Here is a 57,671-nt window from a genome sequence, read left to right as displayed (position 1 = left end):
ATTTTTTATTGCTTAAAGGGCCATTTTGATGGGAAGCATTGAGGAATATAAAAGGAGTTGAATATTTAGAGGCGGGAGCGCATGTTATGATGAGAGAAGCAATTGCAGATATATCTATTGTATTGAAGTCTTTTTTATAATTTATTCTATATTTTTGAGAATTTGTGTAGATTTTTGTAGAGTCACTTGGCAAAGGGCTGCTTGCTCGCTATAGAAATAGTCAGAGAATATTATAAATGAAACAAAGGTGAGTAAATGGCTTTAGAGCGTACTTTTTCGATGATTAAACCGGATGCAACGCGTCGTAATTTGACGGGCGCAATTACGAAAATGCTTGAGGATGCAGGGTTGCGTGTTATTGCATCTAAACGTGTGTGGATGAGCAAGCGTGAGGCTGAAAATTTTTATGCTGTTCATAAAGAACGCCCTTTTTTTAGTGAATTGGTTGAATTTATGTCTTCTGGTCCAACAGTTGTACAGGTTTTGGAAGGAGAAAACGCAATAGCTAAAAACCGTGAAGTGATGGGTGCTACAAATCCTAGTGATGCAGAAGAAGGAACAATTCGTAAGGTTCACGCTTTGTCAATCGGTGAAAATTCCGTCCATGGATCCGATAGTATTGAAACGGCACAAACAGAAATCACTTTTTGGTTTTCTGAGGTAGAAATTGTTGGTTAATAAAAGCGACAATAAAAAACAAAAACCCGAAACAGTATGTTTTGGGTTTTTATTTACAAGATTATAGATCTCTTTGATAGATATGTAGATCGCTGTTTTTTCCGCTTTTAGTATTGCAACTGTTTTTGCAAGAGCTACTGTTTTCTTGAAAAGTTTTTATCTGTACGCTAATTTCGTTTGTGATGGGCAAAAGAAGTGTTTTAGTTGATTCATCGTCAATAGATTTGAAATACGTAGGTTTAGGGTCACTCTTTTCTTGTTTAAGTGGCAGGAAGAGAGGTTATCATTACAAATCAAGAGACGGTTTCATGAGATGACGTGTTTTAAACCTGCGCGAAAATAATCCCATCCTGTCCACAATGTAAGAAGGGCAGAAATCCATAGCATAGTAATGCCAAACTCTACTGTGTAGGAGAAAATTTTGTTACCCGCTGGTCCTGCTAAAAGAAAGATAATAGCGATCATTTGTACAAAAGTTTTCCATTTTGCAAGACGAGAGACCGGAACGCTCACTTTTAATTCAGCTAAATATTCACGTAATCCTGATACAAGAATTTCTCGGCAAAGAATGATAATGGCAGCCCATAGAGTCCATCCCGCAATGGTACTGTCTGCTGCAAGCAAGAGCAAGCAGGCAGAAACGAGAAGTTTATCGGCAATTGGATCTAGCATGCGACCAATATTGGATGTTTGTTCCCAAATACGGGCAAGGTAACCATCAAGAAAGTCAGTAATGGATGCAATGACAAAAATGGAAACGGCAATCCAGCGTGCGATATCACTAGATTGTAGGCGTCCTTCTACAAAAAAGCAGGCAACAACCATTGGGACTGCAACAATTCGTGCATAAGTTAAAAGATTTGGAAAAGAAAAAGTATGATTTTTCATAGAGCTATTTTTAATTCTTGTGAAAGAGAATATATCCCCTAAAAGTAACAAGGCTAAGGTGATGAAACAAGCCTATTTTTCGTGAAAATGGTTATGAATTTTTTGTGCAATTGTGACAGAGATTCCTGTAACTTTTTTCAAATCTTCAAGTGAGGCATCAGCAACAGCCTTGGCACTTCCAAAATGGTGCAGTAACGCACGTTTTCTTGTCCGACCGATATTTTCAATTTCATCAAGTGGATTTTTGAATGTTGCTTTTTTTCGTTTTATTCTATGCGTTCCAATGGCAAAACGATGTGCTTCATCACGCAGACGTTGTAAAAAATAGAGGATAGGATCACGGGGGGGAAGTGTAAAAGGAGGGGTACCTTTTATAAAAAATCGTTCACATCCTGCATGACGGTCAACACCTTTAGCGATTCCAACAACTGTGATCAGGTTATTTAATTGTAATTCAGTAAGTATTGTATGCACACTGTTGATTTGTCCTTCACCACCATCGATTAAGATAAGATCAGGCCAAATAGGAAAAAGATCATTCTCTTGATTGTGTATATCATGATTTTTATTTGGCAAATCATGCTCTTTGATAAGGCGTGTAAATCTTCGTTTAATGACTTCTTTCATCATGCCAAAATCATCGCCAGGCGTTATATCTGTTGAGCGAATGTTGAATTTTCGATATTGATTTTTAACAAATCCCATTTGACCAGCCACAATCATAGCACCTACAGAATTTGTTCCCATAATATGAGAATTGTCATAGACTTCTATACGGCGCGGAGGGAAAGGGAGTTGGAATGTTTCAGCAAGTCCTTGAAGCAGTTTTGTGTGGGTAATTGTTTCAGAAAGCTTATGTTCAAGGGCTTCATGAGCATTGAGATAGGCGTGATTAACAAGCTTTTTCCGTTCTCCTTGCTTGGGTAAAGAGAGAGATACCTTGTGATTTGCTTTGAGATTCAATGCTTCTGTAAGAAGTGTCTTTTCTTCAAGTTCTTCAGATAAAAGGATGCTTTTGGGAAGGGGTTTATCATCGTAAAATTGGGTGAGAAAACTCGCCAAAATTTCAGTACGAGAAAAAGAGGGATCTGCTTTAGGAAAATAGGCACGGTTTCCCCAATTTTGTCCCATGCGAAAAAAGAACACTTGGATACAGGTCATTCCCTCTTTTTGCGCAATTGCAAAGACATCGGCTTCTTTTATCGTTTGAGGATTAATACCTTGATGGCTTTGTATATGGGAAAGGGCTGATAAGCGGTCACGATAGGAAGCAGCTTGTTCAAAATCAAGATTTTCTGCGGCTTTATGCATAGCTTGAACCATATCATTTTTAACAGATTGATCTTTTCCCGAAAGAAACGCTTTTGCTTCTCTTACCAGTTCTTTATAATCACTATCATTAATTTCATAGGTACAAGGTGCAGAACATCGCTTAATTTGATAAAGTAAACAGGGACGTGTACGGTTTTCAAAAACTGTATCGGTACAGGTCCGTAATAAAAAAGCGCGTTGTAAAACATGAATTGTTTGTGTCACAGCACCAGCAGAAGCAAAAGGTCCAAAATAATGCGCTTTTTGTGTTCGAGCACCACGATGTTTGTAAAGTGCAGGTGCTCGATGATCATTTGTAATCATAATATAAGGGAAGCTTTTATCATCACGGAGTAATACATTAAAATGGGGATGCAATCTTTTGATGAGATTTGCTTCTAAAAGGAGTGCTTCTGTCTCTGTATGGGTAACGATAAATTCCATATGATATGTTGCACGAATCATGCGGGTAATACGATTATTGTGTCCTTGTTCACGTGCATAGTTTGAAACGCGTTTTTTGAGATTACGGGCTTTGCCAACATAGAGAATATCACCATTTTCACCAATCATCCGGTAAACCCCTGGCTTATGCGGAAGGTGTTTAACAAATTCTTGTATAAATTTGACACCTTGGAATTGATTTTTCTCATTGCTTTGAGGAGCATTATTCCATGTAAGGCTAGAGAGAAAAGAAAGCTTTTCTCGTCTATTTTTTGGATAATTTGTATTATTTTGCAGGCTCATTCCGTTTATCAAGAAATGCTTTTTGTTTACTCTATTAAATATTCTTTTTTATTAAATAATAATTATTTATATCTTTAATAGTTTTTGTCCATCAATAACACATTATAGCATAAGAGTCTGATTTTAGAGTGTCTATCTTTCATAAAAAATATGAGAGCTGTTATTTAAGACAGCTTTATGAACACGCTCCATTGATTCATTACAAATGATTGGAATAAGAAATCCATGATGATAAAAGGATAAACTTTCTAAAAGAAAAAATAATTACGAAATAAATATTAGTTTATAAAGATAATTTATCATTATTGACATTGAGTTAAATTCCTGAATAGCGTGAGGTTCTTTCATTCTAAACCTATTCCGTATTAAATTAATCAAAGCCATATCTCTTGCATGTTACAAGCGGGGAGAGCTGCGTGGCTAAAACTATAAAGAAAGGACTAAAAATTCCTCTTATACGCTGTTTCAAGTGCCAACAAATATTGCCTGAAAAAATGTACGATAATACCAAATTGCCTCTTTTATGAGGTATCAAGAGGGTGATGCTCAATAGCTTTATTGTTTCATGATTCACGCAATAGTTATAAGCTTACCATGACTATATTATGTGTTGATATCATCTAAAAAGTAATGAAATCTTGCTGCCTTTGTATTTTAGAAAAGGGTATTTTAAGGGAAAATATGAGAGGAGATCTAATTTAATAGATGTTCTTTTTGAAGCCACTTATGGGTTATTTGAGCATTTTCATCTTGTCCAAGACGGTTGATAAGAAAGGGAGAGAGTTTTTTTATTTCTTCTTCCAAAAGATAGGGAGGATTGATAATGATCATCCCACTTCCATTCATTTTAGGGAGACTTGAATTTTTTCGGACACGCATTTCAAGCTGTAAAATTTTAGGAATTCCTGTTTGATAAAGCGCGTGAAGAAAACTTTCAATTTCTTTGTCATATTTAACAGGATACCATAAAGCATAGATTCCTCCAGAAAAACGGCGATAGGCTTTCATTAATCCTTCAATAAGGCGGGAAAATTCTCCAGTTTTTTCAAAGGGAGGATCAACAAGGATAAACCCACGTTTTTCTTTTGGTGGTAAATGAGCATTTAAGGAAAGCCAACCATCCAAATGCAGAACTTTTGTCTGATAATCACCAGAAAAATTTTTTGCTAAACTGTGATAATCTTCATTGTGCAATTCTATTGCGGTGAGGCGATCTTGTTTCCGTAATAGCTGACGAATAAGAACAGGAGATCCAGGATAAAATACAATTTCTTTTTTTCCTTTATTGAGGGTATCAATGATATCATACCATGGACAAAGGAGTGCTCTTAAATCTTCTGGAATAGGTTTTGAAAAAATTCGTTGCACACCCTCGCGCCATTCTCCTGTCTTATGGGCTTCTAAAGAAGAAAGGTCATAAATACCAATACCAGCATGCGTATCTATAACGCGAAAAGCTTTTTCTTTGCGTTTGAGATATTCTACAATGCGTGTGACAATAATGTGTTTAAAAACATCAGCAAAATTGCCAGCATGATAAATATGCCGATAATTCATGGAGGAAACTCTATCATATGGATAATTGTATCAGATTATTAGCATAGAATAATAGAATTGATATCTATAAAAATTTTCTTGTAGAAGTTAAAAAAGATTCTCATCAAAAAAATATTACATATAAAATATTAATGTTATGGGAGCATTTATTCATTAGGGTTTTAAATCTTTTATATGGAAGTTGAACAGGAGGAGGGCAAACATTTCAACGGAAACTCCTTAGTGAACAACAATGAAAGCAGGCATCATCATATCCCTTAATATTGCGACTTGTTGGTTAGCTTGCTTGACACTTGAGCTGATCTATAAGAGTTATTTTAATAATTTTTATCTCTCTATGCTAATCTTGTTTGTGATATATAAGTGGATGATTCTTACAAGCTAATACATTTTACGCGTTGATAAAACGTATTCTCAGATATGGATCACACGGCACAAATGTTGTCTAATGCGCGTTTTTAGTGAGTCCATATTGCGGTATCGCGCTTAATATTAAAAAATATGATATTGCATTTTTAAAAATTTGACTGATTGATTGACGACGATCATATTTTCTATTGTTTACGAAATAATCGATAACAGGATTCTTGGAACGCAAAGAATTGTTGAAAATGTTATTCGCAAGAGATGAGTGCTGAGGCAACTTTAATGTTCGATTATGTGTTAAAGAAAACTCTTTCAGGGAATATAATTTGGGAAAAATTTTTAAATACGTGTAAATTTTTTGTAGAAAGTTATGATATTATTCTCATTGGTAAAGTTGATTTGGAAGAGATATTTGCAATTTCATGTACGATACCGTTTTTAAAAGGAAAGACATTGGATACAGTATTTGCAGGAAGATGAGCAGTCCAAGAGAGCATATGAAGTTTCTTTAGAAAAACTTTTAAGTCTTTTTGAACTTTGTATGAAGTGCTTTATCGTTATTGAATGGTTTGTGCTACAATACCCTAAAAAGAGATGAGAGGATAGAAGTTCATTTATGCCCTTTACATTAAAAACGTGTGATTGTTTTTAAGGTGAGAAAAAAATATATAAGGAGTATACGATATTTGATATCTTCTTCAAAGAAAGCATGAATAAGTGAGATAAAATTTAAAAGCATAGAGTTAGAGAGAGTAATGGGTAATATTTTTTCACCAGCGCATTTAATTATAATTTTATTGCTTATTTTAGTGCTTTTCGGGCGTGGTAAAGTTTCTGAATTAATGGGCGATGTTGCTAAAGGAATTAAAGCTTTTAAAAAGAATATGAAGGAAGAAGAGGAGAACATTGAGGATAAGGTTGAAATGGCTGATACTTCTCAAGTAATTAATGGAGAATCTCAACAATCTCAGCCATTATCGGTAAAACGTGCCGCAACACGCAGGAAGGCTTCGTCTGACTCTAAAGGAGGCAAGGCATCTGTTGCTAAAAAACAGCGTGTCAAATAACAAAAACTTTATCACATTGCGCATTATTTTTCATGAGAAAGTCGAGTATAAGCGATGTTTGGGATTGATGGACCAGAGCTTGTCGTGATCTTACTTGTTCTCATTATTGTCATTGGGCCGAAAGATTTACCTAAAATACTCAAGACAATAGCAAAGGTGAGGGCGTATGTATCTGCAACAGCAAATGAACTTCGTTACCAGTTTGATGATGTAATAAAACAAATCGAGCGCGATGATTGGCAAAAAACATCTTCGGATATTAATGATTCAAGTAAGAAGTTGGCAGAAACTTTTGAGCCCATTCAAAATACATTAGAGGATATCCATGATAATTTGGATGTTAAGGCAACACATCATAAATCAAAAAAAGATAAAGAAATTTTGGAATGTGATCAAAAGGCAATCAAGAAGGATAGGGCAGTCTCTATAGCTTCTCATCATTCTGAAAGCATTTCTGTTTCTCCTAAAGATAAAGAAAAAGAAGATGTGGCATGAATGTAGAAAAAGATGAGGTTGATGCCAATATGGCGCCCCTTTTAGAACATTTCATTGAACTTCGTCAGCGAATTATTTCTGCCTTGGTTGCATTTATAATCGCTTTTATGATGTGTTTTCTTGTTAAAGATTATATCTTAAATTTTTTACTATGGCCGTATCAGTGGGCAATGAAAATAGCAGGAGGGTATCCTGAGAGTATTCGTTTGCAATCAACGCAAGTCTGGGAAACTTTTTTAACAAAGATAAAACTTGCTGCCTTTGGGGGAATTATTTTATCTTTTCCCTATATGGCTTTTCAATTTTATAGTTTTATTGCACCAGGCCTTTATAAAAATGAGCGCATGGCTTTTTTACCCTTTCTTATTGCTGGCCCTATTTTATTTTGTATTGGAGGAGCATTTGTTTATGCTCTTTTGGCACCCGTAATACTATGGTTTAGCCTTTCTCAACAATTTCTTCCAGATGCTCATTTAAAAATAGAGTTTATAGTGCGTATTTCTGATTATTTGGGTTTTATGACGTCGTTTATCCTTATTTTTGGTTTGATTTTTCAATTGCCTCTTGTCATCAGCCTTTTAACAAAAGTTAGACTTTTAACATCTCATGATTTGGTATCTAAACGAAAATGGGCTATTCTGCTCTCTTTTATCATTGCTGCAATGATAACACCGTCGGATTTTTTTACGATGTTTGCAGTAGCTTTACCAACAATAGCGCTTTACGAGGTCTCAATTTTAATTGCTTACGGTATAGAAAAGAGAAGAAARTCMGCTTAAGAAAAATGTGTARTCTTAYGCGATRAGAAATRARTRAAAACAATATAGAATAAAAGAATATAATGAGGAATTTTTATGCTTGATATTAAGTGGATTCGCGAAAATCCTGAGAAATTAGATAAAGCGCTCGTAAGTAGAGGTCTTGAGCCACAAGCTGAAAGGTTAATACAACTTGATCTTGCACGCCGGTCACATGTTGCTAGGGTACAATTGGCGCAGGAACGTCGCAATGCGGTTTCAAAGGAGATAGGACAAGCTTTATCTGTATCTAATCAACAAATGGCTGAACGCCTTAGAGCGGAAGTTGAAGAGCTTAAAGCCTTTCTTTCTTCTGCAACAGCGGAAGAAAAACAGCTGACGGAAAGTCTTGAAAAAATTCTTTCAGCACTTCCCAATATTCCATTAGATGATGTTCCAGAAGGTAAAGATGAAAGTGATAATGTCGTCATTCGACATTTTGGTACACCTCCAACGTTTAATTTTACACCAAAGGAGCATTTTGATCTTGGTCAAGCTCTCAAGCAGATGAACTTTGAGCGCGCTAGTCGTTTGTCTGGAACACGTTTTACAGTGCTTTCAGGAGCGTTAGCTCGGCTAGAACGTGCATTGGGACAATTTATGCTTGATGTGCATGTCAATGAGCATGGTTATACAGAAGTTTCTGTGCCTCTTCTTGTTCGTGATGAGATTGTTTATGGAGCAGCTCAATTGCCGAAGTTTGCTGAAGATCTTTTTCAAACAACAGATGGTCGATGGCTTATTTCTACAGCAGAAGTGCCATTAACCAACTTGGTCAACGATGAAATTCTTGAAATATCAGATTTGCCACTGCGATTTTCTTCTTTATCTCCCTGTTTTCGTTCAGAGGCGGGAGCTGCTGGTCGTGATACACGTGGTATGTTGCGTCAGCATCAATTTTGGAAGGTAGAAATGGTCTCGATTACCAGTGAAGAGCAGTCTCTTACTGAATTGGAACGTATGACGGAATGTGCAGAAGATATATTAAAACGACTCGGTTTGCCTTTTCGCACAGTGGTTCTTTCTACGGGGGATATGGGGTTTGCAGCACGTAAAACTTATGATATCGAGGTTTGGCTTCCTGGCCAAGGCTGTTATCGTGAAATTTCTAGCTGTTCAGTTTGTGGAGATTTTCAAGGTCGACGTATGAATGCTCGTTATCGTAAAGAAGGCGATAAAAAATTGCATTTTGTTCATAGCCTTAATGGTTCTGGTACCGCTGTTGGCCGTTGTCTTATTGCTGTGCTTGAAAATTATCAACAGGCTGATGGCTCAATTATTGTTCCTGATGTTTTACAACCCTATATGGGAGGCATGCGTTGTATTAGTGCTTAATTTTGCGAAAGGAGAGACAATATGCATTTGTTGCAAAGAGGTCAAGGTATGCAAACGCCAAGGTTTCGCCATTTTAAGAGAGGCGGTTTGTTGGGACGATAAAGTGCACTTCCATTAGAGAGTGAATGATACTATGGGGCAAAAGGGTATTTTACAATTTCGTGAGGAGTTGGCTGCTCTTGTACTAAAAATGCGTAGTAAAGGCATTGATGACGTGCGATTTTTTTCGGCATTAGAGAAAATTCCACGTCAACAGTTTGTTTCTGCTCCGTGGTTTAATAGTGCTTATGATAATAAAGTTATTCCTCTTGAGTGTGGTGAATATATGGAACGTTTGGAAGAACAACTCTTGATTCTTTCGGCACTCTCATTGAAAAAAAAGCATCGTGTTTTAGAAATTGGTACAGGCTCTGGCTTTTGTACGGCTCTTATAGCGTGTCTGAGTGACCGTGTGACAACGGTTGATCGCTATAAAACGCTTGTTGATTTGGCTTGTCAAAAATTTCAAACTTTGGGTATTGAAAATATTGTTATACGACAGATTGATGGAAGTCATAGTGTGACAGGTTTGGGATCATTTGATCGCATTCTTATTTGGCCATCACGTTCTGATGAACCCAAAGAATTTTTAGAACTTTTAGCTGAAAATGGAATTCTCATTCAGGCGATAGGACCTGATGAAGGAGTACAAACGGTAACGCGCTATACAAAAATTGGGTGTCGATTTGAGTGTTTAGAACTGTTTAAAGTGCGTTATCAACCTTTTATTAAAGGTATTGCGGAGATGCTTTAATTTTTAAAATTTAAGAAATAGCGCAAATTATTTCACTTTTTGATTTTTTATTTAAATTCATTTTGATCTTAATTGAAGATATTTATGAATAAAACATCTCGTTTTAACCCTTCGGTAATTTAAAAAAGCTTTAATAGAGTGAGTTGAGTATTGATGAGTGAGCAAAACGATGTGTTTAAAAGTTTTGAATAATATTTTCCGGCATAATTTTCAGAAAATAACTTTTTTAGCGGTGGCAACTATTGTTGCTGGTTGTAGTTCTGGTACACAACGTTTTTCCAATATTTTTTCTCATCATACGGTATCACCTCAATCAAATATATCGAACTCTATGTCTACAGATCCGAGAATGCTATCGTACGGTGGAGATATGATACAAAGCACTGAATTACCACCTGTGGAAGCAAGTAATGATTCGTGGATCGATGATAATTCCCCCTATAATTCTCCACAACAAGGTAGGGGTGCTTCTTCTGATGGTCGCGTCATGGGGGTTCCTCCACGGAATCTTGGAACACTTTCCCGTTCACAAATGGATAACTCTCCTATTTTTCGGCAGAACTCTTATATTGTCCAGAGTGGAGATACACTTCTCAGTATTGCACGGCAAGTAGGGGTTAGTGTTGAGGCATTAAAATCAGCAAATGGTATAAACAGCAATTCCCTTTATATCGGTCAGGTTCTTGTGCTACCAAGCAGGCGTACATTAGCAACTTCAAAAGCGCCCAGTCGTAACGACTGGCCAGCGTCAACAGCAGAATCTTCATCTCAATCTCAAGTGATGTCTTCTATAAAGAACAAGAAGGCCTCTCCTATATACAAAGCTCCTGTAACACCACCACCTTCTCCACAGGTGAACAGGTCAAATTCTGAAAAAAACTCTTCTCAACAGATGATGCAATTGAACCATGAATCTGATTTATCAAGTACTGTTACGAATACAGATAATATTAAGACGCCGCAAGCCACAGGAATTTCTAAGATGCGTTGGCCAGTACGGGGGCGTTTATTAAGCCAATTTGGTCAAAAAAAAGGGACAGTACTGAATCGAGGAATAGACATTGCTGTGCCTGAAGGATCATCGGTAAAGGCATCAGAAAATGGTGTCGTTATTTATGCGGGAGATGGATTAAAAGAGCTGGGTAATGTTGTTATGATTCGACATGAAAATAATATTATCACTATTTATGGATGTAATAGTAAGCTTGTTGTTAACAAAGGACAAAGGATAAGACGTGGTGATGAGATTGCTAAGTCGGGTGTTTCAGGAAATGTTAAAACGCCACGGGTCTATTTTGAGATGCGTAAGAATTCATTACCGGTTGATCCTCTTAAATATTTAGAAAACTAATTTATTGATGATGTTTAATTTGAATAGTCTTATAGTTTATAGAAATTTCATGAAAAAATTTATTTTCTCAAATCAATAACACTCATCAGAACGTTTTAAATTTTCTCAAGCTTCTATTTTCGGAACTAATTCTGCAATAACATGATCTTTCTGATCGATTTTCCCTTGTAGATGATTCAAGACACCAAACGATGCTAAAGGAGTCAAATAATCAATCTGTGGTGTTGTTTTTTCTTTTAAAGCTGTTCATATGTAATTGTAATAAAGTAGTGACATGCTTCATACACTTTAATGCTCGATCATTGAAAGGTGTTTGCTCATGTCTAATATTAATGTGATAGCAGAAAACCGTTGGTTTAGAAGAGCAGTGCGTTGGTTGATTTTATTAGATATTATCATCTTTGTGTTTATGAAGTATAAGATAATAGCATCGTACTATTTTGCAGCGCATAATGTTCCAACTTCTTTTGCATTTGAGAGGGGGCATGAGAAGAGATATTTGGTTTCTTATCATAAAGAGTTTTTATCTTCATGTTTATTTCACAGGTATGATGTGTAAGAAAATCATTTTGATTCATTAAAAGGGTTTGAAATGAGAGCGTTTTACGGTATTTAGCTCTATCATTCGACAATTAAAAATGATGGATTATCTCTATAAATTAAAGTTTTTCCATTAGATTTTTTTTTGTATCATTTATTGAGTAAGCGGGCTTTTCGTGTAGGATATATAATAGAGAGAAATAAATCTGTTTTTTAAAGATTTTTCTTATTGTATTCTATCTCTTAAGGATTTATTGCATTTTTATGAAGCTGAGATTACATTATCTCGTCATCACTTTTTATGATAAATTCTTGAGATAATTTTTTCTGAATCGGAATTTTATTTTAATAGAGTGGGAAATAAGAGTGGGAAATCCCTGAAATTTAACTATAGGAGATAAAAATGTTTAGTACGAACGCTTATGCTCAAGTTGCAGGCGATGTTTCCAGTGGAATTTCATTTGTTAACGCTGTCCCATTCATTTTAGTTTTTGCAATTATGTATTTTTTTATCATTCGTCCACAGCGTGCACAAATGAAAAAACGACAGGAAATGCTTAATGCAGTACGTCGCGGGGACACAGTTATAACGGGTGGTGGTATTATCGGCAAGGTTACGAAGGTTCACGACGAGAGTGGTGAAGTAGAGGTTGAAATCGGTGAGAATATGAATATTCGTGTTATTCGCTCAACATTAGCTGATGTGCGCGTTAAAGGTGAGCCGGTTGCAGAAAAAAAATCGAAGCTTAATGCTACAGCAAAAACACCAAAAAAGTCTAATTCTAAGACGACAAAGAAAGAAAAAGTGAGTATTGCTAAAGAGAAAAAAGCTATATCAAAGGAAAATAAAGAAGATGCATCTTAAAATATAAATGTAATTTATATTTTAACAGCATTTTTATAAAAAGTATCGAGATATAAAGACAATTTCATGAGGAGGAATAACTTTTATAATTTCTATAGGGAACGGTGTCTTTATTTTCTGTAGACGGTTAAAATATTTCTTTATTTTGAGGATTTACGGCAAATTTTTCTGTTCTTTAAACAATATCCTTATTTCTATAAAGAGAAGTTTCTCATTTTTGAGTCAATTAAGTTGAGAAAAATTTAAAAACGTAAATAAGTATAGCATTTAATCGCAGTCTATTGCCAATTTCTCATATATTTTTTTATGATCCAATCAAGATTTTATAGTAAAAATTTCTACCATTAATATTCTGATGGCGTATAGTTAACATATCAATGTTTATATTACGATTAAGTTTTATAGTGGACAGTAAAAGACAAGTGAATTTTCAAAAATAAAGGGTGCTTATTCATGTCCGATGCAATTCAAATTCGTGAAGCACATTTTCCAAGTCGTGCACCTATTGATGCTTATGGAAATGGCGGGTTTCGTTTTGCTGATATGTCTCATAGAGGCTCTATTATTTGTGTTCCATCAGGAATTTATGGCATTGATATGGTAGGGCCTATTCCTACTCAAGGGGATCTATCTCGTGTTTTAGAAGAAGCAAATGAGATTGAAGTTTTATTAATAGGTACTGGAACTGAATTATTACGATTACCTGAAGAGTTACGGATCCTTTTATGGGAAAAGCGTATTTCATCTGATACAATGGGTACGGGAGCAGCTGTGCGTACATTTAATGTTTTATTGGCTGAAGATCGCGCTGTGGCAGCGTTATTATTTGCGGTAGAATAAAGTATTTTTTAATAAAATAAATACTCTCATTTAGCATAAAAGACGAGTGTGATTATTGTGCTGTGCCAAAAATACCGTCGCTTAAGGTGGTAATATAAGGAACATAATACACTAACTTAATACATTAAGTGTATTTAAATACAGCAGCAAATATTCAGAATTGGGCTAGTCTGTAGTATCTAGAGTATCACATAAAGTGATAAGTCTTTGGCACTTGAGGCGATTCATAAGAGGCATTTTTATTCCTTTTTAAAGAGCACCTAAATACCCGCTCCGCGTGTGACGCGAAAAAGAATAGACTTAAAATAAGAGAGTCATATAATCTTAGGGTTTTTCATTCAACAGATAAAACGATAAAATTAGTATTATAAATTAATTCATTACGAGTAGTAGGGCTCTTGTTAAGAGCAATTGGAGATTTTTGACAGGCTGGTACGGGTAGGAAGCTTTGTCTTTTGAGGGGACAGGTAGGGAGCAATAATTTTATTTAAGTTTTTGTAATAAATACATTTTCTATAAAAGTGCACTGTTATCTGTTCAATCAAAAAGCATTTTGCATTGTCTGTTGTTCTAAGTTTCATGACGCATGTTACGGCTCGTTTTAGCTGTTTTTATTACAAATAAAAGCTTAAATCTTATGAGATAAATTTTATCAAAAAAGTGATTTATTGAATTTTAAAGAATTTTCTTTTTTAAAAGAAAAGGTACTCAAAAAAGAAAACTTTATTCATCATTCATTAAGAGACACATTTAAAAATCTTATTTTCTGAGCTGTATTTTCTTATTTCTCATTTTTTAATATGAATAAAAAGAGAATATTAATTTAATTGCTAAATAAAGGGACGTTAATAGGCTCATAGAATGATAGGTTCTCTTCCTTATTGTCTTGATATTTTACGCACCATAGATCGTGATCGCTATATATCAGTTTTATTTGCCCCTAAAAAAAAGCGCAAAGCATTGGCTGCTCTCTACGCATTTAATGCTGAGATTTCTCGTATTCGTGAAAGTGTCCATGATCCATTCATCGGAGAAATACGATTACGCTGGTGGTATGATTCTATCGCGCATGGTGAAATGCAAACGAGTGAAAGTCATCCGATTTTGAGTGATTTATTGGCAGCAATGACTCTTTTTAATTTACCTAAGACAGCTTTTTTACGGTATTGTGATGCACAAATTTTAGATCTTTACCACAACCCAATAGAAACGCTTCATGATCTTGAGCATTATTGTGGTGAAACAGCAAGCATAATTTTACAGCTTTCTTGTCAGATATTAGATCCTGATGCAGCACAAGATTTTACAGATATCTATGAACGTGGAGGAATTGCTCAAGGATTAAGCGGTGTATTGCGTCTTTTATCATTCATGCAGTCACGATATCACTACTATTTACCTACTGATATGTTGAAGGCTGTAGGGGTGAATAGAGAAGATTTAGACTCTCATCATCTCAGTGATCAACAAAAAGGCCAGATTGTTGAAGCTATGGTCGCATTATCACGCGATCATTATAGCAAATTTTACGCATATTCTCGTGCTTTACCCAGAACTCTTAAGCCAGCATTTCTTCCATTGGCCATTATACCGGCTTCTGTTCAAAAGGCCCTACAGTTGGGGGCTGCAATTTTTCAAGAAAGTGCAACTTTGCCATTGATACATCGCTATTGGTTGATAACAAGAGCAGCAATAAGCGGTAATTTTCCAAAGATATTATAAAGAATATGACGACGTTAGAGTTAGACTGATTTTTTTTCATGTTCATCCAAACGCTAATCCCGCTTGTAACGTGCAAGCGAGAGCTTTTGATTGATTCAATCATAAACAGATTTGGAATAAAAGAAGCTTACGGTATGCAGGATCTTTATTCAGCATGAGTAAGCTGTATTATCATTATAAATCAACCTCTTATCTTGGAAAGGAAAACATAAGATAAAGCTTAATACATTGGTTCATTTAATGAAGAGTTTTGATATTGAATGCGTTGAATGTATTTATCACGTCTTATTTGCAATTTCTATTTTATTATGGAAGAAGTGATCTTAGCTACCTATTAAGTCTATAAAAAATGCTTATTTTTGAGAAATTAAAATGATGAAGCCATAGAAGCTATAATTGATAACTGTTATGATATAAAAAATATTGATTTATCATGATCATTTTTTCTCATATTGAATAAGATTCTTGAAGAGAAGAAATTTTCTCATTTTACATCATGTTTATAATGAATTTTAAAATGGTTTTTTCCATGAGTTGGGTGTGTCAATGAAAATCATTTCAGGAAGAAGCAATAAGATTCTTTATGAATGAATATTAAGAGCGAGCAATACGATGAGCTGTAAATAATGACAATAGAGGCGAAATTTATCGCTTAATTGGGATGGATAATATTACTTACTGCGTTGAAAAAACAGATTTCACATATCCATTGACTATTCTCTTGCAAATCGACACATACATTGATTTGCCAGAGAGCTCATTATAATGCCGATCTTAGGACATGAGAAAACAGAGAACCACCTCTACCTTTTCAACGATAAACGAAGTGCTGATAAAAACTCTATCAAATAAGTTTTTTAAATTATGTACACCCTTTTTATTGGAGAGCGTTAAAGATCTGATTATAATTTTTGCTATTAATTTCCAAAGGATGTTCTTTATTGGCAATTTCTAACATTTCTAACTTGAGATCTTCTCTTATCATCATATCTATATTGGTCCGAACCTCAGGTGAAAGAGTATGAGGCGTAATATCTTTAGGCATTGTTACAGACTTTATTTGATAAATGATGCGGTTTGTTGCAACCGGACCTTTTATGATGCCATAATGACCTTGGGGAGCAGAAAATAATGCTTTAACCCCTTCAACACCTAGGGGTTCAGAGGGATCTTGACGTCGGAGGAGGGGCGTTGTTTGTTTTGTGACACCAAGTTTCCGTGCAAGGTCAACAAGACTTTTTCCTTCTGTGAGCTGTTTGAGAGCATTTTGGGCTTTTTCATCAAGAAGGCGTTGAATTTCCTTACTTTTCCATTGAGAAAGAACATCGAGCTTAGCTTCTTCCAGTGTTTTATCGCGGGCAGGAATAATTTTATCGACCTTATACCAGATATATCCACCATTTTGAAAAGAGAGAGGATCAAGATCGACTCCTTCATTTGATTGATAGATGGCATTGAGTAAAGCATCTTTTTGAGGCAAATCCGTAAGGACTCTACCTTCAAGCGTTTTGCCCATTTTATCAAGGGTAATTGTGCGCAGAGTTAACTTGTATTGGTCAGCCAGCTCTTTGAGAGAAGCACCCTCAAAACGAGCATTTTCAATGGCTACATAAGTGTTACGGATATCATCAGTCGCACGATTTTTGGCAAGTGTTTGGCGAATATTTTCTTCGACACTTTCAAAAGGAAGAGAATTTGCAGGTTCAATACGTGTCACGCGAATGAGAACAGGTCCCTGTAAGTCATTTATTACAGAACTGATTTGCCCTTGTTGGAGTTCAAAAATTTCAGATGCGAGATGATTAGGAAGTTCATTTTCTGCAAGAGGCCCTTTTTTGATGTCATTAAGAGTCTTTTTTTCAGCTTTTACAAGTTCATCAAAACTTAATCCATCGGCTATTTTTTTTGCTGCATTATCGGCTTCTTCGCGTGTGGGGAATCGCAGTTCTTCGAATGTACGCTTTTCAGGCGTTACAAAACGTGAAGCATTTTGGGTATAGTAGGCTTTTGCCTCATCGGTTGAGATATCTTTAGGTTTTACGAAGTCATTAAGTTCCATCGATAGCAAAGAGACAGTGCGGTATTCCGGAGTGCGAAATTCACTTTGATGTGTTTCAAACCATTTTTGTAGTGTTTCGTGATCAGGATCAGAAATTATTTGCTTTTCTTTAAGATCAATAACGAGGTAATCAGCGCTGCGCTTTTCTCCTTGATAAAGAGCAAGTGCTTTATAAAAGAGAGCGGGTGCTTTCATATCAGAAAATAAAGCTGCAATAAGTTGGTTACGCTTTTCTTGTTTTGTGTAATAATTAAGAAAAGCACTTTCACTGATCCGTAAATGCTGGAGATAATTATAAAATAAATCTTTATTAAAAGTACCATTTATCTGAAACATCTTATCAGAACCAATCGTATGAGCAATTGTATCTTTTGAAAGACTTATTTTCATTTTGCGGGCTTGTTCATCAAGCAGTACATTTTGTTGCAATTGATTAAACACAAAAGCGGGAATTCGGTATTGCTGCATTTCATTTGGTGTAAACATTCGTCCAAGATGAGCAGCCTGTGCTAAACGTGCGCTTTGATCGGCAAGTGCGAGACGATAATCGTCGATAGTGACTATGGACTTTCCAGAAGTAATAAGATCTCTTTCACTTTTTGTGTGTAACTGTGGTATTCCCCATAAGAGAATGAAGCATAAGAGTAAAATAGCAAGGAAAATTCTGAAAATCCAAGAGTTTGCAGCACTTCTTATGACGTCAAGCATTGTTCAATTCCATTTTAAACATAAATTATTATCAAAGCAGGAGTGGAATTTGCAATAAAGAGACGAAAGATGCAAGCTTTTAAAGACTTGCTTTCATTTTATAATTTGATACTACAAATAAATAAAGTGTTATAAGTGTTATAAGAGCTCTTGAGGTGAAAATATGTCTCCAAATATTCGGCCTTTTCTTGCTGGAAATTGGAAAATGAATGGAACGAGAGAATCGCTTGGAGAATTGCGCGCTATTGCTACAGGCGTTAGCTCTGATTTCGGTCATCTATTTGAAGCGCTCATTTGTGTTCCTGCAACGCTTTTATCGCGTGCTTCTGATACGCTGAATGGTGAAAATCTCCTTTTAGGAGGACAAAATTGTCACTTTGACGATCATGGTCCTTATACGGGAGATATTTCAGCTTTTATGCTTAAAGAAGCGGGAGCAAGTCACGTTATTGTTGGGCATTCGGAGCGTCGTACAGTGTACTGGGAAAATGATGCAATTGTCTGTGCTAAAGTGCAGGCAGCGTGGCGCGCAGGTCTTGTGGCTCTTGTGTGTATTGGTGAAACATTGGAGGAGCGCAATAATAATAAAGTGCTGGACGTTCTTGCGCAGCAGCTTGAAGAATCTTTACCAGATGATGCAACAGCAGAAAATACCATTATCGCTTATGAACCTATTTGGGCGATAGGTACTGGCAATACGGCGACTCCAGAAGATATTGCAAAAGTGCATCATTTCATTCGTGATAAGATGTGCTTTCGTTTTGGTGATGAAGGGAACAAGATACGTTTGCTTTATGGTGGATCCGTAAAGCCATCCAATGCCTTTGAGATTTTAAGCATTCCTCATGTTAATGGGGCTTTGATCGGTGGAGCCAGCTTAAAAGCAATTGATTTTTTAACGATTTGCGATGTTTGTCGCAAATTATAGCAGAGAAATTTGAGTTTTCCCCTTGGATTGTGCGTTATTTATGTATAAATAACCGTGAAAGAGTTATTTGAAGAGCAGGGTTTATGCAAACAGTACTTATTGTTATTCATTTATTGATTGTGATTACTTTGGTTGGGGTGATTTTAATCCAACCTTCAGAAGGTGGTGGGCTTGGTGTGAGTAATAGCTCAGGGTTGATGAAAACCCGTGGGTCTCGAAACCCTTTAACACGTTTGACAGCTATTTTAGCCTGTTGTTTTTTTGTTGTTTCCATTGCCCTTACTGTTGTGGGAAGTATATCAAATTCTAGTTCTGATATTTTAAAACGCATACCGGTTAATTCAGAGCAGAATTCTACCAATAAAGGCTTAGAATCAGTTCCATCATCAGATGGTGGGTCTCAACCTTCTATTCTTGAACAGTTAGGGGGCACTTCGGATTCTCCGCAGGAACAAAAATCGCTCACAAATCCTGAAATAGAAACCCCAGTTCCACCGGTTCTTGAAAAGGCAGTTCCGGATAACAGTATAAAATAGTTCTTTAAAGAAAATATAGGCTTTTAAAAAGGTGATTTTTTCACCTTTTTTATTTTATTTTAGAAGAAAAACTGTTTCTTTTTGTATTTTTTGCTGGAAAAATTATTATAAATTGCTTATCACCATAAGCCCATGGCACGTTATGTTTTTATTACTGGTGGTGTGGTTTCTTCCCTTGGAAAAGGCATCGCAGCGGCGGCGTTAGCAGCGTTATTACAGGCTCGTGGCTATCGTGTACGCCTTCGTAAACTTGATCCTTATTTAAATGTTGATCCAGGGACGATGTCACCTTATCAACATGGTGAAGTATTTGTGACCGATGATGGTGCAGAAACGGATCTTGATCTTGGTCATTATGAGCGTTTTACTGGGCGTTCTGCAAATAGCCAAGATAATATTACAACAGGGCGTATTTATCGCAATATCATTGAACGAGAACGGCGGGGKGATTATTTGGGGGCAACAGTTCAAGTTATTCCCCACGTTACAGATGAAATTAAGCGGTTCATTACGACGGGGAATGAAGAATTTGATTTTGTTTTGTGTGAAATAGGTGGAACGGTTGGTGATATTGAAGCCATGCCTTTTCTAGAAGCGATTCGTCAGCTCGGTAATGAACTTTCCCGACAAAATGTCGTTTATGTCCATCTTACATTAATGCCTTATATTCCCTCAGCAGGTGAATTAAAAACAAAACCAACACAACATTCTGTCAAAGAATTACAATCAATTGGTATTTCTCCTGATATTTTGCTTGTGCGTTCAGATCGCTCTATTCCAGAAACAGAGCGGTGCAAATTATCACTTTTTTGCAATGTTCGCGCCAATGCCGTGATTCAGGCATTGGATATGCCAACAATTTATGATGTTCCCATGGCCTATCATAAAGAGGGTTTAGATTCTGAAGTTCTTTGCGCTTTTGGAATCGATTCGGCACCTCCACCTCAGATGGATCGTTGGGAAAATATTACGCATCGCTTTCACCATCCTGAAGGAGAAGTGACAATTGCTGTTGTAGGAAAATATACGGGCTTAAAGGATGCTTATAAATCTCTTATTGAAGCGATTGCGCATGGTGGCTTAGCGAATAAAGTGAAAGTTAATATCGAGTGGATTGATTCGCAACTTCTTGAAAAAGAAGATTCCGTTTTAGCTTTACAAAAAGCGCATGGAATTTTGGTTCCTGGGGCTTTTGGGGCTCGAGGAGCAGAAGGAAAAATTCGAGCAATTCAATTTGCGCGAGAGCGTAAAATTCCATTTTTAGGGATTTGCTTGGGAATGCAATTAGCTTGTATAGAAGCTGCGCGCAATATTGCACAGATTGAGAATGCTTCATCGAGTGAGTTTTGTGAAACAGAAAATCCAATTGTAGGTTTAATGACAGAATGGCTTAAAGGCGATATTCTTGAAAAACGGACAAGACATGGTGACCTTGGTGGATCTATGCGCCTTGGTGCGTTTGCTGCTGAATTAAAAGAAGAAAGTCATATTGCTAAGATTTATGGGATGACAAAGATTGTTGAACGACATCGTCATCGTTATGAAGTCAATATTGATTATAAAGATAAATTAGAACAGTGTGGTTTGATTTTTTCTGGCATGTCTCCCGATGGTGTTTTGCCAGAAACAATAGAATATGCAGATCATCCATGGTTCATAGGTGTTCAATATCATCCAGAGCTTAAATCACGTCCTTTTGATCCGCATCCACTTTTTTCTTCTTTTATTGAAGCCGCTGTAGAACAAAGTCGATTGGTTTAAGGCATAAATTTGGTTACTTTGCTTTTGAGGGATAAAATGACAAAACCAAATGCGCGTGTAAAAGCTGGAAATATTATTTTTTCAAATGAAATGCCCCTTTCATTAATTGCAGGGCCGTGTCAGATGGAAAGTCGCGATCATGCTTTTGAAATGGCTGGTCGTATTAAAACAATTACCGATCAGCTTGGTATTGGGTTTGTTTATAAATCAAGTTACGATAAAGCCAACAGAACCTCTTTGAGTGCGGCACGTGGTATTGGTCTTGAAAAAGCAATGGCTATTTTTTCTGATTTAAAAAAAGAGTTTGATTGTCCTATACTGACCGATGTGCATACCGAAGAGCAATGTACAATTGTTTCTTCTACGGTTGATATTTTACAAATACCTGCTTTTTTATGTCGTCAAACAGATCTTTTGGTCGCAGCTGCCAAAACAGGGCGTGTTATTAATATTAAAAAGGGTCAGTTTTTGGCTCCGTGGGATATGGAGAATGTTTTAAAAAAGGTTGTTCATAGTGGTAATCCAAATGTTATGCTTTGTGAGCGGGGCACATCATTTGGTTATAATCGTTTGATTTCGGATATGCGTTCGTTGCCTATTTTACGTTCATTTGGGGCTCCTGTTATTTTTGATGCAACACATTCTGTTCAAGAACCTGGGGGGCAGGGAGCTTCATCTGGTGGACAGCGTCAATTTGTTGAAGTTTTAGCGCGTGCGGCTGTTTCTGTTGGGGTTGCCGGTATTTTTTTAGAGACACATCAAGATCCAGATCATGCACCTTCTGATGGACCCAATATGATTCAAATTGATGATTTACAAAGATTGCTTGAGACTTTAATGGAATTTGATGGTCTGTCAAAGAAGTTGAATTAAGAAGAGAAAAAATATTTCATAAATAGGGCATTAGAAATGAATCGCGGCTTTGATTGGATAAGGAAATATAGATGACTATAATTGTTGATATCATTGGACGTGAAGTTCTTGATAGCCGTGGTAATCCAACGGTAGAAGTGGATGTTTATTTAGAAAATGGTGCTTTTGGTCGCGCTCTGGTTCCCTCAGGAGCTTCAACAGGGGCCCATGAGGCTATAGAACTTCGTGATGGTGATTTGCGTTATCAAGGGAAAGGTGTTGAAAAAGCGGTTGCTGCAGTCAATGGTGTAATTCTTGAAGAACTTGGTGGGCGGGATGCTAGAGACCAAATCGCTATTGATCAAGCCATGATTGCTTTAGATGGAACGCCAAACAAAGCCCGTCTTGGTGCTAATGCGCTTCTTGGTGTTTCATTGGCTGTTGCAAAAGCAGCCGCGGACTCATTAAATTTACCATTGTATCGTTATATTGGTGGTACGCAAGCGCATATTCTTCCAACACCTATGATGAATATTATTAATGGTGGCGTTCATGCTGATAACTTGATTGATTTTCAAGAGTTTATGATTATTCCTGTAGGAGCCCCTAGCGTGAAAGAGGCTATCCGTTATGGTGCTGAAATTTTTCATGCGTTGAAAAAGCGTTTAAAAGATGCGGGCCATAATACCAATGTTGGTGATGAAGGTGGTTTTGCTCCTCAATTTAAAAGTGCTGATCAAGCGATTGATTTTATTATGGAATCCATAATAGCTTGTGGATATAAACCAGGTGAACAGATTGCACTTGGCTTAGATTGTGCTTCCACTGAATTTTATAAAAATGGTTCGTATTTTTATAAAGGTGAGGGTAAATGTCGTGACATTCAAGAACAGGTAGATTATTTAGCACACCTTGTGGAAAGTTATCCTATTATTACCATTGAAGATGGAATGGCAGAGGATGATTGGGAAGGTTGGAAGCTCCTCACTGATACGATTGGAGAAAAATGTCAGCTGGTTGGCGATGACTTGTTTGTGACAAATTCAGCGCGTTTGCGTGATGGTATCAAAATGGGGGTAGGCAATTCTATTCTCATAAAAGTTAATCAAATTGGGACATTGAGTGAAACACTTGATGCTGTAGAAGTCGCCCATAAAGCGGGTTATCGTGCCATTATATCTCATCGCTCAGGCGAGACAGAGGATTCTTTCATTGCGGATCTTGCGGTTGCAACGAATTGTGGACAAATTAAAACAGGCTCTCTTGCACGTTCAGATAGATTAGCAAAGTACAATCAACTTATTCGTATTGAAGAAATGTTAGGGGCTCAAGCACATTATGCTGGTGATATATATCGTTGATCGTTGTGAGCAGAAAATATGAAAGTATAATATCATTTAGATTATGAAATTAAGATTTCTTATCAAAGGCGTAGAACAATCATTTTATAGGCATTTAAATTTATAGGGATTAAGATGAGAGGTGTAATTATTACTCAAGATCAAGGAACGTATCTCGTTTCAGGTGATGATGGTAAGCGTTATCAGTTTGCGACTTGGGATTGGTTGGGAAAGAAACCACCGAGGATTGGTGATACTGTTGATTTTGTCTATGAAGGCGGTGTAGTCAGTTCTGTTTTTCCGTTGTTGAGATCAGGTACAGAGAATTCAAAGATAATGTTTGCTCTTCTTTGTTGGGTTGCAGGGATCTTTGGTGTTCATCGCTTTATGCTTGGGAGAGTTCGCACCGGTGCTTTAATGCTCATTCTATCTTTATCATTTTTTGGATTGGTGATTACCGGTATTTGGGCAATCGTTGATTTTATACTCATTGTTGCTGGAAAATTTACGGATAAAGATGGGAATCAGATTACGGATTTGTAAAAATCTTATAATTTTTATAATAATGTAAAGAGCAAAAAGTCTAGTTCGCTTTTTGTTTTGAGCAATATATTAAGTTCACTATGCAGAATTCATTGTAATATTTCTTTAATGTGAGATATTAAGAAAAATATGCACAGTTAAATAAAACTATTGAAAAAGACTGTGCTATTTTATATGGGTAAAATAAGGACGCAAATCAATTAAAGTGTACTTTGGGCTGCTGCTTATAGCAGTGGAAAGCACTCATTATGGGGGGATTCAAGCTATTTCAATTCCACATTTATCATGGTTTCTATGCGTTTTATTTACGCAGTGAGGTTAATCAGCATATTATAAAATTAAGAAAAATCTCTTTATGAATAACACATGAGGAGCAGCTTTATAGGTGGGCAAAGATGAAGGGCAAGATTATTGGTCAAGATCAAGGGATGTATCTTGTTTCGGGAGATGATGACAAACGTTATCAATTTTCGTGTGAAGATTGGTTAGGAAAAAAAGCACCAAAGGTAGGAGACACTGTTGATTTTGTGTGTGAAGGAGAGAGCGTTAAGTCTGTTCTCCCTTTTTGGGATCGAACAACAACAGAACAATCGCGATTAGCTTTAGCTCTTATTTGTTGGTTTTTTGGATGGTTGGGGATTCACCGCTTTATGGCCGGTAAAATTGCGACAGGTATTGTAATGCTTGTTATAAGTATACTAGGTATAATAACTGCACCTTTTACTGTGGGGATAGGATTTGTTTTTTTTATTCTTTTTATAACTATGCCTTGGTCATTTATTGATTTTATAGTTATTTTATCTGGGTATTTTAGGGATGTAAATGGCAATAAAATTACAAAGTGGTAGCAATCATATAAAGTTATATACAAACAAACATTTTATTTATTCTTATTAAGGTATTAATTTAATAATGTAAATTATTTAAGTATGTGTATCTAATTATAAATATTTAAATAAAAATATTGAAAAAGACTGTACTATTTCATATAAGAGACGAAAGTGCAGATCGAACAACGTGCTTTGTATTACCACTTATAATTGCGGGAATTTTAAGTTGTTGGGGGATTTTTAGCTTTTTAGATTGTCATATGCACGGTGAATACAGATTGTATTCATGCTGTGAGGTTTATCCAATATATTATCATATTAGAAGAAAAGCTTCTTTATGAATAACAATTTTATAGGTGGTGAAGATGAAAGGTAAGATTATTGGTCTGGATCAGGGAAATTATTTTATTTCAGGTGCTGATGGTAAACGTTATCAATTCTTGAGTAAGGATTGGTCAGGGAAAAAGCCGCCTAAGGTGGGTGATGCTGTTGATTTTGTGTGTGAAGGGGATAGCATTAAATCTGTTTCCCCTATCTTGTCAGCAGGGCAGTCACAACAATCAAAAGTATTGTTAGCAATCGTTTGCTTGTGTTTTGGTGCATTTGGAATTCATCGCTTTATGGTTGGTAAAATTATAACGGGCATTATAATGCTTTTTTTAAGTTTAATAGGGCTGCTATTTTTTATAGGGTTGCTATTTTTGGGGCTTTTGTTTTTTATAACTATACCTTGGGCATTAATTGATTTTATAGTTATTTTAACAGGAAATTTTAGGAAAAAAGCTACAAATTAGAGGCTATCCAATATTTGTCATATAACAAAGCGGGGCATTCAGCTTACTTTGATTGTCTTGAGGGGGGGATAAATTGGTGCTAACAAATTGTTTGCGTGTGTAGATTTGGTAATGAGGTGTTAATCAAAATCGTGCATAGTTAGGTAGAATATTAAGAAGCTTGTGCTGTAAAGACTGTGCTATTTTATGTGGACAAAGCAGAAACGTCGATCAATCAAAGTGCGCTTTGTACTGCCTCTTATGACGGTGGGTGTTTTAAGCTATTTCAGTTACCATATTTATCATGGTGAGTATGGATTGTATTCACGCAGTGAAGTTAATCAGCATATTAGCGAATTAGAAAAGGAGCTTCATACAATAGAAGCTGAGCGGCAATTCATCGAAAAGCGCATTTCTCTTTTACGCAATGGACATATTGAAAAGGACATGTTGGATGAGTATGTCCGAAAGAATTTAAACTTTTCTAAGCCAAATGAATTGACAATCTTAATACCTTGAAATGATACCAAAGGTAAATGAAAAATCGCTCAATTTAAACGACATTCAGCAATGATATTGTTTAAGCCGATTGATAAGGCTTGTAACTTTCGTTCGTAAAGGTTATTCCTAGATAATCATAAAAGGGAGTTTAATATGGCAGAACGACTTAAAAAAAATTCTGCGTCGGTAGCGCACACTGCATTATCAAGCACTACAAAGAAAGCACCAATAGCAGATTTCACAAAAGAGGAAGAAATTGATGCTTATCGTGAAATGCTTTTAATTCGCCGTTTTGAAGAAAAAGCAGGACAACTTTATGGTATGGGGCTTATTGGGGGATTTTGCCATCTTTATATTGGACAGGAAGCTGTTGTTATAGGAACATTAAAGGCAACAAAAGAAGGTGATCAAGTTATTACGTCTTACCGCGATCATGGCCATATGTTAGCAGTTGGAATGAGCCCGCGTGGTGTCATGGCAGAATTAACGGGACGCCAAGGGGGATTTTCCAAAGGCAAAGGCGGCTCGATGCATATGTTCTCTAAAGAAAAGAACTTTTATGGTGGACATGGTATTGTTGGCGCGCAGGTTCCCATAGGTTCAGGCTTGGCATTTTCGAATCAATATCTTGGTAAAGATAATGTGACATTGGTTTATTTTGGTGACGGCGCTGCAAATCAGGGGCAGGTTTACGAAAGTTTTAATATGGCTTCACTTTGGAAGTTGCCCGTTGTTTATATTATTGAAAACAATCAGTATGCTATGGGAACATCCGTTTCACGTGCATCTGCAGAAACTGATTTTTCGCGTCGTGGTCTTTCTTTTGAAATTCCAGGTATTGTTGTTGATGGTATGGATGTTCGATCCGTAAAAGGGGCTGCTGATGAAGCAATTTCTTGGGCACGTTCAGGTAAAGGGCCGATCATTCTTGATATGCAGACTTATCGCTATCGTGGTCATTCGATGTCTGATCCAGCAAAATATCGTTCAAAGGAAGAAGTCCAGAAAATAAAAGAGGAACACGATCCGATTGATCAAGTAAGAAGTCGGATTCTTAAAAAAAGTTGGGCGAGCGAAGACGATTTAAAGTCTATTGAGAAAGAGGTCCGTGCAATTGTTGCTGATGCGGCAGATTTTGCACAAAATGATCAAGAGCCAGATGCTTCTGAGCTCTATACTGATATTTTAGTTTGATGCGAGGGACGCAAGTATGTCTATTGATATTTTGATGCCGGCGCTTTCACCAACTATGGAAGAAGGTAAACTGTCTAAATGGCTCAAGAAAGAAGGTGATAAGGTTAGCTCTGGCGATGTTATTGCTGAAATTGAAACGGATAAGGCGACAATGGAAGTAGAGGCTGTTGATGAAGGTATTCTTGGTAAAGTTTTTGTGCCTGAAGGTTCTGAAGGCGTAAAGGTTAATAGTGTTATTGCGGTTTTGTTAGAAGAAGGTGAGTGTGTTGAGGATATTTCACAATCTGCCGATACAGCACAAAAACCTAAAGCGTCCACCCCTTCTCTTCCCTCATCAGTTCCGCAGTCTCCACCTTTTGCTATCCCTACGGATTTTGATATTCCAGCGGGAACACAAATGGTGACAATGACAGTCCGTGAAGCGCTTAATCAGGCTTTGGCTGAAGAAATGCAGCGTGATGAAAAAGTTTTTCTCATGGGGGAAGAAGTTGCGCAATATCAAGGAGCCTATAAGGTTAGCCAAGGTTTGTTGGAAGAATTCGGAGAACGGCGCGTTATTGATACCCCAATTACAGAGCACGGCTTTGCTGGGTTGGCTGTTGGTGCTGCTTTTGGAGGGTTACGTCCTATTGTCGAGTTTATGACCTTTAATTTTGCCATGCAGGCAATGGATCAAATTATTAATTCAGCAGCAAAAACACGTTATATGTCTGGTGGACAAATGACTGCTCCTATGGTTTTCCGTGGTCCCAATGGCGCGGCGGCTCGTGTTGGCGCTCAACACTCTCAATGCTACGCTGCATGGTATGGTCATATACCAGGTTTGAAAGTTGTCATGCCTTATAGTGCTGCAGATGCAAAAGGTTTGCTAAAAGCTGCTATTCGTGATGATAATCCTGTTATTTTCCTTGAAAATGAGATTTTGTACGGGCATCAATTTGAGGTTCCGCAACTCGATGATTTTGTTTTGCCTATTGGTCGGGCGCGTATTCATAAGTCTGGACAAGATGTGACGATTGTTGCCTGTGGGATTGGAATGCATTATGCTGTTCAAGCGTTGCCAGAGATTGAAAAACTTGGTATTGACGTTGAATTAATTGATTTACGAACCATTCGTCCGATGGATCTTCCGACAATTCTTTCTTCCGTTAAAAAGACGGGGCGCTTGATAACAATTGAAGAGGGATTTCCTCAGTCATCAGTAGGAACTGAAATAGCAACCCGTGTTATGCAGCAGGCTTTTGACTATCTTGATGCACCAATTGCAACGATTTCTGGCAAAGATGTTCCAATGCCTTATGCCGCTAATCTTGAGAAGTTGGCTTTGCCTGATACTGCTGAAATTATTGAGGCTGTTAAGGCTGTGACGTACAGAGCATAACGGAGGAAAGCACAATGCCCATTAAAATTACAATGCCAGCGCTTTCCCCTACAATGGAAGAGGGAAATTTAACAAAATGGAATATTAAGGAGGGTGATAAGATTTCCTCTGGGGATGTTATTGCTGAAATTGAGACGGATAAAGCGACGATGGAAGTTGAGGCCGTTGATGAGGGTACAGTTGCCAAAATCGTTGTTCCTGCTGGAACACAAGGCGTTAAAGTGAATTCTTTGATTGTTGTTTTAGCAGAGGAAGGTGAAGACTTGGCTGAAGCTGCAAAAGCTGTAGAAGAGGCCTCTTCTTCTATAAGACAAGAACCAGAGAGCGTAAAACAGGCTGATTCTCGGAAGCAGACGGACGCAAAGAGGGCAAAAATGTCTCATGAATCATCAGCTCAGCAATTAATACAGCAAGACAAAGAAAGGACTCGCCTTTTTGCCTCTCCTTTAGCGCGGCGACTAGCCTCTCAGGCAGGTCTTGATTTATCGCTTATTTTTGGAAGTGGTCCCCATGGACGTATTATTAAGCGCGATGTAGAAAAAGCTATAGATGGTGTTTCTCAAACTTCTTATTCGTCACAAATTGGCGAGCCGGTTGCAGCAGGTGCTGTTGACAAACAGATATTGCAACTCTTCAAAGAAGATGAATATATTTTCACCCCCCATAATAATATGCGTAAAACGATCGCTACACGTTTAGTGGAATCAAAGCAAAGAGTTCCACATTTTTATGTAACGGTAGATTGTGAACTTGATGCGCTATTAGCGTTGCGTACACAATTGAATGCTGCTGCTCCAATGGTTAAGACGCTGGAAGAATCTAAGCCTACTTATAAGCTTTCTGTTAATGATATGGTCATTAAAGCTGTTGCACTTTCTTTGAAAGCGGTTCCTGATGCGAATGTCTCTTGGCTTGAAGGCGGAATGCTTCATCATAAACATTGTGATGTTGGGGTTGCTGTTTCTATTCCCAATGGATTAATTACACCGATTATTCGCCATGCAGAGGAAAAATCGTTATCGCTTATTTCCAAAGAGATGAAGGATTTTGCAAGGCGTGCGCGTGAACGCAAGTTAAAAATGGAAGAATATCAGGGGGGAACAACAGCTGTATCAAATATGGGGATGTATGGTGTAAAAAGTTTTTCTGCTATTCTTAACCCGCCACATGCGACGATTTTTGCGATTGGTGCAGGAGAGCAACGCGCCGTTGTTAAAAATGGTGCTTTAGCTGTTGCAACAGTTATGTCGGTTACACTTTCTGTTGATCATCGTGCTGTCGATGGTGCTTTAGCCGCAGAGCTGGCACGGACTTTTAAGAAGATAATTGAAAATCCATTGGCAATGTTGGTGTGAACGACAGTTCTTCACGTAAGTTATGAGAGTGTATGTTAAGAGGGTAAAAGCAAATTTAAAAAGTTTGAAGAGCAATACTTTTGCTGTTCTGGTTTGGGTAAAGTATTTATGTAAAGCGTAGAGTAAAAACATAAGATAATTTTATTATGTTTGTTTTCAATCTTAAGTTCAAAAAGTGCATATCCGTTTTTATATATCCATGGAGGAATTACTGTGGCAAATCTTTATGATGTAATTGTGATTGGATCAGGTCCAGGCGGATATGTAACCGCAATTCGTGCCGCGCAATGTGGCTTTAAGACGGCAATTGTTGAGCGTGAACATCTGGGAGGGATTTGTTTAAATTGGGGATGTATTCCCACAAAGGCTCTTTTACGTTCGGCGGAAATGAAACATTTTGCTGAACATGCGAAAGATTATGGACTCAAAATTAATGGCTCAATTGAAGCAAATATCAAAGATGTTGTGACACGTTCACGCAGTGTTTCAGCACGTTTAAATGCTGGTGTTGGTTTTTTAATGAAAAAAAACAAAATTGATATTATCTGGGGTGAAGCGAAGCTTACGAAAGAGGCGAAAGGAAGCCAACCTGCGGAAATTATGGTTTCTTCATCCTCCAAACCAGTTATGCAACCGCAAAATCCAATCCCTAAGGGGACATTAGGGAAGGGGACTTACCAGGCAAAGCATATCATTATCGCAACAGGAGCACGACCTCGCGTTCTTCCTGGTATTGAGCCAGATGGAAAGCTCATTTGGACTTATTTTGAAGCGATGATACCGCCAGCAATGCCAAAATCGCTTTTGGTTATAGGGTCTGGGGCTATTGGTATTGAATTTGCTTCCTTTTATCGTGATATGGGCGCTGAGGTCACTGTTGTTGAAATGATGCCTCACATTATGCCCGCTGAAGATATTGAAATTTCAACATTTGCTCGTAAACAGTTAGAGAAAAAAGGTCTACGTATTCTTTGCCAAGCAAAAGTAACAAAGGTTGAAAAAGCTTCCAATTCTGTGACGATACATATTGATGTTCAGGGAAAAACAGAGACAATGACTGTTGACCGTGTGATTTCCGCTGTTGGGGTGCAGGGTAATATTGAGAATCTCGGGTTAGAAGCGTTGGGTATAAGAACCGATCGTGGGTGCATTGTAACCGATGAATGGAGTTGGACAGGGGTTGCGGGTATTTATGCTATCGGCGATGTGGCTGGTCCTCCTATGTTAGCCCATAAAGCAGAAGAAGAGGGCGTGATATGCATTGAACATCTTGCGGGTTTAAAGAATATTCACCCGCTTGATAAGAAAAAAATTCCAGGGTGCACCTATTGCACACCGCAAGTTGCTTCTGTAGGGTTTTCAGAAGCAGCAGCAAAAGAAGCAGGGTATGATATACGTATTGGTCGTTATTCTTTTTCCGCAAATGGAAAGGCGATTGCTTTGGGTGAAGATCAGGGGGTAGTAAAAACGATTTTTGATAAAAAAACAGGACAGCTTCTTGGCGCCCATATGGTAGGGGCTGAGGTAACAGAACTGATACAGGGTTTTGTTATTGCTATGAATCTGGAAACAACAGAGGAAGAATTGATGCATACTGTCTTTCCACATCCGACTTTATCGGAAATGATGAAAGAAAGTGTATTGGATGCTTATGGTCAAGTTTTAAACGCTTGATGATTGGGTTTTGAGATGAAAGATCTTATATTTTTCATTGTGACTTCGTATTTATAAGGCAAAGGCTTAAATGGTTACGGTTGTTGATAGAGTTACGAATAGACGTTTGCGTCATCCTGAAAAGGCCTATCGTCCGGATACAAGCGTTCAGAAAAAGCCAGATTGGATTCGTGTAAAAGCGCCAACATCACCGATCTATAAGGAAACGCATGGTATTGTACGTGCTCATAAGTTAGTAACTGTCTGTGAAGAAGCAGGTTGCCCTAATATTGGCGAATGTTGGAGCCAGCGGCATGCCAGCTTTATGATTTTAGGTGAGATCTGTACGCGTGCTTGTGCTTTTTGTAACGTTGCAACAGGCATTCCGCTTGCCGTTGATGATAATGAGCCGGAACGTGTAGCCGATGCTGTTGCTCGGATGGAATTAAAGCATGTTGTCATTACATCTGTTGATCGTGATGATCTTGCTGATGGGGGCGCTGAGCATTTTGCAAAAGTTATTTATGCCATTCGTCGAAAAGCACCTAAAACAACAATTGAAGTTTTGACACCTGATTTTCGTCATAAGGATGGTGCTTTAGAAATTGTTGTTGCTGCTAAGCCTGATGTTTTTAATCATAACTTAGAAACAGTTCCTTCTAAATATTTGAAGGTTCGTCCAGGAGCGCGTTATTTTCATTCCATTCGTCTGTTACAACGCGTTAAAGAACTTGATCCAACAATTTTTACAAAATCGGGAATTATGGTGGGCCTTGGAGAGGAACGAAATGAAATTCTACAATTAATGGATGATTTACGCTCTGCTGATGTGGATTTTATGACAATTGGACAATATTTGCAGCCTACGCGAAAACATCATCCAGTTATTCGTTTTGTACCTCCTGAAGAGTTTGAATCTTTTGCCAAGATTGGTAAAGTAAAAGGATTTTTACATATGGCTTCCAATCCTCTTACGCGTTCATCTCATCATGCAGGAGATGATTTTGCCATTTTGCAAAAAGCGCGTGATGAAAAATTTTCCTTACAGAGATAATTATGCCAACTTTTTCAACACATCGGCAAGTTGCCCATAGTGCTCGTGAGATGTTTGATCTTGTGTCAGATATTGAACGTTATCCTGAGTTTTTACCCATGTGTGAGGCTTTAACAATACGTTCTCGTAAGGAATGTGAGGAAAAGACATTGCTTCTTGCAGATATGACCGTTGGCTATAAGGTTATTCGAGAAACGTTTACGACCCAAGTTTTTCTTCAGCCAAAGAAAGATTTGATAGAGGTTAACTATATTGATGGTCCATTTAAATATCTCGAAAATCGTTGGGTCTTTCATAATATGGAAAATTCCAATACATGTAATGTAGAGTTTTTTATTGATTATGAATTTAAAAGTAAAATACTTGGGCGCATGATGGGTTCAATGTTTGATATTGCATTTCGTAAATTTACCGATGCTTTTGAAAAGCGCGCCCATCAGATTTATGGTTCTGCGGTAACATGATCTATTCCTAATAATACCCATTGTTTATAAAGACGCAAAGATGAAAATTGATTGCCATCTTTATGATTTCTTTTTTAAAGGGAAACTCTTTTAACAGAACATCACAATATTTATTAGGTAAGATATTGATGATTATAGACTCCAACATTGAATAGAGAGTTTTGAAATTGGTATGGAAATTCAGTGAAGTAATTGTAAAATCATTTGAAAAGCATTTTCAACAGTTGCATAGCGAATAGCCTCGCGATCAAGATGGCCAAAGTGCATTTCTTTGTGCAAGGGGGAGTGGTTTTTGTAAGCAACTGCGCAATGCACAAGTCCTACAGGCTTGTTCAGACTTGCACCTCCTGGACCAGCAATTCCTGTTACAGAAACTGCAATGTCAGCTTGTGAATGTTTTAATCCACCTTCAGCCATTGCAAGAGCAACTTCTTTTGAAACAGCGCCATAGTTTTTTATAAGTTGAGCACACACACTAACAAGACGTATTTTGGATTCATTCGAATAAACAACAAATCCACAATCGAGGACATCTGATGATCCTGCAATATTTGTGAGGCTCGCAGCAATGAGTCCGCCTGTACAAGACTCCACAGTTGTTAACAACAACCCCTTTTGGCGACAAGCATTAAGAACTTCATGCGCTTGTTTTTCATAAAAATATGTCATTGGGGAAATTCTCCTGGATAAAGAACACTCGCTGTTGCTAAAGCTGCAATGCCTTCGCCACGGCCAATAAATCCGAGTTTTTCATTTGTTGTTGCTTTGATAGAGATTCGATCAGGTGTTATTGCAAGTATTGTCATAAGATTTTCTATCATTGCATGACGATAGGGACCAATTTGGGGATTTTCAGCGATAATTGTGATATCAACATTAGCAATATGCCCCCCTGCTTTTTTTAGAAGACCAAGAGCATGGCGTAGAAAAAATTCTGATGATACATTTTTCCATTGAGGATCAGAGGGTGGAAAATGTGTACCAATATCTCCTGCACCTCGCGTTGCAAGAAGAGCATCTGTTAATGCATGAAGAGCGACATCTGCATCAGAGTGTCCATTTAATTTTTTATGAAAAGGGATTTTTATACCGCATAATATAAGAAAATCGCCTTCTTCGAAAGAATGAACATCATAACCATTGCCAGTACGGATATCAGGAAACATTTGCATTTTTTTCTGGAGATATAAATGGGCGGTATCAAAATCCTTGTGCCATGTGATTTTGATATTATGAGGGTCACCTGGAATGGTGCGCATAGGAAGACCAAACCATTCGGCAATTGCACAATCATCAGTGAAGTCTTCTTTACAAACTTTTTTTGCTTGTTTATGGGCTGCTAAGATAGATTCAAAGGGAAAACATTGTGGTGTTTGTGCACTATAAAGATGGGTACGGGAAATTGTTTCTAAAACATGCTGATGATTAACGCGTTTAAGGGTATCAGAGACGGGTAGAACAGGAAGAACGCCTGCTTGGGGCGTGATAGTGTTATGAATGTTATCAAGGAGCTTGTTTTCGATAAAGGGACGTGCACCATCATGAATATGCACGTATTGGGGATTGAATTTTTTCAGTGCCTGAAGTCCATGTAAGGTAGAGATTTGACGCGTACTGCCTCCTTCAACGATAATAAGGCGCTCTTTAAATTTGCCGAGTGCTTGTTGACAGATTTGACGATCTTCTGGATGAATAACAAGGACAATTGTTGTGATAGCTGGATGCTGCAAAAAACAATTCACGGCATGATAAATAATCGGCTTTTTTCCTAGAAGCCGATATTGTTTTGGAATTTCATGGGGAGATCCTGCTCTTTCACCACGTCCAGCGGCTAATATTATTGCTGCAATAGAAATACTTAATCTCCTTATTTTATAACTTTAGTTTATTATTTATTAGCTTTAAAATGATTGTGAAAGGATGATCGTTTTAGATCAGCAAGGGATATCACGGATAACACCTCAAAAAAAGCATTTAATGCTTTTTGAAGTGCGGTATTTAAACCACAAAAATCGATCAATGGGCAATTGGGTTCTGCATTATCGAAACATTCTGCGAGGGAAAAGTTATCTTCTGTTACTTTCACAACATCAGCGACAGAAATCTCTGCTGCCGGTTTAGCCAATTTAACACCACCATTGCGTCCACGCACTGTTTGTATAAAACCCGCTTGAACAAGCGGTTGAAGGATTTTAAATAAAAAAAGTTCTGAAACAGCATATGTTTTAGCAATTTCTGGAACACGACTGAGTGATCCCTGATTATCTGCACAATACATGAGCATTCGAAGAGCATAATTTGTTTGTTTTGTTAATCGCATCTCATTTCCTTTGTAAAGTATCATCGAGCGCAGTTTATTTTAAAGATATTTTGCAAAATGAAGAAGTTCTTTATTTATTTGCCCTATTTTAAATGGAGTATTATTATTGTCAATTTTTGTCACAAAAGGTTATATGAGAATAATGGGATAAGGGTCTTTAAGCTTATGATGAATGCAACATCTGTGACGAATCTTCAAGATATTGATAAAAATACTTATAACGATGAATTGTATCGTTTAAGTAAGGTATATATCTTTTTAGGGATTGCAATTATTATATTGGCTTTACTTACAGCCTCTGTTTCGTTTATTATTCTTATTGGATTAACCCCTGTTGTTCCTAGTAGAACAGTAACCCTTATTCTTATAGGGATTAATAGTTTTTGGGTTTTAGGGCTTGTTGTCATCGTTTTTTATGAGATGATCCCCATCATTCGTGCTTGGCGCTCAAGGCGTGCAGGCTCGCGTCTTCATGTGCGCCTTATTTCATTGTTTGCACTTGTTGCAACCATGCCTGCTGTTGCTGTTGCTCTTGTATCGGGGCCAGCACTCAATTTAGGACTTGATCGGTGGTTTGATACAACAACGCGGCAAATTGTAGGTTCTTCTATTGATTTAGCAAATGCTTATGCAGATGAAATGCTTCAAAATTTAAAAAATTTATCCTACGCTATGGCATTTGCACTTGATAACAAAAAACTTTTAGAACGTAATCCAGCTGAATATCGGATGCAATTGACGCGTCATGCTCTAGGACGCAATTTGCGTGGTGCATTTTTGTTAAGTTCTAGCGGAACTATTTTTATATCGAGCGCTCTTGGTGATGAGGATAAACTACCAATTCCTCCGTCTAATCTTATTGAACGTGCAACCAGTGCTAGGCCTTTTTCTTTTCAACCAGGCGTTCATGATTATTTTGGTATTATTTTAAAATTTAATAATATCCCAAACACATTTTTATATTTGGTACGTGATGTTGATAAAGGCGTTTTATCGGCTTTGCGTTTAACAGAAGTTAATACAGATCGTTATCGTGATTTAAATGAAAATCGCCTGTTGACACAAATTGCATTTGGTATGCTTTATTTATGTCTTTTTTTTAGTTTATTCTTATCCGCTATTTGGGCAGCTATTGCGGTTGCTGATCGTTTGGTGCGTCCTATTCGTCTTCTCATTAGTGCTGCTGATGATGTTGCTTCTGGAAATATGGAAATTTTTGTGCCAGTGCGAGCAAAAGATGGAGATATTGGGCAATTATCCAAAACCTTTAATTATATGGTCAGTGAATTGAAAAGTCGGCGCAATGAGTTGATTGCAGTGCGCGATCAAATTGATGAGAGACGGCGTTTTTCTGAAGCGGTGTTATCGGGTGTAACAGCGGGAGTAGCAGGTATCGATGATAATGGTGATATTACAATTATCAATCGTTCTATTGAAACGATGTTTGATATTCGCTTTGAACACGTTGTTGGACAAAGTCTTTTATCTTTAAGTGCTGAAATTTGGCAGGTTTTTCAGTTTGCACGTTCATTGGGACGTAAAAATCATCGTGAGCAGGTCACTTTAAACGTTGCAGGAAAGGAGCGCGTCTGTAATGTCCAAATTACGATGGAAGAAGATGATGGACAGGGGCAATCTTGGGTTCTCACAATTGATGATATTACAGACCTCGTTGCAGCGCAACGTACAGCAGCGTGGGCGGATATTGCACGACGTATTGCCCACGAAATTAAAAATCCCCTCACGCCTATTCAGTTATCCGCTGAACGTATTCGTAAACGTTATAACAAAGTTATAACACAAGATAGAGAGGTCTTTGAGCGATGTATTGACACAATTATTCGCCAAGTTGGAGATATTGGGCGTATGGTTGATGAGTTTTCTTCTTTTGCACGTATGCCTAAACCACAAATGCATGTTTTAGATATACGTGAATTGTTGCGTGAAGCATGTTTCTTGATAGAAGTGACGCGACATGATATTCAATTTGAGCAAGATTTAGGAAGTCTACCCCTTCTGGGTGCATTTGATAACCGTCTCATTGTACAGGCTTTTTGCAACGTTATCAAAAATGCGAGCGAATCCATAGATTCTGTTATGCGAGAGGAAAATATTCACGGTCATATTCTTGTCCGTTCTTACCGTCAAGAAGAATGGGTGGTTGTGGATGTTGTTGATAACGGGAAAGGACTTCCTAAAGAGCAAAGACAAAAGTTATTAGAACCCTATATAACAACGCGGGAGAAAGGAACTGGACTCGGGTTAGCCATTGTGCGCAAAGTTATTGAAGATCACGGTGGTTCCATGGAGCTTCATGATGCACCGAAGAGTTTTTATGAAGGTCGTGGTGCGATGATCCGTTTGATATTTCCCTCAGATGGGGGTAAGCAGGGTAGTATTATACAAGCCATAAATCATAAGATAGGGGAATAGTATGGTATCAGATATCTTGATTGTTGATGATGAAGCAGATATTCGTGAGCTTGTTGCTGGTATTTTAGATGATGAAGGTTATGAAACGCGTGTTGCTTGTAACTCTGATGAAGCATTAGCACAAATTAGTGAGCGTATTCCAAAGCTCATTTTTTTAGATATTTGGTTACAGGGGAGTCGCCTCGATGGTTTAGCACTGCTTGATGAGATTAAAACGCAATATCCAGCTCTTCCGGTCGTGATGATCTCTGGTCATGGTAATATTGAGACCGCTGTTTCTGCTATAAAGCGTGGGGCCTATGATTTCATTGAAAAACCTTTTAAAGCTGATAGGCTTGTATTGGTTGCAGAGAGAACACTTGAAAACTCAAATTTAAAACGTGAACTTTTGGAATTGCGAAAACGTTCAAACGAGACATTGGAGCTTCTCGGAAAATCGACAGTTATAAGAAATTTGCGTCAAATCATAGAAAAAGTAGCGCCAACCAATAGTCGCATCATGATAACAGGTCCTTCAGGGGCGGGAAAAGAGACTGTTGCAAGGACTATTCATGCACTCTCAACACGTTCGAGTGGGCCCTTTGTTACAATAAATGCAGCAACAATGACTCCGGAAAGAATGGAGATAGAGTTGTTTGGTAGCGAAATGGAGGGAAGAGAGCGCAAAATCGGTGCCTTAGAAGAAGCTCATGGTGGGATACTCTACCTTGATGAAATTGCTGATATGCCGCGCGAGACTCAAGGTAAGATTCTTCGGGTGTTAACGGGACAGGCATTTGAGAGAGTTGGCGGTACAAAACGTGTTAAGGTGGATGTTCGTATCATTTCTTCAACAGCGCAAAATCTTGAAAACCTTATTTCTGATGGACGCTTTAGAGAAGATCTTTTTCACCGCCTTTCTGTTGTTCCTATTACTGTTCCACCTCTTTCAGCCCGTCGTGAAGATATTCCAGAACTTGTCCATCATTTTGTAAAAACAATATCACAACAGGTTGGAATTAAGCCGCGTGAAATCAGTGATGACGTGATCGCTATTTTGCAAACGCATGCTTGGCCAGGGAATGTACGGCAATTACGGAATAATATTGAGCGTCTTCTTATTCTTGTGCGAGATGGTGATGGTCCTATAACAGCGGATTTTCTTCCCAGTGAAGTGAGTGATCCTTTGCCACGTCTTCAAATGGATTCGGATGAGAATATAATGGATTTACCGTTGCGTGAAGCACGAGAATTATTTGAAAAGAGATATTTAGTAGCGCAGATTGGGCGTTTGGGCGGGAATATATCGCGTACTGCTGAATTTATAGGCATGGAGCGTTCAGCTTTACACCGTAAGCTTAAAGCGCTTGGAGTTTCTTAAAACAATGCGTGTTATTATTTGCGGTGCAGGACAGGTTGGTTATGGAATAGCAGAGCGTCTTTCTGCTGAAAATCACGATGTTACTGTTATTGATATTGAAACCAGATTAATTGAAAAAATTCGCGATACATTGGATGTGAGAGGTTTTGTTGGTCACGGTTCTCGTCCTGAAGTTCTTTTGGCTGCAGATGCAGACAAAGCTGATATGTTGATTGCTGTTACTTTGTTTGATGAAGTGAATATGGTCGCTTGTCAGGTCGCCCATTCGTTATTTGATGTTCCCACAAAAATTGCTCGTATTCGCTCACAATCTTATTTAGAACCACGCTATAAGACGCTTTTTTCCAGAGAAAATATTCCCATTGATGTGGTTATTTCGCCAGAAGTTGAAGTTGGGGAAATGGTTTTACGTCGTATTGCTCTGCCTGGTGCAATAGATGTTCTTTATTTTTGTAATGATGATATTGTTGCACTAGCTTTAGAATGTATGGAAGATTGTCCCGTTATTAATACACCTTTGCGTCAATTAACAGAGCTTTTTCCAGATCTTCACACAACGGTTACCGCGATTAAACGTGGTTCGGAATTATTGATTGCACATTCAGAAACGCAATTACGCGTTGGTGATATAACCTATCTTGTTGTTGCTCGTGAGCAGATGCGCCGTGCTGTTGGGCTTTTTGGTCATAAAGAACAAGATGCTCACCGCATGATTATTGCAGGGGGGGGGCACATTGGCCTTTATGTTGCTCAGGCTATTGAAAAACGTCTCCATAAATTAAAATTGAAAATTATAGAATCACAGAGAGAAAGAGCTCTTACAATTGCCGATCAGCTTGAAAAAACAACCGTTTTATATGGTAATGTGTTAGATCCAGTGATTCTTCAAGATGCGGGAATTGATCAGGCTGACTTAATGATTACATTGACCAATCAGGATCAGGTTAATCTTTTAAGCGCTATTATTGCTAAAAGATTAGGCTGCAAAGCCAATATGGTGTTGATTAATAATGTTGCCTACCAAGAATTTAGCCGTGCAGTTGGTGTGGATGCCTATCTGAATCCCCATAGCGTTACAATATCGAAAATTTTGCAACAAATGCGTCGCGGGCGTATTCGTTCTGTTCATTCAGTTTTTAATGGTCGAGCAGAAATTATTGAAGCTGAAGTGATGCAAACATCTTCATTGGTTGGTAAGTCATTATCAGAGCTTAATTTATCAGATGGTTTGAGAATTGGGGCAATTTACCGTAATAAGACAATCATACAGCTTTCAGCAGAGGCGCGTATTTTGTCTGGTGATAGAATAGTAATTTTTGCCCTTTCTGATAGAGTTAGGGATGTTGAACAACTTTTTCGTGTAAGTTTGGAATATTTTTAATATATTATTCATGGATATTTGTACTTTTTGGTATAGTGGACAGCTAAGGTTGGTGGATAGACTTTGTTTATCCTCAATGGTTAAAACGGGACAGCGCGTTAAGCTTTTTAGTTATGATAAAAAAATAGACAATTTACCTGCTGGTGTTGAGTTACATGAAGCCGAATCAATTTTATCGCGTTCAGCAATTTATCGTCTTGATCCCAATTTTTCTGATGATAACCCAGGATGTACAATTGTTCAGTTCTCGGATTTTTTTCGTGTTATGCTGATGAAATATCAACAAGGTGTTTGGTTAGATACAGATGTTTACCTCGTTAAACAATTTCATCCAGATGCGAATAAGGTTTGGTTGGCGAGAGAAAATAGTATAAGGGTAGGCGTTTCTGCTCTTTATTTTCCTCCAGATAACCCTATTATAAGAGTGTTTGAAGATTATTGGGCAGGCACAGAAATGATCCCTCATTGGCTTGGGTTTAAGCGTCGTGTTTGGAGACCATTCTGGTTAAAGAGAAAAAAAATGCCAATTTTACCAAGAAATCTTGGCGTTACGATATTTGGCAATGACGGTATTTCACGATTAGCAAAACAATATGGTTTTTTTCATGAGGCAAAGGAAAAGGAAACTTTTTATTATTGGACTGGGCGAAAAACGGAGTACATCTTTGAATCAGCTTTTGGCGTAAAGCCGCTTACAAATTCACGCTTGATAGGATTTCATATTCACAGAAAAACCAAGACTACGCAAAGACCTCAAGAAGGAAGTTTTTACCATTGGGCAGTCTCTCGCATTCCTGAAGTTCATGATTTGTTTAGGTAGAGTGATTATCGCTATTTTAACCATTGAGATTTTAATCTATCTGGGACTGCTCTTGATTGTCGCTTGCACAAAAGAGTAATGTTAAAAATATTGAGTGTAAAAAGCGATTGTTATATGACAAGGAAAGTAAAAATATGAGTGATCCAATGAAAACAGCATTAAGCCTTGTTCCTATGGTTATTGAACAAACCAATCGTGGTGAACGGGCCTATGATATTTTTTCTCGTCTTTTAAAGGAGCGGATTATTTTTATTAATGGTCCTGTTGAAGATGGTATGGCAATGCTTGTTTGTGCACAATTACTTTTCTTGGAAGCAGAAAATCCTAAAAAAGAAATTAGTCTTTATATTAATTCTCCAGGGGGTGTTGTGACATCTGGTATGGCAATTTATGATACTATGCAGTTTATTCGTCCTCCTGTTTCTACGCTTTGCATGGGACAGGCTGCGTCTATGGGATCGTTATTGCTAACAGCTGGAGCAAAAGGTCATCGTTTTACGTTGCCAAATGCGCGCATTATGGTGCATCAACCATCTGGTGGTTTTCAAGGTCAGGCTTCAGATATTGAGCGACATGCACAAGATATTATAAAGATGAAACGGCGTTTAAATGAAATTTATGTTCAACATACAGGTCAAGATTATGAGATTATTGAGAGAACGCTCGATCGCGATCATTTTATGACAGCAGAAGAGGCTAAAGTATTTGGCTTAGTTGATGATGTTATACACTATCGCGCAGAAACTGAAAAAGAAGAAAAAGATTAAGAATTTTTATAGAAAAAGCATCTACTTTAAATAAAGAGTTTTTAGAAAATATCGCAAAAATTAAGAGAAACACCTAAAATATTGAGACATTCATGGTTTTCTATATGTCTTTTAATTTTCATGATGAAAAGCTTCCTTTGAAAAGGCGAAGTATTCATATATCGTGGTGAAAGGAAAGAAAAATGAGCAAGATTAGCAATAGCGGGAACGAATCAAAAAATACTCTCTATTGCTCGTTCTGCGGCAAGAGTCAGCATGAGGTGCGTAAGCTCATTGCGGGGCCTACTGTATTTATCTGTGATGAATGTGTAGAGCTTTGCATGGATATTATTCGGGAAGAAAATAAGTCTTCTGGCGTTAAAGTACGGGATGGTGTTCCTACTCCACAGGAAATTATATCAGTTCTTGATGATTATGTTATTGGGCAGCAGCATGCAAAGCGTGTTCTTTCTGTTGCTGTGCATAATCATTATAAACGGTTGGCGCATCAGTCTAAAAGCAATGATATTGAGTTGGCTAAATCGAATATTCTTCTTGTTGGTCCAACGGGCTGCGGTAAAACTTATCTCGCACAAACATTAGCACGTATTATTGATGTCCCTTTTACGATGGCAGATGCGACCACTTTGACTGAAGCAGGTTATGTGGGGGAAGATGTTGAAAATATTATTTTAAAGCTTCTTCAAGCGGCAGATTATAATGTTGAACGTGCACAGCGTGGTATTGTTTATATTGATGAGGTTGATAAGATTTCTCGTAAAGCAGACAATCCTTCTATTACAAGAGATGTTTCAGGAGAAGGTGTTCAGCAAGCTTTATTAAAAATTATGGAAGGAACGATTGCTTCTGTTCCTCCACAAGGTGGACGCAAGCATCCACAACAAGAGTTTCTTCAGGTTGATACCACAAATATTTTATTCATTTGTGGGGGCGCTTTTGCAGGTTTAGAGCGGATTATTTCAGGGCGTGGTGAAAAAACTTCTATTGGTTTTTCTGCGACTGTTAAGGCGCCTGATGAACGTTGTGTTGGTGAAATTTTTCGTGATTTAGAGCCTGAAGACCTTATAAAGTTTGGTTTAATACCAGAATTTATCGGGCGTCTTCCTATAGTTGCTACCTTAGAGGATTTAGACGTTAACGCCCTCGTGCAAATTTTATCACAACCTAAAAATGCATTGGTAAAGCAATATCAGCGTCTTTTTGAAATGGAAAATGTTGAGCTGGCGTTTCATGAAGATGCTTTACGTGCTATTGCAAAGAAAGCAATTGAACGTAAAACTGGTGCACGTGGTTTACGTTCTATTATGGAGAAGATCCTTCTTGAGACGATGTTTGAACTCCCTGCTCTTGAAGGCGTTCAAAAAGTAGTTATTTCAAGTGATGTCGTTGATGGGAAAGCGCGTCCTCTTTATATTTACTCAGAACGTTCAGAAGATAAAGAAAACGTATCGGCATGACATTGTGCGATATACAATATAATGTGCAATATACAATATAAAAAGTGTTCATGAACGGTATTTAGTGGGCGTTTCTAATAATATCGTTATAATGCTTGATTTATGTGTTAGCAATTACCACTTCATGTATTGTGGAGAGCTGAGGTTTTCTAAGGGTGGGCTTGGTGTTGTAGATAGCTCATAGGCTCCAGAAAGGAGAGTTATGCAATATATTGATGAAAAGACAGATGAAATAAGAGATGGGGTTTATGCTGTTTTACCTCTTCGTGATATTGTTGTCTTCCCCCATATGATTGTTCCACTTTTTGTGGGGCGCGAAAAATCGATTCGTGCTCTTGAAGAAACGATGGCGGTTGACAAGCAAATACTCTTGGTGACACAAAAAAATGCTTCTGATGATGATCCAAAATCAGAAGATATTTATCATATTGGTACATTTGCAAATATTCTTCAGCTTTTAAAGCTTCCTGATGGTACTGTAAAGGTTTTGGTTGAAGGGACTGCACGTGCAAAAATTGGTCAATTTTCTTTAAGTGAAGGTTATCATCAGGCTTTTGCCACTGTTACAGAAGAACCTAGAGAGAGTGATGTTGAGATTGAAGCTCTTTCAAGGTCGGTGATTGCTTATTTTGAAAACTATGTAAAGCTTAATAAAAAAATCTCTCCTGAAGTTGTCAATGCGATTGGCCAGATTGATAATCCTTCTAAGCTTGCTGATACGATTGCCTCTCATTTGATGATTAAACTTGCAGAAAAACAGGAAATATTAGAGCTCTTACCTGTGCGAGCCCGTCTTGAACGTGTTCTGTCTTTTATGGAAGGAGAAATTTCTGTTTTGCAGGTTGAAAAACGCATTCGTTCGCACGTTAAACGGCAAATGGAAAAAAACCAACGCGAATATTATCTTAATGAACAGATGAAGGCTATTCAAAAAGAGTTAGGAGCAGGAGATGATAGTCGCGATGAGCTCTCTGAACTAGAAGACCGTATTAAGAGTACAAAACTTTCCAAGGAAGCGCAGGAAAAAGCTGGAGCAGAATTGAGAAAATTACGGAATATGTCTCCTATGTCTGCAGAAGCGACAGTTGTGCGTAACTATCTTGATTGGTTATTAGCAATGCCTTGGGGTAAAAAATCTAAAATTAAAAACAATTTAGATTTTGCTGAAAAGGTCATGAATAATGAACATTTCGGTCTTGAAAAAGTTAAGGAGAGAATTATTGAATATTTGGCCGTACAAAGTCGCGCGTCAAAGATAAAGGGGCCCATTATTTGTTTGTTGGGTCCTCCTGGTGTTGGAAAAACATCATTAGCGCGCTCTATTGCCAAGGCAACAGGGCGTGAATATGTTCGTATCTCGTTGGGAGGAGTGCGGGATGAAGCGGAAATTCGCGGACATCGCCGAACATATATTGGTTCAATGCCTGGAAAAATTATTCAGTCTATGAAGAAAGCAAAAAAATCTAATCCGCTTTTTTTACTTGATGAAATTGATAAAATGGGACAAGATTTTCGTGGAGATCCTTCCTCTGCCTTATTAGAAGTTCTCGATCCCGAACAAAATGGTACGTTCATTGATCACTATTTAGAAGTTGAATATGATCTTTCTGATGTCATGTTTATCACAACTGCCAATACGCTTAATATTCCAGGTCCATTAATGGATCGAATGGAAATTATTCGTATTGCCGGTTATACTGAATGTGAAAAAATGGAAATTGTTAAGCAGCATCTTTTACCAAAGGCACTCAAAGATCACTGTTTGTCTAAAAAAGAACTCAGCATTTCTGATGGAGCACTAAGGTCGATTATTCAGTTTTACACACGTGAAGCAGGTGTTCGTAATCTTGAGCGTGAACTCATGAAAATTGCCCGTAAATCTGTTACAAAGATTCTCAAAACGCATCAAAAATCTGTAAAAGTTACGGAAAATAATCTCAATGATTTCTTGGGTGTTAAACGCTATCACTATAATCAGATTGAAGGAGAAAATCACATTGGTGTTGTGACAGGTCTTGCGTGGACAGAAGTTGGTGGAGAGTTATTGACTATTGAAGGCGTGATGATGCCCGGCAAAGGCAAGATGACTGTAACTGGAAATTTGCGTGATATAATGAAAGAGTCTATTTCCGCAGCAGCATCTTATGTGCGTTCTCGTGCTGTTGATTTTGGTATTGAACCTCCACTTTTTGAAAAACGCGATATCCACGTTCATGTTCCAGAGGGGGCAACACCAAAAGATGGTCCATCTGCTGGGATTGCGATGGTGACAGCAATTGTTTCGGTTCTTACAGGGATAGCTGTGCATAAAGATATTGCAATGACTGGTGAAATTACTTTACGTGGACGCGTTTTGCCAATTGGTGGATTAAAAGAAAAACTCCTAGCTGCGCTTCGAGGAGGAATAAAAAAAGTGCTTATTCCTGAAGAAAACGCAAAAGATTTGGTTGATATTCCTGATGATGTCAAAAATAACATGGAAATTATTCCGGTAAATCATGTGAGTGAAGTTTTAAAACATGCTTTGGTTCATTTTCCAGATACTATTGAATGGAAGGAACCTTCTACGGTAGCTGTCCCTATCCGATCAGAGAGCAGTGATAGTGAAGGGATACAGATTGCGCACTGATTCACTGATCTCGCTTATAACGGCATTTTTTGAGTGGCAGAAGGTGTTGTCGTGGTTATTATTTTGTTTTTTGTTGAAAAAAGTGAAAAATTCCGTGAATAACTGTGATTATTGCTAAAAAAACAATGTTTTGGATAAAAATAAGACTTCTGTTTGCTGTACTTTTCAATAAACTGACCAATAACATGATTAGGTCATGTTGTCAGGTAATATAGGGAAAGGAAATATTTCATGAATAAAAGTGAATTGGTTAGTTCCGTTGCTGAAAAGGCAGGTGTTTCGAAAGCACAAGCTGGTGCTGTTGTTGACGCTTTTATGGCTTCTGTAACACAAGCTTTGGCTTCAGGGGGCGATGTTCGTCTTCCTGGTTTTGGTTCTTTTGAAGTTTCTCATCGTGCTGCGACAAAGGGGCGTAATCCTTCAACTGGTGCTGAAATCGATATTCCAGCACGTTCTGTACCTAAATTTTCTGCAGGAAAAAGCCTTAAAGAAGCAGTTAATAAAAAATAATTTACACAACGTTAAAAAAACCCGATTTATTTATAAGCGGGTTTTTTTACAGGTGTTTTTTGGACAGATATCAGATATATTGTCCACGTTTTTCATATAAAAATTTTAAGTCTTTGTATCATTTTTTCATTTCATGCATTGCTAGTGCTTTTGAAAATGATTGTAAAAATTTTCTAAAATACATAGGCTTGAAATGTATAATTTTTAGCTTATTTCAATAAACATTTCACTTTAATAATGGGCCATTTCGTATGGCTTATAAAGTGTGACGTTAACTTTTATTATATGGAAGAGCTAAAGTGTTTATTCAGAATAGTACCTGAAAATGGTACAAGATAAAAAACACTATGAAATGTACAAAACCTTACATAAACCACTATTTTTTGCTTAATAGAAGCTCACGTTGGCAGCATCATACTTTTTGTGCTGTGACTAATTTTCATCATTTGAGATGGGCATAAGAGTAGTTCTCTTAATTTGCAATAATTTGCAGTAACAACTTTGCTTGTGTGACGCAGCCAATGAACTTACTAAGCAAATGGTTTTTATTGATGGATTATAAGAGAATTTGAGATAAAAGAATTCTACGTATTTAAGTTTCTCATTCAAGATAGAAAGGGATAAATCATTATTATAAATCAATGTATTGTCGTTTTATAAAGTGGGATCATCATTTCAATCTTGTGCTTTTTCTTAGCACTTGAGTGGGAAAAGATATAGTCAATTCTGACTTAAATATTTTTGGTCCATATTTTTATTTTCTTTGCGTTATGCAAGCGAGCATTTTTTCTTCATCACACAAAAGTTAAAATAAGAGGGTCTCATAAATATTAAGGAAGGAAGTAAAAAAGAGAAAAATTCCCATTATCATATAATATATAGGGTAGAAAAATATTATTATAATTATTTCATATTTTTATATTCTTGAATAACTGATGAAGTATAGAACAGCCTTTATTAATTGAGATAGTATTTTAACAATGCTTTTGAATGATTTTTTCACGAGCTTGATAGAGATCTATTCAATAGATGAGAGGCGAATCATATGTTTTTTGATAAACAGGAGCTCTTTGATTCCTTATCTGCTAACCACTGAATACAATCATTGAGGGCTCTTGCTGTTATAGCTTGTTTTTTTGCTAATTTTTTTTCTTTACTTAGCAAGCGTTTTCCTAAATGTTTGATAGGAGCAATAGGGGGAAAGAGTCCAAAATTGATATTCATGGGCTGAAAAGACTGTCTTTCTGCTTCTTCATCGATAATGTGTCCTCCCGTAATGTGATTCAAAAGAGCTCCGAATGCTGTGGTTTGTGGGGGAAGGCAAGGACAGTTATGATGATATTCGGCAGCGGCAAAACGTCCGGCAAGAAGCCCTATAGCTGCTGATTCTACATACCCCTCACATCCGGTAATTTGTCCAGCAAAGCGTAGTTGTTTTTTTTGTTTTAAACAAAGAGTTTGATCAAGAATGATTGGAGAGTTGAGATAGGTATTGCGGTGAAGGCCACCAAGGCGTGCAAATTCTGCTTTTTCAAGCCCAGGAATCATTCTAAAAATACGGACTTGTTCACCATATTTCAGTTTCGTTTGAAAGCCGACCATATTGTAAAGCGTTCCGAGTTTATTATCTTGGCGTAATTGAACGACAGCATAGGGTTTTACGGTGGGATTATGGGCATTGGTTAAGCCCATAGGTTTCATAGGGCCATGTCTTAAAGTTTCGATTCCGCGCTCAGCCATAATTTCAATGGGGAGGCATCCATCAAAATAGGGTGTTTTTTCAAAGTCACGAAACTCTGTTTTCTCTGCGTTTTTTAGTGCTTCAACGAATGTTTCATATTGTTCTTTGTTGAGAGGACAATTAAGATAATCTTTCCCTGTTCCCTCAGGCCCAATTTTATCGTAGCGAGACTGATACCAACAAATATTCATATCAATACTGTCGGTATGGATAATGGGTGCAATAGCATCAAAAAAAGAAAGAGCTTTTATACCGGTTATTGCTTTTAATTCTTGCGCAAGTGCAGATGAGGTAAGGGGACCTGTTGCAATAACAACATGTTTCCAATCTTTAGGAATCTCTTGAACTTCTTCGCGTTTGATCGTTATAAGCGAATGATTTTCAAGCGCTGATGTCACGGTTTTTGAAAATTCATCACGGTCAACAGCAAGAGCACTTCCAGCGGGAACTTTGTTAGCATCAGCAGCTTTCATAATTAACGATTTTGCTAATCGCATTTCAGCATGTAAAAGCCCTACAGCATTTGTTGATGAATCATCAGAACGAAAGGAGTTTGAACAAACCAGTTCTGCTAATTTATCGGTTTTATGGGCATCTGATTTTTTTGGGGGACGCATTTCATGCAAAATAACAGGAATCCCCGATTGAGCGATTTGCCAGCTTGCTTCACACCCCGCAAGACCGCCACCGATAATATGAATTGGAGTATCAAATGTCTTCACCATAGTCGCCTTATTAGCGTAAGTCACCGTGTATGAAAAGCATAGATTTTGTTTTTGTTCTTTGCTAAGAAAGATGTGTATTGCGTTTTTTTAATATATTTGTTTGCTTTTCTTCTATAATTAATGATATAGAAACGCCGCTTGTATAAGGTTATTAGCTTGCTACGTTTGAGCGGATGTGGCGAAATTGGTAGACGCACCAGATTTAGGTTCTGGCGGGAGACCATGGGGGTTCGAGTCCCTCCATCCGCACCAAAGCAATCCCTTAAGTGCTACGGATTTCTACGTGTCTGGAATTCCGCTTCATGGTAATATAACACTTGAAGTGTTAGAATGTAATAATGATTAGAGTGGGGTTATCCCTACTCTTTAGAAAAATGAAGGTGTTTAATGCAGGTTACCGAGACGCTTAATGAAGGACTGAAGCGCGAAATTAAGATCGTGGTTCCAGCGAAAGATTTAGAAGAAAAGTTGAATGAACGATTGGATGATACCAAGGGTAAGGTCAGACTTAATGGCTTTCGTCCCGGTAAAGTGCCGGGTGGGCATTTACGAAAAATGTATGGTAAATCTTTTATGGCAGAGATTCTCAATGAGATACTCAGTGATGCGCCACGTTCTATTTTAGCCGACCGCAATGAACGTCCAGCGATGCAGCCGAAAATTGATATCGATGAAGATGAAAAAATTCTAGATGGAAAAGCCGATTTTACTTTTAGTTTAAAGTATGAAGTTTTACCGAAAATTGAGATTAAAGCCTTTGAACATATTGAAGTTATTCGTGAAATTGCAGTCATTCCTGAAAAGGATATTGATGAGCAAGTCAATCGCGTTCTTTCTTCTACGCGCAATTATTCCCTAAAAGAGGGATCTTCTGAAGAAGGTGATCGTATTACCATAGATTATCTAGGGAAGCTTGAGGGGGTTCCATTTGAAGGTGGGGCTGATAATGATGCACAACTGATTCTTGGATCAAAACAATTTATTCCTGGTTTTGAAGAGCAATTAATTGGTGTAAAGGCAGGGGATACAAAAACGATTGCTGTTAAATTCCCAGATAATTATAGTGCAGCACATTTGGCAGGACGGGAAGCAGAGTTTGATATTACTGTCAAAGCTGTCTTTAGACCAGATGAATTGAAAATTGATGATGAGGCAGCGAAAAAAGTCGGTTTAGAATCTCTAGATCGCTTGCGTGAGGCTGTTCGTGGGCAGATTGAAAGTCAATATGGTTCAATGACACGTCAAAAGGTTAAGCGTCAAATTCTTGATGCTTTAGATGCTGATTATAATTTTGAGATTCCGGAAGGGCTTTTAGAAATTGAGTTCAATAATATATGGGCTCAGGTTAATGATGATTTGAAAAAGGCTGGGCGTAGTTTCGAGGACGAGGGTGTTACAGAAGAAAATGCACGGGAAGAATATCATGTCCTTGCGCAACGTCGTGTTCGTCTGGGTTTGGTGCTCTCTGAAATTGGAATGAAGGTTGGTGTTAAAGTTAATGAAGATGAACTAAAAGCAGCTGTTTTTGAGCAAGTTCGTCAGTATCCTGGACAAGAAAAAGAGATTATGGACTTTTTCCGGAAGACTCCGGAAGCTGTTGAAAATCTACGAGCTCCGATTTTTGAAGAAAAGGTCATTGATCATTTGTTAGCCCAGATAAAAGTCACAGATAAAGAAGTGACGATTGAAGAGTTGATGAAAGAATATGACGAATCAGATGTTCCTGAAGAAAAGCCTGCAAAGAAAAAATCTGCAGTGAAAGAAAAGTCTGCAGAGAAAATATCGGCTAAGAAAAAGGCTTCTAAAAAAGCTTAATATTTACGCACACACAACAAGCCCGATTTTATCGGGCTTGTTGTAAGATTTATATCTTAGGTTTGCACTGTGAATGGTTGTAGATAGACCATGAGATATGTTTTAAAATATTGGTAGTGGATTGGCAATGAGCATCATTGATACGCGTATTCCTGATTCTAAGCGTTTTATTTCTGGCGTTACAGGTGATTGGGAAGTCATCATTGGCATGGAGGTTCATGCACAAATCATATCAAATTCGAAACTTTTTTCAGGAGCATCAACCAAATTTGGTGCAGAGCCGAACAATCATGTATCACTTATTGATGCGGCTATGCCAGGGATGCTACCTGTTTTGAATGAAGAATGTGTTCGTCAAGCAGTTCGAACAGGTTTGGGATTAAAAGCGCGTATTAATTTAAAATCTGTTTTTGATCGTAAAAATTATTTTTATCCAGATCTACCGCAAGGGTATCAGATTTCTCAGTTTCACTATCCCATTGTAGGAGAGGGGAAGATTATCATATCTGTTGGTCCAGATTCGAATGGCCAGTTTGAGGATATTGAAGTCGGAATTGAAAGATTACATCTTGAACAGGATGCTGGAAAATCGATGCATGATCAACATCCAACGATGTCTTTCGTGGATCTCAATCGCTCTGGTGTTGCTCTTATGGAAATCGTTTCCAAACCTGATATGCGCTCATCAGATGAAGCCAAGGCTTATATGACAAAATTGCGTACGATTGTTCGTTATTTAGGGACCTGCGATGGCAATATGGATGAAGGCTCTATGCGTGCGGATGTCAATGTATCCGTTCGTCGTCCTGGTGAAGATTTTGGGACGCGTTGTGAAATCAAAAACGTTAATTCTATTCGCTTTATTGGTCAAGCGATTGAGTATGAAGCGCGTCGTCAGATTGCAATTTTAGAAGATGGAGGTGTCATAGAGCAAGAAACTCGGCTTTTTGATGCGGCTAAAGGTGAAACCCGCTCTATGCGCTCAAAGGAAGAAGCGCATGACTATCGTTATTTTCCTGATCCTGATCTTTTACCATTAGAATTTGATCAAGCATTTGTGGATGCTTTGGCAGCAGATTTACCAGAATTACCTGACGCGATAAAAGCACGTTTTGTTAAGGAAATGGGATTGACAGTTTATGATGCTTCCATTCTTGTAACAGAAAAAGCTATTGCTGATTATTTTGAAGAAGTTGCTCGTGGGCGTGATGGAAAAATAGTTGCCAATTGGGTGATTAATGATCTTTTAGGGGCTTTAAATAAGGATAATCGTGAAATTGAAGAGTCACCAGTATCGCCCAATCAGTTGGGAAGCATTATTGATCTTATAAAAGAGGGAACAATTTCTGGAAAAATTGCCAAAGATCTTTTTGAGATTGTTTGGAATGAGGGGGGAGATCCACGTCAAATTGTCGAAGAGCGCAATATGAAGCAGGTAACAGATACAAAGGCTATAGAAAGAGCCGTTGATGAGATCGTTGCCAATAATTCTGATAAAGTTGCGCAAGCAAAGCAAAAACCCGCTTTAGCAGGTTGGTTTGTTGGACAGGTAATGAAAGCAACAGGTGGTAAGGCAAATCCTCAAACTGTTAATGAATTGGTTAAGATGAAACTTGGCATAGATTAAATTTTATGGGGTGGAGAAGAATCTATAAATATGATATCTTCTTGAAATTAAGGGATGAAAGTTATCCTATTAATTGAAGTTGTGGCTGAATTTATCAGTAATTTTTTTGGTAATTTCAAGCATTAGCAAGTTTATTCCAGTAATTGATTTCATGAGTATGCTGAAGAAATGGAATAGAAAATGGCTCGTTTTTTTAAGCAAATCTTTACGTGGTGGGATGGGAATACCATTGGTACGCGTTTTTTTACATGGCGTAAAGGTAAGCGGATAGGGGAAGATCAATTTGGGAATATATATTATGAAGGGGGGCTTCATAAGGATGGTTATCCGCGTCGTTGGGTTATTTATAAAGACTATTCTGAAGCCTCTACTATTCCACCAGGTTGGCACGGCTGGATTCATCATCGCTTTGAGTGTCCACCAACGCAGGAGGATTATCACCCCTATGAATGGGAAAAGCCTCACGTTGCAAATATGACAGGAACAAGTGAGGCTTATCGACCAAAGGGAGCTATTTCTTACAATGATGAGTGTCCTTGTGTGCATGAAGATTATGATGCGTGGTCACCTAAAAAATAAAATGTTTTAATGGACGCGTGTATTTTTTTCTTATCTGGCTCTACGTTATGACAAGAGTTATTTTAAGGATGCAATTGGTTTTGATATGATGAGGTTTTTTTTATTGTTAAGGTTAAGGCATTTTATATATATTTTTTTAATGGGAATTTTAGTGTTTTTATCCTTAAATAGTGGGGGGCGGGCTGAACGAATCAGCAATGGAATTGCTGTTTTTGCGGGTCTTGATAAAATCACGGGGCGGACGACACGTTTTGAAGTTTCTCTTGGTGAAGTTTATCAGTATGGTGCATTACAGGTAACACCCCGTGCTTGTTATACGAGCTCTAAAGATGAGCCAACGCGTACAACAGGTTTTGTTGAGGTCAATGAAGTAACATTAGATAAAAAAGTACGGCGTATTTTTACAGGATGGATGTTTGCAGATAGTCCCGGTTTGAATGCTGTTGAGCATCCTATTTATGATGTGTGGTTAAAAGATTGTAAGCAAAGCTCTCAAAATCTACCTCTTCAGGAATAGTGTATTATCTATTGTAATACATTGATTTATAATAATGGTTTATCATTTCACAATTTGATTGAGAGGTTCGAGTTTCTATGATTTTCTCATTTCAAACTTTCTTATGCCGAAATGATCAAAACGATTGTCTTTATTTGGTATAAGCGATGAATGTGTGGAGACTGTTGTTTAAGATAAGGAATAAAATTTCTCTCATGAACCGTTTAAATCCAAGGATGTACTCTGCAAATCAACGTATTATTTTTTCGAATATTTTATAGAAAACAATTCTTGAGTTATATCTGTTAGAGGTGGAAATGACAGGTTTGTGCATATTTTTTCAAGAGATGAACTGGCTTTTTTTATATTTAATAAAGCCATACTTCTCATGAAGAATGGAAGGTCATTATATTGTGTATTTACGGGTGTATTTAAAAGAGAGATCTCTTAAGATTCGTCATATCCATTTTGCAACGGTGCCCATGAATAGTATAAAGATAAATTTATTGATATTCCCTGTCTTTACGCTTGTGAGGAGCTAGAAGATACCGTCACACACTTTGCCTCAATATTGCCCCGACAGGTATCGGCACTTGAGACGCTTCATAAGAGGTATTTTTGTTCCCCTCTTGTATAGTTTTATCAACACGGCTTTTCTCACTTGTAACGTGCAAACAAATAAAGGTTTTTATTGATTCAATATAAACAAGTTTAGGATGAGAAAATCTTAAAATATTAAGAGGTCTAACGCAATAAGAATAAAATTATCTTATCTTTATAAATCAAAATCTTGTAGTTATGAGAAAACAGACATATCAAATGCGTAATTTATGAAACACCAATGATTATATTGAAAAAAACAATTATGTTTGCAATCCTTTATTCTTGTGGAGGTTTTTTCATTTAAAAAGCAGAAGCAATTCAAGCTTTGTTGTTGAAACAATTGAGCTCTAAGATTATTTAAAGTTTCAATTGAAGTATAGCGTGATTTAAAAATGCAAAAATTGATATATTTCTGTCAAAAAGCAATATTTATGTATTTTACATTTTTGTTACAGAGTGCTTTATAAGAGAGTTATGTTTATTCATAAACTCTTATATATTTCATGAAAAACTTCATATTTCAATCAATAGAGGATCATTCATTTTGTAAATCATATTTTTGATTATCCATGCTTTTAAAAATCTTTTGTATAAGAGACACATGTTTTTACGGTGAGCTATTGAAGATTTAAAAAGGGGGCGTCTAAGAGGCGTTAAAAGATTCTATATCACTGGATGTGGTATCTTCATTTTTTATAAAGAATAACCAATTATCCTAAAAAATAAGAGATTTTATATAATGAAAGTTTCTCCTCATCAATATAGACATATTTCTCGACTGCCAAGACAACCTAAAGAACCTTTATTGAATGTTCCATTTATTATTGTTGTCTTGATAGCATTTTGTTTTTGTCTTTATTGCATTCCTCAGTATTTTTTTTCTCATCAGTTTTATATTGAAAGTTTTGAGTTTTTTTCATTTACACCAGCATTGTTTAAGAGGGATCCTATTGCATTTTTTTATACCATGGTGAGTTATTCATTTATGCATGGTAGTTTTAAACATGTTGCTCTTAATATGGTTTGGCTTTTGGTTTTTGGTTCTCCTTTAGTAAGGCATTTTGGTGTTTTACGTTTTTTAGTTTTTTGGGTGTTAACGGCAGTTATTTCTGTTTTGACTTATTTTATATTTCATCAAGAAAGTCTCATATCACTTGTTGGGGCATCAGGTTCTGTGTCTGGAATGATGGGAACTATTGCACGTTACGGTTTCCCTAGCAGCTATTTAGGTGTCAACGCGCAGAACGAAAAACCTTTGGGGGCTTTATTATCCATCAAAAAAGCCCTTTGTTCTAAGGGCGTACTTATTTATATAAGTGTGTGGTTGGCGGCTGATTTTATCATAGGCATTTCTTCCATTCTGTTTGAAGAAAATGGACTCTCAATAGCATGGGAAGCGCATATTGGCGGGTTTTTAGCGGGTTTTTTGTTGGTTGGTTTTTTTGATGTTTCACAAAAAAATTAAAAACTAGAATCTAAGATATTTATGCGCCACATAAAGCGCTATTGTTGCTGCGTTTGAAACATTTAATGATTTAATATTTCCGGGCATATCAAGGCGTGCTAAAGTGCAAACGGTTTCACGTGTTTTTTTTCGTAAGCCTTTACCTTCTGCTCCTAAAACAAGAGCAATTTTATTCCCTGTTAATGCTGTTTCTAGAGGTTGATCCCCTTCTGAATCGAGGCCAAAGCTTGTAAAACCTGTTTGATGGAGCTCTTGAAGAGTTTCAGCGAGGTTTCGTACGGTAATATAATGAATCATTTCTAGAGCTCCTGATGCCGCTTTTGCAAGAACACCACTTTCGTGGGGAGAGTGACGACAAGTGGTAATAAGTGCCTTCGCTTTAAATGCAACGGCAGAACGCATAATAGCGCCAACATTATGTGGATCAGTAATTTGATCCATAACAATGACCAGATCAGTATTGGTTAGTTCCGATAATTTGCATGGTTTGAGAGGAGAGGTTTCCAAAACCACTCCTTGATGAACTGCCTCACTTCCAACCAGCGAATCAAGATATTTTGGGGTGCATAATGTAACAGGGCAAGGATAATCTGATTCGGGTATATTTAATCGTTTTAAGGCATTTTGTGTAACGTAAAGACATTTAAAAATTCTTTTTGGGTTTTTTAAAGCTGCCTGAACGGAATGAATGCCATAAAGATGGATTATCCCTTGCTGTAAAGGAGTGGCTTTCTTCTTCAGGTTTGTAGAAGATCGAGAAGGAGAGCCCTTTGTATCACGATATCGGCGACGTAAACGAGCATAATGAGAATTTTGTGATGTTTTTTCTTTCATAACTTCTTTATAGCGTTTTAATAAGAAAAAGCGCTAGAAAAAATCTATGATTTAAAGATATGAGCGGAAATTTTGTACAGAATTGTATTTATTCTGTTGACAGATACAATCGTAATCGTCATAACCACTTCGCAATCAGATTGAATTGAATGGGTGTTCGAGATGATTGTGGTGATGCCTTATCGCGTGACTTTACCGGTGTAATGGAGGGGTGCCCGAGTGGTTAAAGGGGGCGGACTGTAAATCCGTTGCGTATGCTACGTTGGTTCGAATCCAACCCCCTCCACCATTCATCGAAGGAGAGTTAGTACGTAGGTCATGCGGGTATAGCTCAATGGTAGAGCAGCAGCCTTCCAAGCTGAATATGCGGGTTCGATTCCCGCTACCCGCTCCAAATGATTGTTGATGATTAGGCAAGTCAAGTATGGTGGAAGATATTCCATTATCTAAAGTGGGCGGGATTTCCCGTCTAAAAGTTGTGGTGATTGGGCTGGTTACGGTCCGGTTGAATTCAGTTTTGCAGGCCTGTTTCTAGGTGCTAACTAAAGATAGAGAATAAACAAGAGATTAATAGCGATGGCGAAGAGCAAATTTGAACGTACAAAACCGCATGTTAATATAGGTACGATTGGTCACGTTGATCATGGGAAGACATCATTGACAGCAGCGATTACGAAATTTTTTGGTGAGTTTAAAGCATATGACCAAATTGATGCAGCACCAGAAGAGCGCGCCCGTGGTATTACCATTTCTACAGCCCATGTTGAGTATGAAACGGAAAATCGTCACTATGCCCACGTTGACTGCCCTGGACACGCCGATTAT

50 protein-coding genes and 3 tRNA genes are annotated in these 57,671 nt (G+C 37.5%); 44 read left to right on the top strand and 9 right to left on the bottom strand.

What is annotated here, in order from left to right; translation table 11 throughout:
* Positions 1 to 255: 255 nt before the first annotated feature.
* The gene (ndk, locus tag CER18_RS06385; protein ID WP_100129225.1) at positions 256 to 678 is read left to right on the top strand and encodes a nucleoside-diphosphate kinase; all 423 of its coding nucleotides are present in this window, start codon (positions 256 to 258) and stop codon (positions 676 to 678) included.
* A 306-nt stretch (positions 679 to 984) separates the two neighbouring features.
* Here ndk and pgsA read toward each other — a convergent pair whose 3' ends face one another.
* The 3 genes from pgsA to CER18_RS06370 all read right to left on the bottom strand — a co-directional run bounded on the left by pgsA (position 985) and on the right by CER18_RS06370 (position 5,181).
* Positions 985 to 1,566: a CDP-diacylglycerol--glycerol-3-phosphate 3-phosphatidyltransferase gene (gene pgsA / locus CER18_RS06380; protein ID WP_100129224.1), complete on the bottom strand. Its 582-nt coding sequence runs from the start codon at positions 1,564 to 1,566 to the stop codon at positions 985 to 987.
* 72 nt (positions 1,567 to 1,638) lie between these two features.
* A complete protein-coding gene (gene uvrC, locus CER18_RS06375; RefSeq protein ID WP_100129223.1) occupies positions 1,639 to 3,624 on the bottom strand; it encodes an excinuclease ABC subunit UvrC in 1,986 nt (661 codons plus the stop codon).
* Between the two features lie 693 nt (positions 3,625 to 4,317).
* Complete coding sequence (locus CER18_RS06370) at positions 4,318 to 5,181, bottom strand: 23S rRNA (adenine(2030)-N(6))-methyltransferase RlmJ (protein WP_100129222.1); 864 nt, start codon at positions 5,179 to 5,181, stop codon at positions 4,318 to 4,320.
* Between the two features lie 627 nt (positions 5,182 to 5,808).
* Between CER18_RS06370 and CER18_RS06365 the strand changes: the two genes are divergently transcribed.
* The 11 genes from CER18_RS06365 (at position 5,809) to CER18_RS06320 (ending at position 15,352) form a co-directional block, all read left to right on the top strand.
* On the top strand, positions 5,809 to 6,027 hold the full coding sequence (locus CER18_RS06365) for a hypothetical protein (RefSeq protein ID WP_100129221.1): 219 nt from the start codon (positions 5,809 to 5,811) through the stop codon (positions 6,025 to 6,027).
* Positions 6,028 to 6,302: 275 nt separating this feature from the next.
* On the top strand, positions 6,303 to 6,614 hold the full coding sequence (gene tatA, locus CER18_RS06360) for a twin-arginine translocase TatA/TatE family subunit (RefSeq protein ID WP_100129220.1): 312 nt from the start codon (positions 6,303 to 6,305) through the stop codon (positions 6,612 to 6,614).
* Between the two features lie 54 nt (positions 6,615 to 6,668).
* Positions 6,669 to 7,109, top strand: a complete 441-nt coding sequence (locus CER18_RS06355) for a twin-arginine translocase subunit TatB (RefSeq protein ID WP_100129219.1) — start codon at positions 6,669 to 6,671, stop codon at positions 7,107 to 7,109.
* Positions 7,106 to 7,888, top strand: coding sequence for a twin-arginine translocase subunit TatC (tatC, locus tag CER18_RS06350; RefSeq protein WP_100129218.1), 783 nt, complete (start codon positions 7,106 to 7,108; stop codon positions 7,886 to 7,888). The genes CER18_RS06355 and tatC overlap by 4 nt, the downstream gene beginning before the upstream one ends.
* A gap of 75 nt (positions 7,889 to 7,963) precedes the next feature.
* The gene (serS, locus tag CER18_RS06345) at positions 7,964 to 9,241 is read left to right on the top strand and encodes a serine--tRNA ligase (RefSeq protein ID WP_100129217.1); all 1,278 of its coding nucleotides are present in this window, start codon (positions 7,964 to 7,966) and stop codon (positions 9,239 to 9,241) included.
* 133 nt (positions 9,242 to 9,374) lie between these two features.
* Entirely contained in the window at positions 9,375 to 10,034 is a 660-nt protein-coding gene (locus CER18_RS06340; protein ID WP_100129216.1) for a protein-L-isoaspartate(D-aspartate) O-methyltransferase, read from the top strand.
* 169 nt (positions 10,035 to 10,203) lie between these two features.
* The gene (locus CER18_RS06335; protein WP_100129215.1) at positions 10,204 to 11,385 is read left to right on the top strand and encodes a M23 family metallopeptidase; all 1,182 of its coding nucleotides are present in this window, start codon (positions 10,204 to 10,206) and stop codon (positions 11,383 to 11,385) included.
* A 319-nt stretch (positions 11,386 to 11,704) separates the two neighbouring features.
* On the top strand, positions 11,705 to 11,944 hold the full coding sequence (locus tag CER18_RS09900; protein WP_143242711.1) for a hypothetical protein: 240 nt from the start codon (positions 11,705 to 11,707) through the stop codon (positions 11,942 to 11,944).
* Between the two features lie 384 nt (positions 11,945 to 12,328).
* Positions 12,329 to 12,790, top strand: coding sequence for a preprotein translocase subunit YajC (yajC, locus tag CER18_RS06330; RefSeq protein ID WP_100129214.1), 462 nt, complete (start codon positions 12,329 to 12,331; stop codon positions 12,788 to 12,790).
* Between the two features lie 453 nt (positions 12,791 to 13,243).
* Positions 13,244 to 13,630 carry an Mth938-like domain-containing protein gene (locus CER18_RS06325; protein ID WP_100129213.1) on the top strand — a complete coding sequence of 129 codons (387 nt, stop codon included), beginning with the start codon at positions 13,244 to 13,246 and terminating at the stop codon, positions 13,628 to 13,630.
* An 861-nt stretch (positions 13,631 to 14,491) separates the two neighbouring features.
* Complete coding sequence (locus CER18_RS06320) at positions 14,492 to 15,352, top strand: phytoene/squalene synthase family protein (protein WP_100129212.1); 861 nt, start codon at positions 14,492 to 14,494, stop codon at positions 15,350 to 15,352.
* Between the two features lie 877 nt (positions 15,353 to 16,229).
* Here CER18_RS06320 and CER18_RS06315 read toward each other — a convergent pair.
* Positions 16,230 to 18,119 (bottom strand): peptidyl-prolyl cis-trans isomerase, encoded by a 1,890-nt coding sequence (locus tag CER18_RS06315; protein WP_100129211.1) that lies wholly within the window; start codon positions 18,117 to 18,119, stop codon positions 16,230 to 16,232.
* A gap of 163 nt (positions 18,120 to 18,282) precedes the next feature.
* On the opposite strand from CER18_RS06315, the gene tpiA reads away from it, so the two are divergent.
* The 15 genes from tpiA (at position 18,283) to CER18_RS06240 (ending at position 33,284) form a co-directional block, all read left to right on the top strand.
* Positions 18,283 to 19,047, top strand: coding sequence for a triose-phosphate isomerase (tpiA, locus tag CER18_RS06310; RefSeq protein ID WP_100129210.1), 765 nt, complete (start codon positions 18,283 to 18,285; stop codon positions 19,045 to 19,047).
* A gap of 83 nt (positions 19,048 to 19,130) precedes the next feature.
* Positions 19,131 to 19,583, top strand: a complete 453-nt coding sequence (gene secG / locus CER18_RS06305; protein ID WP_100129209.1) for a preprotein translocase subunit SecG — start codon at positions 19,131 to 19,133, stop codon at positions 19,581 to 19,583.
* Positions 19,584 to 19,715: 132 nt separating this feature from the next.
* The gene (locus CER18_RS06300; RefSeq protein WP_100129208.1) at positions 19,716 to 21,344 is read left to right on the top strand and encodes a CTP synthase; all 1,629 of its coding nucleotides are present in this window, start codon (positions 19,716 to 19,718) and stop codon (positions 21,342 to 21,344) included.
* Between the two features lie 36 nt (positions 21,345 to 21,380).
* On the top strand, positions 21,381 to 22,217 hold the full coding sequence (gene kdsA, locus CER18_RS06295; RefSeq protein WP_100129207.1) for a 3-deoxy-8-phosphooctulonate synthase: 837 nt from the start codon (positions 21,381 to 21,383) through the stop codon (positions 22,215 to 22,217).
* A gap of 71 nt (positions 22,218 to 22,288) precedes the next feature.
* Positions 22,289 to 23,557, top strand: a complete 1,269-nt coding sequence (gene eno / locus CER18_RS06290; protein WP_100129206.1) for a phosphopyruvate hydratase — start codon at positions 22,289 to 22,291, stop codon at positions 23,555 to 23,557.
* 114 nt (positions 23,558 to 23,671) lie between these two features.
* Positions 23,672 to 24,079, top strand: a complete 408-nt coding sequence (locus tag CER18_RS06285; protein WP_100129205.1) for a TM2 domain-containing protein — start codon at positions 23,672 to 23,674, stop codon at positions 24,077 to 24,079.
* A 395-nt stretch (positions 24,080 to 24,474) separates the two neighbouring features.
* On the top strand, positions 24,475 to 24,927 hold the full coding sequence (locus tag CER18_RS06280; protein WP_100129204.1) for a TM2 domain-containing protein: 453 nt from the start codon (positions 24,475 to 24,477) through the stop codon (positions 24,925 to 24,927).
* A 347-nt stretch (positions 24,928 to 25,274) separates the two neighbouring features.
* Complete coding sequence (locus tag CER18_RS06275) at positions 25,275 to 25,703, top strand: TM2 domain-containing protein (RefSeq protein WP_100129203.1); 429 nt, start codon at positions 25,275 to 25,277, stop codon at positions 25,701 to 25,703.
* A 186-nt stretch (positions 25,704 to 25,889) separates the two neighbouring features.
* Positions 25,890 to 26,201: an FtsB family cell division protein gene (locus CER18_RS06270; protein WP_100129202.1), complete on the top strand. Its 312-nt coding sequence runs from the start codon at positions 25,890 to 25,892 to the stop codon at positions 26,199 to 26,201.
* A gap of 135 nt (positions 26,202 to 26,336) precedes the next feature.
* On the top strand, positions 26,337 to 27,377 hold the full coding sequence (gene pdhA, locus CER18_RS06265; protein ID WP_100129201.1) for a pyruvate dehydrogenase (acetyl-transferring) E1 component subunit alpha: 1,041 nt from the start codon (positions 26,337 to 26,339) through the stop codon (positions 27,375 to 27,377).
* A gap of 16 nt (positions 27,378 to 27,393) precedes the next feature.
* Complete coding sequence (locus CER18_RS06260) at positions 27,394 to 28,758, top strand: pyruvate dehydrogenase complex E1 component subunit beta (RefSeq protein WP_100129200.1); 1,365 nt, start codon at positions 27,394 to 27,396, stop codon at positions 28,756 to 28,758.
* A 14-nt stretch (positions 28,759 to 28,772) separates the two neighbouring features.
* Positions 28,773 to 30,113: a pyruvate dehydrogenase complex dihydrolipoamide acetyltransferase gene (locus CER18_RS06255; protein WP_100129199.1), complete on the top strand. Its 1,341-nt coding sequence runs from the start codon at positions 28,773 to 28,775 to the stop codon at positions 30,111 to 30,113.
* A gap of 213 nt (positions 30,114 to 30,326) precedes the next feature.
* Positions 30,327 to 31,787, top strand: a complete 1,461-nt coding sequence (lpdA, locus tag CER18_RS06250) for a dihydrolipoyl dehydrogenase (RefSeq protein WP_100129198.1) — start codon at positions 30,327 to 30,329, stop codon at positions 31,785 to 31,787.
* A 70-nt stretch (positions 31,788 to 31,857) separates the two neighbouring features.
* Positions 31,858 to 32,820, top strand: coding sequence for a lipoyl synthase (gene lipA, locus CER18_RS06245; RefSeq protein WP_100129197.1), 963 nt, complete (start codon positions 31,858 to 31,860; stop codon positions 32,818 to 32,820).
* 2 nt (positions 32,821 to 32,822) lie between these two features.
* Entirely contained in the window at positions 32,823 to 33,284 is a 462-nt protein-coding gene (locus tag CER18_RS06240) for a type II toxin-antitoxin system RatA family toxin (RefSeq protein WP_100129196.1), read from the top strand.
* Between the two features lie 180 nt (positions 33,285 to 33,464).
* On the opposite strand, the gene CER18_RS06235 is transcribed toward CER18_RS06240, so the two are convergent.
* From CER18_RS06235 to rirA, 3 genes are read right to left on the bottom strand one after another with little or no spacing between them, the layout of a single operon-like run.
* The gene (locus CER18_RS06235) at positions 33,465 to 33,953 is read right to left on the bottom strand and encodes a CinA family protein (RefSeq protein WP_100129195.1); all 489 of its coding nucleotides are present in this window, start codon (positions 33,951 to 33,953) and stop codon (positions 33,465 to 33,467) included.
* Positions 33,950 to 35,140, bottom strand: coding sequence for a bifunctional 2-C-methyl-D-erythritol 4-phosphate cytidylyltransferase/2-C-methyl-D-erythritol 2,4-cyclodiphosphate synthase (locus CER18_RS06230; RefSeq protein WP_180299396.1), 1,191 nt, complete (start codon positions 35,138 to 35,140; stop codon positions 33,950 to 33,952). Before CER18_RS06230 ends, CER18_RS06235 begins: the two co-directional genes overlap by 4 nt.
* 32 nt (positions 35,141 to 35,172) lie before the next feature.
* Entirely contained in the window at positions 35,173 to 35,604 is a 432-nt protein-coding gene (rirA, locus tag CER18_RS06225; protein WP_100129193.1) for an iron-responsive transcriptional regulator RirA, read from the bottom strand.
* Between the two features lie 168 nt (positions 35,605 to 35,772).
* Between rirA and CER18_RS06220 the strand changes: the two genes are divergently transcribed.
* The 8 genes from CER18_RS06220 (at position 35,773) to CER18_RS06185 (ending at position 46,961) form a co-directional block, all read left to right on the top strand.
* Positions 35,773 to 38,037, top strand: coding sequence for a sensor histidine kinase NtrY-like (locus tag CER18_RS06220; protein ID WP_100129227.1), 2,265 nt, complete (start codon positions 35,773 to 35,775; stop codon positions 38,035 to 38,037).
* Between the two features lies 1 nt (position 38,038).
* Positions 38,039 to 39,397, top strand: coding sequence for a sigma-54-dependent transcriptional regulator (locus CER18_RS06215; protein ID WP_100129192.1), 1,359 nt, complete (start codon positions 38,039 to 38,041; stop codon positions 39,395 to 39,397).
* Positions 39,398 to 39,401: 4 nt separating this feature from the next.
* Entirely contained in the window at positions 39,402 to 40,778 is a 1,377-nt protein-coding gene (gene trkA, locus CER18_RS06210; protein WP_100129226.1) for a Trk system potassium transporter TrkA, read from the top strand.
* Between the two features lie 10 nt (positions 40,779 to 40,788).
* Complete coding sequence (locus CER18_RS06205) at positions 40,789 to 41,598, top strand: hypothetical protein (RefSeq protein ID WP_100129191.1); 810 nt, start codon at positions 40,789 to 40,791, stop codon at positions 41,596 to 41,598.
* Positions 41,599 to 41,732: 134 nt separating this feature from the next.
* Positions 41,733 to 42,365, top strand: coding sequence for an ATP-dependent Clp endopeptidase proteolytic subunit ClpP (gene clpP / locus CER18_RS06200; RefSeq protein ID WP_100129190.1), 633 nt, complete (start codon positions 41,733 to 41,735; stop codon positions 42,363 to 42,365).
* A 182-nt stretch (positions 42,366 to 42,547) separates the two neighbouring features.
* Complete coding sequence (gene clpX, locus CER18_RS06195) at positions 42,548 to 43,822, top strand: ATP-dependent Clp protease ATP-binding subunit ClpX (protein ID WP_100129189.1); 1,275 nt, start codon at positions 42,548 to 42,550, stop codon at positions 43,820 to 43,822.
* A 202-nt stretch (positions 43,823 to 44,024) separates the two neighbouring features.
* Positions 44,025 to 46,451: an endopeptidase La gene (gene lon, locus CER18_RS06190; RefSeq protein WP_100129188.1), complete on the top strand. Its 2,427-nt coding sequence runs from the start codon at positions 44,025 to 44,027 to the stop codon at positions 46,449 to 46,451.
* Positions 46,452 to 46,682: 231 nt separating this feature from the next.
* Entirely contained in the window at positions 46,683 to 46,961 is a 279-nt protein-coding gene (locus CER18_RS06185; RefSeq protein WP_100129187.1) for an HU family DNA-binding protein, read from the top strand.
* 1,041 nt (positions 46,962 to 48,002) lie between these two features.
* Here CER18_RS06185 and trmFO read toward each other — a convergent pair.
* Entirely contained in the window at positions 48,003 to 49,427 is a 1,425-nt protein-coding gene (gene trmFO / locus CER18_RS06180; RefSeq protein WP_100129186.1) for a methylenetetrahydrofolate--tRNA-(uracil(54)-C(5))-methyltransferase (FADH(2)-oxidizing) TrmFO, read from the bottom strand.
* A 169-nt stretch (positions 49,428 to 49,596) separates the two neighbouring features.
* Between trmFO and CER18_RS06175 the strand changes: the two genes are divergently transcribed.
* The 6 genes from CER18_RS06175 (at position 49,597) to CER18_RS06150 (ending at position 56,012) form a co-directional block, all read left to right on the top strand.
* Positions 49,597 to 49,679, top strand: a tRNA-Leu gene (locus CER18_RS06175).
* 135 nt (positions 49,680 to 49,814) lie between these two features.
* Complete coding sequence (gene tig, locus CER18_RS06170) at positions 49,815 to 51,242, top strand: trigger factor (RefSeq protein ID WP_100129185.1); 1,428 nt, start codon at positions 49,815 to 49,817, stop codon at positions 51,240 to 51,242.
* Between the two features lie 127 nt (positions 51,243 to 51,369).
* Positions 51,370 to 52,869, top strand: a complete 1,500-nt coding sequence (gene gatB, locus CER18_RS06165) for an Asp-tRNA(Asn)/Glu-tRNA(Gln) amidotransferase subunit GatB (RefSeq protein WP_100129184.1) — start codon at positions 51,370 to 51,372, stop codon at positions 52,867 to 52,869.
* A gap of 180 nt (positions 52,870 to 53,049) precedes the next feature.
* Positions 53,050 to 53,448, top strand: coding sequence for an NADH:ubiquinone oxidoreductase subunit NDUFA12 (locus CER18_RS06160; protein ID WP_100129183.1), 399 nt, complete (start codon positions 53,050 to 53,052; stop codon positions 53,446 to 53,448).
* Between the two features lie 88 nt (positions 53,449 to 53,536).
* Positions 53,537 to 53,965 (top strand): DUF2155 domain-containing protein, encoded by a 429-nt coding sequence (locus tag CER18_RS06155; RefSeq protein ID WP_180299395.1) that lies wholly within the window; start codon positions 53,537 to 53,539, stop codon positions 53,963 to 53,965.
* 1,321 nt (positions 53,966 to 55,286) lie between these two features.
* Entirely contained in the window at positions 55,287 to 56,012 is a 726-nt protein-coding gene (locus CER18_RS06150; protein ID WP_100129181.1) for a rhomboid family intramembrane serine protease, read from the top strand.
* 3 nt (positions 56,013 to 56,015) lie between these two features.
* Here CER18_RS06150 and CER18_RS06145 read toward each other — a convergent pair whose 3' ends face one another.
* Positions 56,016 to 56,846, bottom strand: coding sequence for a TrmH family RNA methyltransferase (locus CER18_RS06145; protein ID WP_100129180.1), 831 nt, complete (start codon positions 56,844 to 56,846; stop codon positions 56,016 to 56,018).
* Between the two features lie 205 nt (positions 56,847 to 57,051).
* Between CER18_RS06145 and CER18_RS06140 the strand changes: the two genes are divergently transcribed.
* The 3 genes from CER18_RS06140 to CER18_RS06130 all read left to right on the top strand — a co-directional run.
* Positions 57,052 to 57,135 (top strand) — tRNA-Tyr (locus tag CER18_RS06140).
* A 31-nt stretch (positions 57,136 to 57,166) separates the two neighbouring features.
* Positions 57,167 to 57,240: transfer RNA gene (locus tag CER18_RS06135), tRNA-Gly, on the top strand.
* A gap of 182 nt (positions 57,241 to 57,422) precedes the next feature.
* Positions 57,423 to 57,671: GTP-binding protein (locus CER18_RS06130; protein WP_245410059.1), on the top strand; the 249-nt coding region annotated here is incomplete at its 3' end.

Origin of the sequence: Bartonella tribocorum (genome assembly GCF_002777915.1) — a bacterium.
Lineage (GTDB): Bacteria > Pseudomonadota > Alphaproteobacteria > Rhizobiales > Rhizobiaceae > Bartonella > Bartonella tribocorum_A.
The sequence above is the reverse complement of the archived record's forward strand: the minus strand, read 5'-3'. Positions and strand labels throughout refer to the sequence as shown.

What these genes read in the sequence shown, in the direction of transcription:
- CER18_RS06160 (WP_100129183.1), top strand. Translation starts at nt 53,050, where the DNA reads ATGGCTCGTTTTTTTAAGCAAATCTTTACGTGGTGGGATGGGAATACC.
- CER18_RS06260 (WP_100129200.1), top strand. Translation starts at nt 27,394, where the DNA reads ATGTCTATTGATATTTTGATGCCGGCGCTTTCACCAACTATGGAAGAA.
- CER18_RS06240 (WP_100129196.1), top strand. Translation starts at nt 32,823, where the DNA reads ATGCCAACTTTTTCAACACATCGGCAAGTTGCCCATAGTGCTCGTGAG.
- lipA (WP_100129197.1), top strand. Translation starts at nt 31,858, where the DNA reads ATGGTTACGGTTGTTGATAGAGTTACGAATAGACGTTTGCGTCATCCT.
- CER18_RS06215 (WP_100129192.1), top strand. Translation starts at nt 38,039, where the DNA reads ATGGTATCAGATATCTTGATTGTTGATGATGAAGCAGATATTCGTGAG.
- CER18_RS06275 (WP_100129203.1), top strand. Translation starts at nt 25,275, where the DNA reads ATGAAAGGTAAGATTATTGGTCTGGATCAGGGAAATTATTTTATTTCA.
- rirA (WP_100129193.1), bottom strand. Translation starts at nt 35,604, where the DNA reads ATGCGATTAACAAAACAAACAAATTATGCTCTTCGAATGCTCATGTAT.
- yajC (WP_100129214.1), top strand. Translation starts at nt 12,329, where the DNA reads ATGTTTAGTACGAACGCTTATGCTCAAGTTGCAGGCGATGTTTCCAGT.
- CER18_RS06150 (WP_100129181.1), top strand. Translation starts at nt 55,287, where the DNA reads ATGAAAGTTTCTCCTCATCAATATAGACATATTTCTCGACTGCCAAGA.
- CER18_RS06280 (WP_100129204.1), top strand. Translation starts at nt 24,475, where the DNA reads ATGAAGGGCAAGATTATTGGTCAAGATCAAGGGATGTATCTTGTTTCG.
- CER18_RS06235 (WP_100129195.1), bottom strand. Translation starts at nt 33,953, where the DNA reads ATGACATATTTTTATGAAAAACAAGCGCATGAAGTTCTTAATGCTTGT.
- trkA (WP_100129226.1), top strand. Translation starts at nt 39,402, where the DNA reads ATGCGTGTTATTATTTGCGGTGCAGGACAGGTTGGTTATGGAATAGCA.
- uvrC (WP_100129223.1), bottom strand. Translation starts at nt 3,624, where the DNA reads ATGAGCCTGCAAAATAATACAAATTATCCAAAAAATAGACGAGAAAAG.
- gatB (WP_100129184.1), top strand. Translation starts at nt 51,370, where the DNA reads ATGAGCATCATTGATACGCGTATTCCTGATTCTAAGCGTTTTATTTCT.
- CER18_RS06315 (WP_100129211.1), bottom strand. Translation starts at nt 18,119, where the DNA reads ATGCTTGACGTCATAAGAAGTGCTGCAAACTCTTGGATTTTCAGAATT.
- CER18_RS06325 (WP_100129213.1), top strand. Translation starts at nt 13,244, where the DNA reads ATGTCCGATGCAATTCAAATTCGTGAAGCACATTTTCCAAGTCGTGCA.
- CER18_RS06270 (WP_100129202.1), top strand. Translation starts at nt 25,890, where the DNA reads ATGTGGACAAAGCAGAAACGTCGATCAATCAAAGTGCGCTTTGTACTG.
- tig (WP_100129185.1), top strand. Translation starts at nt 49,815, where the DNA reads ATGCAGGTTACCGAGACGCTTAATGAAGGACTGAAGCGCGAAATTAAG.
- secG (WP_100129209.1), top strand. Translation starts at nt 19,131, where the DNA reads ATGCAAACAGTACTTATTGTTATTCATTTATTGATTGTGATTACTTTG.
- ndk (WP_100129225.1), top strand. Translation starts at nt 256, where the DNA reads ATGGCTTTAGAGCGTACTTTTTCGATGATTAAACCGGATGCAACGCGT.
- trmFO (WP_100129186.1), bottom strand. Translation starts at nt 49,427, where the DNA reads ATGGTGAAGACATTTGATACTCCAATTCATATTATCGGTGGCGGTCTT.
- CER18_RS06340 (WP_100129216.1), top strand. Translation starts at nt 9,375, where the DNA reads ATGGGGCAAAAGGGTATTTTACAATTTCGTGAGGAGTTGGCTGCTCTT.
- CER18_RS06320 (WP_100129212.1), top strand. Translation starts at nt 14,492, where the DNA reads ATGATAGGTTCTCTTCCTTATTGTCTTGATATTTTACGCACCATAGAT.
- clpP (WP_100129190.1), top strand. Translation starts at nt 41,733, where the DNA reads ATGAGTGATCCAATGAAAACAGCATTAAGCCTTGTTCCTATGGTTATT.
- CER18_RS06355 (WP_100129219.1), top strand. Translation starts at nt 6,669, where the DNA reads ATGTTTGGGATTGATGGACCAGAGCTTGTCGTGATCTTACTTGTTCTC.
- CER18_RS06220 (WP_100129227.1), top strand. Translation starts at nt 35,773, where the DNA reads ATGAATGCAACATCTGTGACGAATCTTCAAGATATTGATAAAAATACT.
- tpiA (WP_100129210.1), top strand. Translation starts at nt 18,283, where the DNA reads ATGTCTCCAAATATTCGGCCTTTTCTTGCTGGAAATTGGAAAATGAAT.
- CER18_RS06155 (WP_180299395.1), top strand. Translation starts at nt 53,537, where the DNA reads ATGAGGTTTTTTTTATTGTTAAGGTTAAGGCATTTTATATATATTTTT.
- CER18_RS06255 (WP_100129199.1), top strand. Translation starts at nt 28,773, where the DNA reads ATGCCCATTAAAATTACAATGCCAGCGCTTTCCCCTACAATGGAAGAG.
- CER18_RS06285 (WP_100129205.1), top strand. Translation starts at nt 23,672, where the DNA reads ATGAGAGGTGTAATTATTACTCAAGATCAAGGAACGTATCTCGTTTCA.
- CER18_RS06370 (WP_100129222.1), bottom strand. Translation starts at nt 5,181, where the DNA reads ATGAATTATCGGCATATTTATCATGCTGGCAATTTTGCTGATGTTTTT.
- CER18_RS09900 (WP_143242711.1), top strand. Translation starts at nt 11,705, where the DNA reads ATGTCTAATATTAATGTGATAGCAGAAAACCGTTGGTTTAGAAGAGCA.
- kdsA (WP_100129207.1), top strand. Translation starts at nt 21,381, where the DNA reads ATGACAAAACCAAATGCGCGTGTAAAAGCTGGAAATATTATTTTTTCA.
- lon (WP_100129188.1), top strand. Translation starts at nt 44,025, where the DNA reads ATGCAATATATTGATGAAAAGACAGATGAAATAAGAGATGGGGTTTAT.
- clpX (WP_100129189.1), top strand. Translation starts at nt 42,548, where the DNA reads ATGAGCAAGATTAGCAATAGCGGGAACGAATCAAAAAATACTCTCTAT.
- pgsA (WP_100129224.1), bottom strand. Translation starts at nt 1,566, where the DNA reads ATGAAAAATCATACTTTTTCTTTTCCAAATCTTTTAACTTATGCACGA.
- CER18_RS06205 (WP_100129191.1), top strand. Translation starts at nt 40,789, where the DNA reads ATGGATATTTGTACTTTTTGGTATAGTGGACAGCTAAGGTTGGTGGAT.
- tatA (WP_100129220.1), top strand. Translation starts at nt 6,303, where the DNA reads ATGGGTAATATTTTTTCACCAGCGCATTTAATTATAATTTTATTGCTT.
- CER18_RS06145 (WP_100129180.1), bottom strand. Translation starts at nt 56,846, where the DNA reads ATGAAAGAAAAAACATCACAAAATTCTCATTATGCTCGTTTACGTCGC.
- CER18_RS06335 (WP_100129215.1), top strand. Translation starts at nt 10,204, where the DNA reads ATGTGTTTAAAAGTTTTGAATAATATTTTCCGGCATAATTTTCAGAAA.
- CER18_RS06185 (WP_100129187.1), top strand. Translation starts at nt 46,683, where the DNA reads ATGAATAAAAGTGAATTGGTTAGTTCCGTTGCTGAAAAGGCAGGTGTT.
- pdhA (WP_100129201.1), top strand. Translation starts at nt 26,337, where the DNA reads ATGGCAGAACGACTTAAAAAAAATTCTGCGTCGGTAGCGCACACTGCA.
- CER18_RS06365 (WP_100129221.1), top strand. Translation starts at nt 5,809, where the DNA reads ATGAGTGCTGAGGCAACTTTAATGTTCGATTATGTGTTAAAGAAAACT.
- eno (WP_100129206.1), top strand. Translation starts at nt 22,289, where the DNA reads ATGACTATAATTGTTGATATCATTGGACGTGAAGTTCTTGATAGCCGT.
- serS (WP_100129217.1), top strand. Translation starts at nt 7,964, where the DNA reads ATGCTTGATATTAAGTGGATTCGCGAAAATCCTGAGAAATTAGATAAA.